This is a genomic window from Cardiobacterium sp., assembly GCF_057314735.1.
This window is the reverse complement of sequence record NZ_DBHKZK010000072.1, coordinates 1-55,212: the sequence shown is the minus strand read 5'-3', so window position 1 is coordinate 55,212 and position 55,212 is coordinate 1. Positions and strand designations below refer to the sequence as shown.

The window sequence follows — 55,212 nt, the reverse complement described above, 5'->3', positions numbered from 1 at the left end:
CTGTTTGATTTGCTGGTAGCTGGCGCGCACTTTGGCGAAGTATTTTTGGGCGTCCGGGGTGGCATTTTCGCCGAGAAAGTAGTCTTCCTCGGCGAGGAAGCGGTAAGTGCCGTCGTCTTCAAGGTGGAAGCAGAGCCAGTTTTCGCAACAGTAGTCGGTGTGTGTCGCCCAGGCCTCGTCACCGATGCAGCCGTTGTCGGGTTCGACGGGCTTGATGAAATGCAGGCGGACATCGCCCAGCGCCGGGTCAAGCGAGGCGAGGTCAAAGCTCGCGAGCGGCAGCAGGTATTTTTCCAGCCAGGGCTGGGCGGCGCTGAAGACGGTGCTGGCTTCCGGGAAGTAGTCAATGTGTGCCGGGCGTTTTCCCGGCTGCGGCACTTCTATCTCAGCCACTTCCGGGTGCAATTCTGGCGGCAGGCTGTCGAGGTAGGCGGCTATGGCGGCTGAAGCCTTATAGCGGCGGCAAAGGCTATCAACGATTTCTGTGATGCTTTCTTTGCTGCGCGGCGGCGTCTGCACCGGCCGGGGCAGGTAAACCGTCATCAGCAGCATTGAGTCCCGCCCCGGATTGGGCAGGCGTTCCTTGAGGAGGTATGGGGCGTTTTCCGTGTTGTAGCCGTCAGCATCGTTAAGCATGACGGCAAGGGCCTGCAGGGCATCATTCTGTTCGTATGCGGCCATCGGCCAGCCGCTGCGGCTCAGCCATTCGATGCCGTGCTGCTCGCCCCAGGCTTTGAGGCGCAGGGCGTCGCGCAAGGCTTCTGCCGGGTAGGTACCCGGCGGATCGTCCCACGCCCATTGCCAGCGGCCATCGTCTCCGTGACCGATGAATTGCACGCGGCAGACGGTTTCACCAAGGCGGGCGGTTGCCGTGTCAAGGTCGATGGATTCGAGATACCGCCCCACTTCCCGCAAGGTTTGCTGACGCTCAAGACAATGGCCGAGGTATGGCAAGGCGAGGTCGCACATTTCCTCGCGTAGGGCGCGGTAGGCGGCGTAGTCGGCGGGCGGGAGCGGGTTGTCGTAAAGGCTCACGTTTTTTTCCTTGGGTTTGGCGGGTGGGGGTTACAACAACGACTTTACATACAGGATAGCGGGGAAGGTGTATGTATCGGTTGTAGGGTGGGTCTTGACCCACCGTCCAAAAACGACATCGGCGGCGGCAATGCTTAACCCCACCCCGGGAACCCATGAAAAAGGCATCCGCTTTTTTCATGGGTTCCCCGCCCCTCCCCCACGGGGGGAGGGGGCAGAACGGCGCAGTTTTTCAGCATTTGTTCCCGCAGTCGTGTCAGCGCGGTGGGGCAAGCCCCACCCTACACAATGGTTTTACATACAGGGTAGCGGGGTTGGTGTATGTATCGGTTGCAGGGTGGGTCTTGACCCACCGTCCAAAAACGACATCGGCGGCGGCAATGCTTAACCCCACCCCGGGAACCCATGAAAAAGGCATCCGCTTTTTTCATGGGTTCCCCGCCCCTCCCCCACGGGGGGAGGGGGCAGAACGGCGCAGTTTTTCAGCATTTGTTCCCGCAGTCGTGTCAGCGCGGTGGGGCAAGCCCCACCCTACACAATGGTTTTACATACAGGGTAGCGGGGTTGGTGTATGTATCTCAGCGCAGGGTGACGAGTTCTTCGCTGCTGGTCGGGTGGATGGCGACGGTGTTGTCGAAGTCCGCCTTGCGCGCGCCCATTTTTACGGCGACGGCGAAGCCTTGCAGCATTTCATCGACGCCGTCGCCAATCATCTGGATGCCAACGATTTTTTCGTCCGCGCCGACGCAGACGAGTTTCATCAGGGTTTTCGCCGGGTGGGCGGCGAAGGCGCGCGCCATCGGCGAGAAGCCGGCGCGATAGGTTTTGACCTGCTCCGCGCCGTATTGCGCGCGCGCGGCGGCTTCATCGAGGCCGACAACGCCAATCGGCGGGTGGGTGAACATCACCGTCGGGATGTTTTCGTAATCCAGGTGCGCGTCCGGCTGGTGATTGAACAGGCGGGCGGCGAGGCGGCGGCCGGCGGCGATGGCGACCGGGGTCAGTTCTGCCGCGCCGGTGATGTCGCCGATAGCGTAGATGCCGGGAACGTTGGTGTTTTGCCAGGCATCGACCGGGATGTCGCCGTTGTCGCGTGTCGCCACCCCGGCGGCGGCGAGGTTGAGTTGGCCGGTGTTGGCGCGGCGCCCCATCGCCCAAAGGAGGAAGTCGGCGGCGAGGGTTGTGCCGTTGTCGAGCGTGACGGTGCCGTCGTCGCCGACGCGCGCCACTTGTGCGCCCCGGTGGATGGTGATGCCCTGCGCGGTCATCGCGTCGGCCAGGGTTTCGGCGATGTCGGCATCTTGCGCGCGCAAGAGGCGCTCGCCACGGATGACGATGTCGGTCGGCGTACCCAGCGCTTGCAGCACGCCCGCGATTTCGCAGGCGATGTAACCGCCGCCGACGATGACGGCGCGCTGTGGCTGGTGCTCCAGCGCGAAGAAGTCGTCCGAGGTTTTGCCGCGCGCCGCGCCTTCGATGTGCGTGGGAACGGTCGGCTGGCCGCCGGTGGCGATGACGATGTGTTTGCCGCGGTACAGGGCATCGCCGACGCGCACGGTGTCGGCGCTTTCGAAGCGGGCAAAGCCACGGATGAGGGTGACACCGCTTTTGTCGAGATTGGTTTCGTAGATGCCGTTTAAGCGGGCGATGTAGGCGTCACGCGCTGCTTTGAAGGCCTGCCAGCGGAAGGGCATTTTTTCCGGCACGTCAGCGAAGAAGCGTGGCGCATCGCGCAGGGCTTCGGCGGTGTTGGCGGCGTACCAGAACAGTTTTTTCGGCACGCAGCCGACGTTTACACACGTCCCGCCGAGGCGGCCGCTTTCGATGACGGCAACGTTGGCGCCGTATTCGGCGGCGCGGCGGGCGGTGGCGATGCCGCCGGAACCGCCGCCAATGCAGATAAGGTCAAAGGTTTGCATGGTGTTCTCCGATAATGAATGCGCGGCAATTATAGCGGCCGCCCTGCCCTGCCCCGTCGCAAAAAACCACTGAATAAAGTGTATGGTGACGGCTGCGCGCGCCGTGGTAGTATTTGCCCGTCGCTTCCGACATTTAATCCCTTCAACTTGAATAAAGGAAACCCCCATGAAAAAAGTTCTGATCGCATCGCTCATCGCCGCCGCTTATCCGGCAGCCGCCCTCGCCGGTTCTTGTGATGACTATTACAAGAAGATGGAAGAAGACATGAAGAAAGAAGGCAGCTACAGCGATCAGGCGATGAAAATCGTGAAAGATCAGGTTGCCGCGGTTCCCGCCGACCAGCAGGACAACTTCTGCAAGACCGCGATCGAAAGCATGAATGAAAGCGCCAACAGCAATGGTGGCGACGAGAAGGAAGATGCGGAAGAAGCCAAAGGCTGATTGCGCATTGGTTAAAACCGGGTTATTAAACCCGGTTTTTTTATGCGCGCGTGATGGCGGTTTATCCGTCTTTTTCGGCAAGGATTTCTTTGGCGACGAATATCGCGTTCAGCACTTTCGGGAAACCGAGATACGGCACGCAGAGGATAAAGGTTTCGATGATTTCCGCGCGGGTGAGGCCGACGTTTTGCGCGGCGTGGATGTGGACGTGCAATTGTTTTTCGCAGCCGCCCTGCGCGGCGAGTGCGGCCAGCGTTATCAGCTCGCGCTGGCGCAGGTCGAGCGCCGGGCGGTTGTAAATCTCGCCGAAGGCGAAGCCGATGATGTATTGCCCCAGCTCGGGGGCGATGTCGGCCAGCGCGCTCATCACCGCCTCGCCCTGTTCGCCGTCGATGGTGTTCAGGGTGGCGTGGCCGCGTTGCAGCAGTTCCGGGTCAAGCATGGTTTGCTCCTTGTTGTGAATGGGGCGGTGAGGATATGCTTTGGAGTCCACTCCAAAGCAAGGGTTTTTTCCGTGTATCACATTCAGGAATTTGCGACGCTGACCGGTCTCAGCGCCGATACGCTGCGTTTTTATGAGAAGGAAGGGCTGCTCGCGCCTGCCCGCGACGGCAACGGCTACCGCATTTACAGTGAGCGCGATGCCGCCTGGCTGGCGTTCATCCTGCGCCTGAAAGAAACCAATATGCCGCTCGCGCAAATCAAGGAATTTGCCCGGCTGCGCGCGGGCGGCGAGGCGACACTGGCGGCGCGTTATGAATTGCTGCTCGCGCACCAGCAGGCGCTCACGGCGGAATTGGCACGGCTGACCGACCATCAGGCGCATCTGGCGGCGAAGTTGCAGCATTATCAGGCGCTGTTGGCGCAGGAGCATCCATGAAAGAAAAACCTTCATTGTGGCGCCGCCTGTTGCGCGGTCTCGGCACGCTGGCGCTGGCGCTGGTCATCATCACCGCCGTCGATATTTATCGCTGGCCGGACAGCCGCGGCTTGCAGGCGCTGCCGCTTGTCACCACCGACGGCACGCCGCTTGACCTGCAACACACCGAACGCCCGGTATTCCTCTATTTTTGGGCGACGTGGTGCGGTATCTGCCGCCACACCACGCCGCAAATCGCCGCCTTGCAGGCGCGCGGTTATCCGGTGGTCAGCGTTGCCCTGCATTCGGGCAGCGAGGCGGCGGTCGCCGCGTATTTGGCACAACACGGCTGGTCATTGCCGGTGGTCAATGATGCGGACGGCCGCCTTGCCGCCGCCTTCGGCATCGTCGCCACGCCAACCGTCGCCATTGTCGAAAACGGCCAGATTCGCCTCGCCACCAGCGGCTGGAGCAGCAGTTGGGGTTTGCGCCTGCGTTATGCGATGCTGCCGCTGGTCAGGGCGGTGCGTGGCGACTGAGCAGCACCGCCGTCATCGCCGCCTGCACCAGCGTCATCAGCAGCAGTTGGCGACAGAGGCGTGCTGCGCCCCGGCAGCGTTGCGGCAAGGTGGGTGGAGGTTGGCGCGGACGGCGCAGTCGCAGGGTGTGCAGGGCGCGGTCGAAACCGTCGCTATCCGGCACCGCCAGCCAGCGGCGGAAGATGGCAGCGTCGAAGGCGATGCGCCAATGGAGCCAGGCGAGGCTCAGGGTGATGAGCGTCCAGGCGATGACCGCGCAGAGGCCGTGCGCGCGCCAGCCGCCGAGGGCGGCCAGCAGCAGGTGGAAGGGCAGCAGGCGTGTGCAGGCGCGCAGCAGGCTGGTGCTGGTGTGCAGCAGGATGCGGTCGTCCGTCATGATTGTGACGCGGATGGGCGCGTGCCGCCCGCGTTTTTCGGGCCGATGCTGAGCAGTCCGGCGGCGATGATGATGGCGATGCCCGCCATTTCCTGCACGCCGAGGGTTTCGCCGAAGCGGTAATGGCCGATGAGCACGGAATAAACGACGGTGAGATAGGACAGCGCGGCAATGGTGAATTTCCGCCCGACGGCGTAAGCGCGGGTGATGGCAATCTGCGCGGTGAGGCCGCTCGCGCCAATGCCGAGCAGGTACGGCAGCGCGCGCAGCTCGATGCCGTGCCAGCCTTGATAAGTGGCAATCAGCGCGCTCATCAGGGTGCTCACCAGCGAAAAATAAAACACGATGCGCCAGGCGGGTTCGCCGGTGGCGCTCATTTCGCGCAGTTGCAGGTGGGCAAGCCCGGTCGCGGCGGCGCCGACGAGACCGCAGGACAGTCCCCACGCCTGGCCGCTGTTAAAACCGGGGCGCAGCAGGATGGCAACGCCAGAAAGACCAATTACCAGCACGGCGAGGGTGCGGCGGGTGATGCGTTCGCGCAGCAGCAGGAAAGAAAAAAGCGCAATAAAAATGGCGGAGCTGTAGCCGAGAGTAACCGCTGTTGCCAGCGGCAAGATAGTCAGCGTGTAGAACTGGATCAGGCTGGCGCTCGCACCGGAGACACTACGCACCATATGCGCGCGCAGCAGGCGGGTGGAGAAGCGCTGGCGGCGCAGCAGGGCATAGGCACCGAGGGCGAACACGGCGGGCAGATTGCGCCAGGTGGCGAGTTCATTCGACTGGTACGGGAAGGACTGCGCGCAGATTTTGGTGAGCACGCCCATCAGGGCGAAATTGAAAGTGGCAAACAGCGCCCAGAGGACGCCGCGCCAGGCGGGGGTAAGCATGATGTTGAGCGGGTTGCGGGGACGGCGGAATTATACGCCCGCGTGAATGAGCTTTAATGACGGGGGCGGCGGGAATCGCTATCATGCCGCGGTCGCAATCCAACGGAGATAAAACCATGAAAAACTGCAAAATTGGCCTGCTCGCAGGCGTATCGGCGATGTTGATCGCAGGCTGCGAAACCGCCGGTGGCGGCGGCTTCGGCGGCATGGCCAACCAGTCCACCGCGATGGGAACCGCCATCGGCGCGCTCGCCGGCGGCGTGGTCGGCCACCAAATCGACGACGACAAAGGCCGCTACATCGGCGCGGTCGCCGGCGCCCTCGCCGGGGCGGCGATTGGCAACTACATGGACCGCCAGCAGGAACAACTGCAGCAGCAGGTCGCCAACAGCGGCGTGCAGGTACAACGCGTCAACGAAAGCACCATCCAGCTCAACATCCAGAGCGAAGTACTGTTTGACGTGGACAAATCCGTCATCAAGCCGAACTTCTACCAGCCGCTGGGCAGCATCGCGCAAACCCTGCAACAGTATCCGGAAACCGTCGTTCACGTGTACGGCTTCACCGACGGCAGCGGCAGCGAGCAGCACAATATGCAACTCTCACAACGCCGCGCCCAGTCCGTCGCGCAATACCTCGCGCAACAGGGCATCAACTCGCAGCGTTTCGTCGTCCAGGGTTACGGCGAACAATACGCCACCGCGCAGAACAACCCGCAAGACCGCCGCGTCGCCATCTACATCAAGGCGATCGACCAGGCCAACCCGCAAGCCGCTTACACCCCGGTATTCTGACAGTTCAGCACCGCTTGCTAAAAAACCCGCCAAATGGCGGGTTTTTTGTGGGCGAATAACAGGGGTTTTTTCAGCGATCATAGGGTGCGCCTTGGCGCACCGTCCACTGACAGCAATGCCGATGATGATGGCATCCGGCGGCGATGCCCGAACTGCCGCCTCCCGTTTCACATATATAGCCATCCACCGAAAGCCTCATACTGTGTTGCGCCGCTTCGCCGTACAAATGCGTACTGTCTTCAGCGGCGCGCCTTGTCTGAAACTTTCGGTGGATGGCTATACATACACCAACCTCGCTACCCTGTATGTAAACACCGCCCAAAGCGCAGGGTGGATACCACCGCGAACGAAGAACTACCCCGCCGGATGCTCAACCAAATACTGATACACCGCCTTCTTGTTCGCGCCGGTGTGTTTGGCGACCAGCGTCGCGGTGTCTTTCGCCGACAGCCCGGCGGTGCGCAAATCGTCCGCCAGCGGTTGCCAACCGGCGGCTTGCTTTACCGCCGCCGCTTCCAGCAGCAAGACGAACTCGCCGCGCTGGCGGTTGTCATCTTCCGCCAGCCATGCGGGCGCACTGGCGACCGTCAGCGGGGCAACCTGCTCGAACTGCTTGGTCAGCTCGCGCGCGACCACCAGGCGGCGTTCGCCGTCGAATATTTCCGCCATCGCCGCCAGCGATTCCGCGATGCGATGCGGCGTTTCAAAAAAAATCGTCGTTTGTGTCGCCGTGGCAAATTCCGTGAAAAAACGCTGCCGTTCGCCCGCCTTTGCCGGAATGAAACCCGCGAACTGGAAGCGGTCGGCAGGCAGGCCACTCGCCGACAGCGCCGCAATCACGCTGCTCGCACCGGGGATGGGGCAGACGCGGATGCCCGCCTCATGCGCGAGCCGCGTCAAAAGCGCACCGGGGTCGGAGACGAGCGGCGTGCCGGCATCGCTCACCAGTGCCACATTCGCGCCCTCCTGCAAACGCTGCAATAGCGCCTGCGCCGCACCGCGCTCATTGTGCTGATGCAGCGCCAGCAGCGGGCGGTCAATGCCATAGGCGTCCAACAGGCGGCGGCTATGGCGCGTATCCTCGCAGGCTATAATGTCTGCCGATTCCAGCACCGAGCGCGCGCGCTGGCTCACGTCTTCCAGATTGCCAATCGGCGTCGCCACCACAAACAGCACACCACTCATCAAAAATCCTCATGTTCTTCAAAAAACTCGCGCCGCACCTCCTGCGCGGCCAGGCGGGCGAACGCCGCGCCGCCGCTTACCTCAAGGCGCAGGGGCTTGCCATTGTAGCGAACAACATCCGCAGCCGTTACGGCGAAATCGACCTCATCGCCCGCGATGGCGCGGTGCTGGTCTTCGTCGAAGTGCGCTCGCGGCGCGCGGGCAGCCAGGTCAGCGCCGCCGCCAGCATCACGCCCGCGAAACAGGCGAAAATCCGCAAGACGGCGCTCGCGTATTTGCAGCAACACCACCCGCAGCCGCCCGATTGCCGCTTCGATGCCGTCTGCATTGACGGCGCGCAAATCACGTGGCTCAAAGGCATTTTCTGAAAGACTTGCAGGCGCGGTGACGATTTGCTACGGTACGAATCGCCCATTAACCCAAGCAGAAAGGAGTGGATGATGAACTACAACATCACCGGCAAACATCTCGACATTAGCGATGCAGTTCGGAGTTATGTAGAAGAAAAACTCGGCAAGCTGGAAATGCAGCAAATTACCAGCACGCAAATCACCCTGCGCGCCGAAAACCATCTGAAAATTGCCGAAGCGACGCTGCACCTCGCCTCCGGCAAAACCATCCACGGCGACGCCTCGCATGAAGATATGTACGCCGCCATAGATTTGTTGGCAGACGTGCTGGACAAGCAGATTCGCAAGCACAAGGAAAAAATCAGCGAGCATCGCTAATATCAAAAAACCCCGCTGCGGCGGGGTTTTTAATACCGCAAAAAAATGATGCAAACCTACCCCGGTAAAGCCGCACTCATCGCCGAAATCGAGTTACACGCCAAGCACTTTTGCGATGAATTTCAAACGGTCGCCGAAGCTGACAAGGATTTGTTGTTAGAAAGTGTAGAGAGAACACCCGCACAAATGCTTGCCTATCAAATCGGCTAGATGCAGCTGATTCAGCAATGGGAAGCGGCCAACCGGCAAGGCGTTGATGTCTCGACCCCGCATCCCGATTACCGCTGGAATCAGCTTGGCGCGCTGTACCAATATTTTTATGAACGTTATGCACAGCAATCGCTGGCAGCATTACGACAACAATTTGCGGAAAATGTCGCGGCAATCATTGCCCTGATTGAATCGCTCGATGAAGACGCGCTGTTTACGCCCGGAAAACGGCAATGGGCATCGTCCACACCCGCGAATTGGCCGGTATGGAAATGGCTGCATATCAATACCGTCGCACCATGCAAAACCTTTCGCAGTAAAATCCGCAAATGGAAGAAAATCAGACAAGGAGTATCACCATGAACAATTTGCTATTTCTCGGTGGCTACGCAATTGCCTTTATTGTCCTCATGCTTCCCGTGGAAATATGCAACCAGCTTAAACCGCTGCGCAAACGCTATTATTTCCTCGCGCTGTTACTGATGACGGTGGCTTATTACCTGGTCATCGCCAGCTTTACCGGGCAATGGGCAAAGCCGCTTCTTTGGACGTTGCAAGAATTTCTGCTCCTTTCCGGTTTGTTGTTTATGGAAGAAATCAGCAATACCCTGAAATCTTTTTGGCGCCGCATTCGCGGCAAATAAACGCGATTCCGCCAGCAAAAACCCCGCCGTGGCGGGGTTTTTATGGTGCATTTCAAATCTCGCTGCGGAAATTCTTGCCTTGCATCGGGGCGAGTCCCTGATAGTGGCGGAAGTTGTAAATCAGCGGATGCCAGGCGGCAGGATTGACCTTGTCCGGCGCGAACAGCAGCGCTTCTTCCGCATGAATGGCGCGGATTTTCAGCTCGATAATGGCGTATCCCGCGCGTTCGTTAATGGCTTCTACCGTGGTTTCCGCCTGGAGCGGGCATTCGGCAATGCGCGCCGGGCGCACGGTTTCTGCCGCCTGGCGGGTGAGGCCGGCTGCGGCGAATTTGTCGGCGCAGTAGCGGTAAGCGTCCTGCTTCGCCTCCGGTACAGGATTTTTGCCGGTCAGGGTGGCAAGCCCCTCGACTTGCGCCCAGAGGCTGTCATCGGGCAGGTTAATCACTGCCTCTGCCACCGCTTGCAGGTTTTCAAAGGCCTTGCTGTTGGTGGACAGGCCGATGACAAGGTTGTCGCCGAGGCACCAACTGGAAGAAATCGGCGTGATGTTGGTCGCACCGGCCGCGTCGCAGGTGGTGAGCAGGATGACAGGGAAACCGTAATAGAAGGATTTGGGGTGAATGGTCTGGTGCATGGTTACTCCCGGTTTGTGGTGAAAATGCCTGCAACGGCGGACGTTGCAGGTGTCGGCAATGTAGCACGCGGCAATGCCTGCGCTTATTCCATTTCGTTCTTGACCCATACCGCGCGGGCGTGCATGGCACCAGCCCCCGCTATAAAATGCCCGCCCGCTCACACCGCCTGCTTCATCCATGACCGCCATCCCTCCCGCCCTCAATCCGCAACAAACCGAAGCTGTCCGTTACCTCGGCGGGCCGCTGCTCGTCGTCGCTGGCGCGGGCAGCGGCAAGACTGGCGTGATTACGCAAAAAATCGCCTGGCTGGTGCGCACGGCGGGCTATCCGGCGAACGGCATCTTCGCGCTAACCTTCACCAACAAGGCGGCACGCGAGATGGGCGAACGGGTGCGGGCGCTGCTCGGCAAGGCGGCGCGCGGCCTGCACATTTCCACCTTTCACCGCCTCGGTCTTGAGATTTTGCAGAAGGAGCATCTCGCCGCCGGGCTGCGCCGCAATTTCACCGTTTTTGACGCGCGCGACGGTGCGACGCTGGTAAAGGAGTTGAGCAAGCAGGAGGATGAAGCGATGGTGCGCCAGTTGCAGGCGCAGATTTCCGCCTACAAGAACGCCAACATCAGCGTCGCAGCGGCGAAATCGCTGGCGCAGGACGAGGCGCAGGTGCTGGCGGCGCACATCTATCACCATTACGACCAGCGGCTGCACGCCTACAACGCCGTCGATTTTGACGACCTCATTGCCCTGCCGCTGGCGCTTTTGAAGGAGAACGACACGGTGCGCGAGCGCTGGCAACACCGCGTGCGTTACCTCTTGGTCGATGAATACCAGGACACCAACGACTGCCAGTACGCGCTGTTGCAACTGCTCGCAGGCGCGGGCGCGGCGTTTACCGCCGTCGGCGACGATGACCAGTCGATTTACGCCTGGCGTGGCGCGCGCCCGGAAAACATCGCCCATCTGCACGAAGACTATCCGGCGCTGAAAACGGTCAAGCTGGAGCAGAACTACCGCTGCCACCAGCAAATCCTCGCCGCCGCCAACGCGCTCATTGCCCACAACCCGCACGTGGTCGAAAAAACCCTGTGGTCGGAACTCACCGTCGGCGAAGGCGTGCACGTCATCAGTGCGCGCAGCGACGAGGCGGAGGCGGAGCAAATCGTGCAGGACATCTACCTGCGCAAAATCCGCGACAACAAGAAAAACAGCGACTTCGCCATCCTCTACCGCAGCAACTTCCAGGCGCGGCAGTTTGAGCAGCAACTGCGCGAATTGAGCCTGCCCTACAAAATCAGCGGCGGCACCAGCTTCTTTGAGCATAGCGAAATCCGCGACCTGCTCGGCTATCTGCGCCTCATCAACAACCCCGACGACGACGCCGCCTTTCTCCGCGTCGTCAACACGCCGAAGCGGGAAATCGGCGCGGCGACACTCGCCAAACTGGGCGAATACGCGGCGCGGCGGCACGTTGCGCTATCGGTTGCCGCTGGCGAAATCGGCTTTGCCAACGAAATTGGCGGCAAGCCCTACCAAAGCCTGCAAACCTTCATCCAGTGGCTGCAAGCGATGCAGCGCGACGGCGAAAGCGAACCGCCGCTGGAAATATTGAACCGCGTCATCAACGACATCGAATATGACGATTACCTCTTTGAGCTGCACAAGGCGCCGGCGAAAATCGAACTGCGGCAAAAACGCATTGAGCAACTGCGCGCCTGGATTGCCAAGCTGCAAGAAGAACGCTTTGAGACGCTGGACGGGCTGATGCAGCACCTGACGCTGCTCGACATCCTCGACCGCCAGGAGCAGGAGCAGGACGCCATCCAGCTGATGACCCTGCACAGCGCCAAAGGACTGGAATTTCCGGTCGTTTACATCGCCGGCTGCGAAGAAGAGTTGCTGCCGCACCGCAACAGCATGGACAGCGACGACGGCGAGCGCGAAGAACGCCGCCTGCTCTACGTCGGCATGACCCGCGCCAAAGAAACGCTGCTGTTGTCCTACGCCAAAGCGCGGCGGCGCGGCGCCGAACTACAAACTACCGAAGCGAGCCGCTTCCTCGACGAACTGCCCGCCGACGGCGTGCAATGGCACGATGGCCGCACCCCGCCCGACCCGGTGCAAGAGCAGAAAAAAAACGAAGATTTCTTTGCCGGATTACAAACAATGCTGCGACAATAAGCCGCACAACATCAGCAGAAAAAGCATGGAGACCCGCGTGAAATTGCCGCTGACCAAAAAGAAAAACACCGACCCCGAAACCGCACACGACCTTGAAGCCTACGCACTCGCCCAACAAGAAGCGCAACAGGGCGACATCGCGGCGCAGTTCCGTCTTGGCTGGATGTATGCCAACGGCCGCGGCACCGCGCAGAACGACCGCCGCGCCGTTGAGTGGTACACAAAAGCCGCCGAACAGGGCTACGCCGCCGCGCAATGCAACCTCGGCTGGATGTACGGCCAGGGACGCGGCGTCGAAATCGACGACGAACAGGCCGCCTACTGGTTCGAGCGCGCCGCCACCCAGGGCGACAAACAGGCACAGTTCAACCTCGGCAACCTCTACATCGCCGGACAGGGCGTGCCGCAGGACGAACGCCGCGCCGCCTTCTGGTTCGTGCAGGCCGCACAACAAGGCGACGTCGAAGCCCAATTCAACCTCGGCAACCTCTACTTCCACGGCAACGGCGTCACCCAGGACGACCGCCGCGCCGTGCGCTGGTTCGAAAAAGCCGCCCAACAAGGCTACGCCAAAGCCCAATGCAACCTGGCGATGATGTACGAACGCGGCCGGGGCGTGGCGCAAGACGCCGAACTCGCCGCCGAATGGTACGGCTGCGCCGCCGAACAGGGCGACAGCAAGGCGCAATACCGCCTCGGCCTCCTCTACGACAAGGGGCTTGGCGTGGCCAAAGACGACAACATGGCGCGCTACTGGCTCGCCGTCGCCGCCGAACAGGGCAACGAGAGCGCCGCCGAATACCTCGTTTACCTCGCCGAAAAAGTCCTGACTGACTGGTATCACCAGACCGCAGGCAGCACACCGCCCGAAGACGGTGCCTACTACGACATGACCTTCGACGGCGACCTCAACTACTACCCGCTCGGCATCCAGCACCGCGAAGGCTGGGACATCCTTGACCAGTACCAGCAAAGCCTCGCCTGGATCGAGCGCAATCCCGCGCCGAAACCGGCACCCGCCGAGAGCGCCACCCGCCCGGCAGACCTGTGGATAGACCCCATCGCCGCCGAAAACGACAACGACGCCTGGTACTACCCCAACCTCACCTGCCGCGAAAACCACGGTCTGCAACAAGACGACGCGGGCTACCGCCGCGCCGTAAACCACTTTACCTACGCCGCACAACAGGCCGCCGCCAGCTTCGAGCAGGCCGCCAAACAGGGCAACGCCGACGCGCAATACCAGCTCGGCCTGATGTATGAGACTGGCCAGGGCGTTGCGCAGGACTACCGCCGCGCCGCGCAGTGGTACGAAAAAGCGGCGCTGCAAGGCCACGCGCAGGCACAATACCAACTCGGCAACCTCTACCGCGAAGGCCTCGGCGTCGAAGAAAGCCTGATAGAAGCCGAACAATGGTGGCAACGCGCCGCCGCGCAAGGCATCGCCCCCGCCCGCCGCCAACTGGAAAAATGGCAGCGCGGCAATTACCAGGCGCAGAGCGAAGTGTTCTGAAGCCCTGCCGATGTAAAAAACGCCGCGTGATGCGGCGTTTTTATTGGGCGGTTGGCGACGGCAAAACAAAATTCTGTACGGCAGTTTGTTGGCATAGACAGAGATTCGTGCGGGTCGGGCATGAATGGACGACCGGCGTTTGCTGCTTGGAGCATTATAGCCATCCACCGAAAACCTCATACTGTGTTGCGTCGCCTCGCCGTACAAAAGCGTACTGCCTTCGGCGACGCGCCTTGTCTGAAACTTTCGGTGGATGACTATACCAAACAAAAAAGCCCGCGATTGCGGGCTTTTTTGTGCTACTGCGGCTTACCAGTTGCCACCGCCGCCGAATCCGCGGCCACCACCGAAGCGATCGCGGCGCGGACGCTCTTCGCGCGGGCGGGCTTCGTTAATTTTCAGCGGACGACCACCGAGGTCTTTGCCGTTCAGCGCGTCAATGGCACGCAGTCCGGCGTTGTTGTCGTCCATTTCGACGAAGCCAAAGCCTTTGCTGCGGCCACTGTCGCGATCCTTGATGATGGTGACGTTGCTAACGGCGCCATGTGTGCTGAACAGGTCGCGCAGTTCTTGTTCCGAGGCTTGGTAGGACAGGTTGCCAACGTAGATGTTGATCATGTTTTTTCCTTTGTATTCATGCGTTTTACTCTCAAACTCCCGAAACCCAACGCATGATTACGACAGTATCTTGCCCGCTGGCAAAATTCGTTTGGCGCATCCTTGTCGCCAGAAAGGCGCGTACATTCGGCTTTTGCCGGAGAATTGTCAAGCGGATTTATGTACGTGGTTTTATAGATTGTTTTTACTGTGTTTTTTGTGGAATATCGGCTGGGCCTGTTTGCAATTGAGGCGTAAAGAACAAAATTCAGGCTGGCTTACGATTTTTTGCAAAATAATCCTTTATAAACTTAATGTTACGCTCAATTCCAGACCCTATGATGACGCCCTAGTTTGCGCTTCAAGTTGCCAAAATGCCCCTCCGGCACATTCGTTGTTTTCACCATATTCAGCTCCCTGAACCGCTCAAACGCAAACAGCCGCTCAAGTGGCGGTTTATTTCGCCCTGCAGGGGGGATTTTGAACAAGTTCTGAGAAAGCGCACAGCGACCGCATTCAGAACGACATAAACAGCCCCAGGCGTAGCCAACGGTGCGGTGCTGTTAACGCTGACTGCCCGCAAAAGCGGTTTCCTCCTTTGCGCGAATGCGCCGCTTTGGGCTTGGTGATGATTGCCATACACTTGGGGCAATCCGCGCCGCCCGCTACACTACCGCCTTTCATTCACCCGGAAACCCCATGAACCCCACCCTCGACCTGCTGCAAGAGCTCATCCGCCGCCCTTCTATCACCCCGGACGACGCCGGCTGCCAGGCGCTCATCGCTGCGCGCCTGCAAGCGGCGGGCTTCACCATCCGCCCCCTCCGCCTCGGCGACACCGACAACCTCTGGGCGACACACGGCAGCGGCGCGCCGCTCGTCGCCTTCGCCGGACACACCGACGTCGTCCCGCCCGGCGACGAAGCGGCATGGACATCGCCGCCGTTCGAGCCTGTCATCCGCGACGGCAAACTCTATGGCCGCGGTGCCGCCGACATGAAAGCGGGCGTCGCCGCGATGACCGTCGCGCTGGAGCGCCTTGCCGCCGCGCCGCACCCCGGCACCCTCGCGCTGCTACTCACCAGCGATGAAGAAGGCGACGGCACTCACGGCACCAAAGCCGTCCTCGCCCAACTCGCGCAAGAAGGCGTCCACATTGATTACAGCATCGTCGGCGAACCTTCCACTGCCGCCCGCCTCGGCGACCGCGCCCGTAATGGCCGCCGTGGCTCGCTTCATCTGCACCTCACCCTGCACGGCAAACAGGGACACGTCGCCTACCCGGCCAACGTGCGCAACCCGATTCACGCGCTCGGTGCCGTTATCGCCCGCCTCGCCGCCACCCGCTGGGACGATGGCAACGCCCATTTCCCGCCAACCAGCTTTCAGGTGAGCAACCTCGCTGCCGGGACGGGCGCGGAAAACGTCGTCCCCGCCAGCGCAAGCTGCAAGGCGAACTGGCGCTACAACACCGAACACGATGCGGCCAGCCTGCAACAGCAGGCGATAGCGCTCGTTGAAGATACCCTGCAAGGCAGTGGCATCCGCGCTGAATACCGCTGGAAACTGTCGGGCGAACCCTTCCTCACGGAAAATCCCGCGCTAATTGCCGCGCTGCGCACAGCCGTTGCCCGCCACACCGGCGAGACGCTGCAACTGGACACCGGCGGCGGTACTTCCGACGCGCGCTTCCTCGCCAAACACGGCGCGGCGACCGTCGAATTTGGCCCCGACAGCGCCACCCTGCACCAGATTGACGAACACGTCGCCGTTGCCGACCTCGCCCCGCTCGCCGCCATCTACGAAGACACCGTGCGCGCGCTGTGGGTACCCCATTGACATCCGCCTGAAACTACCCGCAAACGATGTTCATCCCCTACGCATTCCCGCTCATTCTCGCGCTGCTGGCGCCCTTCCTTATCCAGCTGGTTTACGGCAGGCGTCTGCCACAAACGGCGTGTTGGCTGATTTCCATCGCCCTCTGCTACCTGCTGTTTTTCGCCGCCATGCGGCTGCGGGTTCTCCAGTTGATACTGGATGCACAAGACTACAACCACGACAGCGCATACCGCTTTGCCCCGCTCACCGCGCTGTTTGTCGCGGTCACCTACCACCTGCTGCTCGCCGCACTCTTTATCTTTATACAAAAATGGCGACGTCGTTAAACGCTGCTACCTCCATGACATCATCGGCATGAACAGCCTGCAAACATCACAGCCATCCACAAGCCAACCCCGTAAGGTTGGCTTTTTTCACGCCAGTAACTGCCGCAGAGAGCGAAAAACCACAAAAATGCGAGATAAAATCACGGGAAATTCACAGAAAAAAGAGTTAAAATACACAAAACTTAACAAGGAGAACCCTCATGAGTAACACCCGCAAAGAACATGACCTCTTGGGCGACCGCGACGTCCCCGCTGATGCCTACTACGGCGTGCAAACCCTGCGCGCTTTTGAGAATTTCAACATCACCGGCGTGCGCCTGCACCAGTTTGACACCTTCATCAACGCCTTCGTGCAAGTGAAAAAAGCCGCCGCGCTCGCCAACCACGAAGTCGGCGCGCTCGATGGCAAAATCAAAGACGCCATTGTCGCCGCCTGCGACGAAATCCTCGCCGGCGCCCTGCACGACCAGTTCGTCGTCGATATGATTCAGGGCGGTGCGGGTACCTCCACCAACATGAACGTCAACGAAGTCATCGCCAACCGCGCGCTGGAGCTGCTCGGCCACCAAAAAGGCGAGTACCAGTACTGCCACCCGAACAACCACGTCAACCACGGCCAGTCCACCAACGACGCCTACCCGACCGCGCTGCACGTCGCGCTGGATGCCTACATCGAGCGCCTGATCAAATCGCTGCAAGTGCTGCACGACAGCTTCGCGCGCAAAAGCCGCGAATTTGGCGACAAACTGAAAATGGGGCGCACCCACCTGCAAGACGCCGTGCCGATGACCGCCGGGCAGGAATTTAACGCCTTCGCCACCATGATTGCGATTGAAATCGAGCGTCTGGACGAACCGCGCCGCCGCCTCTACGAAATCAACATGGGCGCAACCGCCATCGGCACCGGCCTGAACGCTCCGGCAGGCTACGCCGCCGCCTGCGCGCGCCACCTCGCCGCCCTTACCGGCAAGCCCTACCACACCGCGGAAGACCTCATCCAGGCGACACAAGACACCAGCGGCTACGTCCACCTCTCCGGCAACCTGCGCCTCATCGCCACCCGTCTCTCGAAAATCGCCAACGACCTGCGCCTCCTGAGCTCCGGGCCGCGCGCGGGGCTGGCGAACTACCACCTGCCGGACCGCCAGCCGGGCAGCTCCATCATGCCGGGCAAAGTCAATCCGGTCATCCCCGAAGTGGTGAACCAAACCTGCTTCCACGTCCTCGGCATCGACCACAGCATTGCGCTCGCCGCCGAAGCGGGGCAGTTGCAGCTCAACGTTTTTGAGCCGGTGATTACCTTCAACCTTTTCACCGCGATGGTGATGCTCTCCCGCGCCTGCCGCACCTTCGCCGAAAAATGCGTGGACGGCATCGAGCTCAACGAAAAACACTGCCGCGAACAAGTGCTGTCCAACATCGGCTTGGTGACTGCGCTTAACCCCTACATCGGCTACGAAAAATCCAGCTACGTCGCCAAAACCGCGCTGCACACCGGCGGTTCGGTGTACGACATCGTGCTGAAAGAAGGCTTCCTCAGCAAAGAAGAGCTTGACCGCATTATCGCCCCGGAAAACATGGTCTATCCGAAAAAATAATTTTCCGGCATGACAAAAGCCCCGCCATGCGGGGCTTTTTATTGAAAGTACTGCACCGGTTTTCTCTGATATAGCCATCCACCACAAACCTCAAAACCTGTTCAAAATTTTGTCCTATACGCCTTGAAATTTGAATAGACTTCCTTCCAAACCATAACTTGCACGGCAACCCGACAAAATTCCAAACCTGCCGAGCTGTTGTCTGCTGCCCCCACCCTAACCCTCCCCCACAGGGGGAGGGAACTCATTGGCTGCAAAAATAGCAACAGTTTCATAACTATCCATATGTGATATGGCAGCTGTTATTTGAATCTGCCGCAGAACGGCTCCCTCCCCCGTGGGGGAGGGCCGGGGTGGGGGCAGAGATACAAATTCCAAAAAACGTATGCCTTTGCATGGTTTGGAAAGAGGTCTAATAAAGGAAACCCGCCAATGGCGGGTTCTATTTTGAGTTGGATGTCGTTTTCAGCCTTTGCAGGAAGACAAAAAACGGAGGAGTTTGCGGATAATCGGTATCTGCGCAGGTTGTTCGGCCTGTTTGGGTGCTTCATCCGTAATCCAGTCCATTCTCTGCAAGTCACTGCCAGAGAATCTGTGACAAAAACGGCTACCATTTTCTTCTTTTACCGAGCAAAGGATTTTTATATCCTTGAGATCGACCATTATCCTGCCGTAGAGATAGCTTTCATGGTAACTTTCACGTCCATCCATGATAACGGGATATTTTTTTCTTAGCAGCGAAAGCTCCTTGTTATTGATATTTTTAACAAAGGATTCATCAAGTTTGAAGTAATAAGGATGAGGTTGAGTAAAGCCAACAGCAGTAAAAAAGAGTTCAAAATCAACCAATCGGGAGTTTTTGTTGTTGCTATAATCTATATAAGTATTAAATGCGGCTGTAACAAAAAATATATTTGCCACCCACAAGCCAAAGAGTATAACAGGCATTAATATTTTGCCTTCATGGTTTTTGAGTTTATATACTTTCACAAAAATCAAATGAAAGAAAAAAGAGAATATCATCCAAGAAAATGCAGGGAATATTGAAAGCCATAAAGGGTGTAACAAGGGAATATAAGAAGCGCAGGAGAATACAAAAACAGACGACAAATACCATATATAAAAGAAGTATTTATTTTGCATGATTTTATTTATTATGCTTTGGCTTTCTGTTGTATTCATTCTCAAAAATGAAAGGTAATACGGAATTAGAAAATTAAACGCGCTTATCCAAATGGCTGCAACCAACAAGAAAATAATACCACTGCTTTCTGAAAGTATTGTATAGAAGCTGTCATTTAAATCTATCTGTTTCAAATATACAAATAAAAGAGACAAGCCTAAAAAGGAGAAGAATGGCAAATAACCTAGCAATAGTGTTGCAAAGTTTCGGATTCTGTCAAACGGTGTTTTTTTGTCTAACTGGCTATCGATATAATTAATTTCGTTTATTTTAATTCTTATCGCCTGCAGGCGCTCTTGCAGCTCTTTTATCTCATTAGCCGCGTTTTCACCTTCCAGCCTTCGGTATTCCCGCAGCAACTTATAATATTCTGACGCCTTTTCCCTGTATTTTATAATTTTGTATCTTACGGATTCCCGGTTTTCTGTTTCCTGATTGAGCTGGAGCGTCAATACGTCCTGTTCAAATTGGGCAAATTCTTGCTTGAATTGTTGGAAAGTTTGCATGGCACTGCTCCTGTGCTGATGTATTAGTCAACGTTCTCCCGTTCAGGCGCCTCCCGTCCTCCAGAAGGGAATCATCCCTGTTACCGGGAAGGCGCGGAAACGGGCTTTTTCATTTTACGTCGTTGCAAGTGCGCATTGACCAGGTTTTTTCCGGCAATCAGCAGGCCGTAGCAGAGGAACGCGCCGGGTGGCAGCGCGGCGAGAATGAAATGGCTGTCGCTGTGGTAGAGGCGGATGGTGAGGTCGATGCCGTGGCCGAAGATACGGTCGGCACCGGCGAGCAGGGTGCCGTTCGCCAGTATTTCCCGCAGCGCGCCGAGGGCGACGAGGACGCAGGCGAATCCCGCGCCCATCGCCGCGCCGTCAATGGCGGCGGGCAGCACCGGGTTTTTCGCGGCGTAGCTTTCGGCGCGGGCGATGATGACGCAGTTGGTGACGATCAGCGCGAGGTAGATGCCAAGCGACTGGTAGAGCGGGTAGGCGAGCGCCTGGATGAGGATTTCGACGACGGTGACGGCGCCCGCAATCAGCAGCACGAAGACGGGAATGCGAATTTCCGGGCGCAGCCAGCGGCGGGTGGCAGCGACGAGGACGTTCGACAGCGTCAGGACGAAGATGGTCGCCATGCCGAGGCCGAGGGCGTTGATGGTGTCGGTCGAGGTGGCGAGCAGCGGGCAGAGGCCGAGGATTTGCACCAGGGCGGGGTTGTTGTGCCAAAGGCCGTTGGCGAGGGTTTTGCGGGTTTCGGGAGTCATGGCTTTTTGCGATTGGGTTGGTGATGCGGGGTTGTACGGCGGTTTGTCATTCAATCCCGCCTGCAGGGCAGGAAAGGGCGGGGAAGTGTGAAATTTGCTGCGGTTTGTTGGGTTACGCGCTGCGTGCTAGAGGCTGTTTACAATTCGGCAGATAAGCCCCTCTCTCGCTGCGCGAGCTGTTCCAGTCCCTCTGGGAGAGGGGGGGTAAGGGCAGCAATCAATTGAAAAATTGGAATTTCAGTTCATCAATAATATCGCTCACCCCCACCCCACCCCTCCCCCGCTGCGGGCTTCGCCCTGCAGGGGAGGGAGATCTGAATTGTAAACAGCCCATAACCCAACCTACGGTTTTTGTGGCTGTTTTTGTGTAGCGCGCAGCACTTCGGCCACCTGGTTGGTGACGGCGCGCGGGGTGATGGTCGCGCCGGTGAAGCTGTCGATGTCGCCGCCGTCTTTTTTCACCGCGAGGCGGGTGTTGGCGAGGCTTTTGCCCGCAAATTGCAGTATCCACGGGTCGATGCGCGCCTCGATTTTGTCGCCGAGGCCGGGCGTTTCTTTGTGGGCGAGGACGCGCACGCCGAGCAGGGTCTCGTGGTCGGGGGCGATGCCGATGAGCAGCGCGATTTCGCCGTTGTAGCCTTTGTGGGTGCTGATTTGGTAGTAGGTGCTGCCGTCGGCGGCGGTGTAGCGCTCGGCGGGTTCGTCGCCGATTGGTACGCTTTCGCCGTGCTCCAGCAATGCCGGGTCAATGTCGGGGTTGATTTCGCGGTATTGTGCGATTTTCGCGCCGTGTTGTTGCGCTTCGATGCAGTTTTTGGCGGCAAACCAGGCGATGCTGACGCCGATAAAGGTGACGGCGGCAAAGGCGGCAAGGCGCAGGGCGGCAGTGAACGGGGTTTTCATGGGTGACGGGGTCAGGTTTTCGGGGGTGGGTGTAAGCGGCAGAATCGTAGGGTGGGGCTTGCCCCACCGTTGAAAACTGAAGTGTTTTGTTGTGGTGGGTCAAGACCCACCATACGGACTCCCCACGGGGTTTCCGGTTGGTTCAGGTGTAGTCAAAGGTCATCAGCACGAGGCGGCTGTGCGGTTCGTAGAGGAGGTAGATGGTATCGGCACCGCCTTCGCCCCAGTCGTAGCCGGCATCTGCCGCGATGCAGATGAAGCGCCTGCCCTGGTAGCGGATGTCCGCTTCTTTGCCCCAGTTGTCGTAGTCTTCGGTAGTAAACGCCGCTGGCGGCTCTGTGGTGGACCAGTTTCCGTAATAACAGGGGGACAGAAAACTGGGCGGGCCGCCGAAACGCGGCAGATTGTTGTCATCGAGCCATTCGACGACAACGCCATTCTCGCGGTAAAACTGTTTGATTTGCTGGTAGCTGGCGCGCACTTCAGCGAAGTATTTTTGGGCGTCCGGGGCGGCGTTCTCGCCGATAAAGTAGTCTTCTTCGGCGAGGAAGCGGTAGGTGCCGTCGTCTTCAAGGTGGAAGCAGAGCCAGTTTTCGCAGCAGTAGTCGGTGTGTGTCGCCCAAGCCTTATCGCCGATGTAGCTGTTGTAGGGCTCGACGGGCTTGAGGAAATGCAGGCGGACGTCGCCCAGTGCCGGGTCGAGCGAGGCAAGGTCAAAGCTGACAAGCGGCAGCAGGTGTTTCTCCAGCCAGGGTTGGGCGGCGCTGAAGACGGTGCTTGCTTCCGGGAAGTAATCAATGTGCGCCGGTTTTCGCCACGGCTGCGGCACTTCTATATCGGTAGCTTCCGGGCGCAACTCTGGCGGCAGGCTGTCGAGGTAGGTTGCAATGGCGGTTGATGTCCTAGGGCGGCGGCAAAGGATATCAACAATTTTATCAACGATTTCTGTGACGCTTTCTTTGCTGCGCGGCGGCGTCTGCGCAGGCTGGGGCAGGTAAACCGTCACCAGCAACCTGCCCTGTCCCATATTGGGCAGGCGTTCCTTGAGGAGGTATGGGGCGTTTTCCGTGTCGTAGCCGTCGGCATGGTTAAGCATGACAGCAAGGGCGCGCAGGGCATCACGCTGTCCGTATGCGAATCCGTATGCGGTTATCGGCCAGCCACTGCGGGTCAGCCATTCGATGCCGTGCTGCTCACCGTAGGCTTTGAGCTGCAGGGCATCGCACAAGGCTTCTGCCGGGTAAGTGCCGGGCGGGTCATCCCACGCCCATTGCCAGCGGCCATTGTCTTCGCGGCCGATGAATTGCACGCGGCAGACGGTTTCGCCGAGGCGGACGGTCGCCGTGTCAAAGTCAATGGATTCGAGATGCCACCCCACTTCCTGCAAGGCTTGCTGGCGCTCAAGGCTTTGACCGAGGTACGGCAGGGCGAGGGCGAGCATTTCCTCACGCAGGGCAAGGTAGGCAGCGTAGTCGGCAGGGGGAAGCGGGTTGTCGTAAAGGCTCATGGTTTTTTCCTGGTGGTTTAGCGGTAACGCGGTTGGGTGAGTGGGTCTATCAGCGGCACCAGGCCGTTGGCGATGAGGATGGCGAAGGCGACGCCGTCGGGGAAGTTGCCGAGGTTGCGGATGGCGACGGTAAGCGCGCCGACGAGGATGCCGTAGAGCCAGCGGCCGCGCGGCGTGGTCGCAGCGGTGACGGGGTCGGTGGCGATAAAGCAGGCGCCGAAGATAAGCGCGCCGCTCATCAGCTGGCTGTAGGGGTTGAGCGCGAGCGGCATCGCCAGCCAAAAAATGATGGCGGCGGCGATGGCACCCGTCAGGGTGGAGGCGAGCAGGCGCCAGTCAGCGGCGCGGGTAATGGTCAGCCAGATGCCGCCCGCGAGCCAGGCGAGGTTGAGCAGTTGTTGTTGCCACGGCGGGTAGAGTGCGGCAAGCGGCTCACCGGCGATGCGCAGGATGCGGCTGTGGTCGAGCAGGGTGGCGGCGCTGGTGGCATCCACGGCGAAAAGCGACACGGGCGCGGCGGGCATCCCGCTCATTTGCGCGGGGAAGCTGATGAGCAGCACGGCAAAGCCGACCATCGCCGGGTTGAACGGGTTTTGGCCGAGGCCGCCGTAGAGGTGTTTGCCCAAGAGGACGGCGAAGACGGTGCCAATAAGCGGCAGCCACCACGGCGCCAGCACCGGCAGCGACAACGCCAGCAGCACGGCCGTTACCAGCACGCTGCCGTCGCGCAACGGGGCGTAGGGTTTGCGCCGCAGCCAGAGGACGGCGGCTTCGAGGGCGTAGGCGGCGGTGATGGCGAGTGCCAGTTGGCCAAGCCAGCGGCTGCCCTGCCAGCAGACGAGGACGAGGATACCGGGCAGGGTCGCGGCGGCGACTTGCAGCATGACGCGCCGCAACGGCGGCGCGGTGTGCAGATAGGGCGAGGTGGACGGGGTCATTTGCGGTCGTCCGGCTGCGGGCGGATGGGCACGGCGGTGTCGCGCATATGCTGCTTGAGTTTGGCGTGGGCGATGCGGCGTTCGGCGCTTTTGGCGCGGGCGGCGGCGAGTTTGGCGTCGCGGGATTGTTTTTCTTGTTCGGTATCGTTTGGGTTCATGGGTGTTTCTGGTTGTTTGTTGTTTTCCGGGTGCGGGGTGGCCGTTGGCGGTTCTGCAACGGATAGGCTCCCTCCCCCTGTGGGGGAGGGGTGGGGTGGGGTTAATGGATGCTGCGCCGATGTTTTTTCGTTTAACGGCTGTTGGGCGAGACGTGCCGCTTTGCGTGCGGCCGCACGGGCTTTCGCCGCTTCGATGGCGGCAGTTTTGCCGGGGTCGGACGGCAACTGGTGCGGGGCGGGATCGGTTGTAACCGGGTCGTAGGTCGGGCATTCATGCCCGACGTTGTTGTTGTCGGCCATAAATGGCTGACCTGCGTCTGTTGCGGTATTCGCATCGGCGGTATGCGGGCGAACCCCACCCCTGTCCCCTCCCCCACGGGGGGAGGGGGGCAGATCGGCGGGGAAAGCGGCCGCCGTTGGCGGTTCTGCAACGGGTGCGCTCCCTCCCCCTGTGGGGGACTGGGACAGCTCGCGCGTAGTGCGAGAAAGCTGGGGTGGGGTTAATGGATGCTGCGCCGATATTTCTTGGTTTAACGGCTGTTGGGCGAGACGTGCCGCTTTGCGTGCGGCGGCACGGGCTTTGGCCGCTTCGATGGCGGCGGTTTTGCCGGGGTCGGGCGGGAGCTGGTGCGGGGCGGGGTCGGTTGTAACCGGGTCGTAGGTCGGGCATTCATGCCCGACGTTGTTGTTGTCGGCCATAAATGGCCGACCTGCGTCTGTTGCGGTATTCGCATCGGCGGTATGCGGACGAACCCCACCCCCATCCCCTCCCCCACAGGGGGAGGGGTGGGGAGGGGTTAATGGATTCTGCGCCGATGTTTCCTGGTTTAACGGCTGTTGGGCGAGACGCGCCGCTTTGCGCGCTGCCGCGCGAGCTTTGGCGGCTTCGATGGCGGCGGTTTTGCCGGGGTCGGGCGGGAGTTGGTGCGGGGCGGGGTCGATTTTAGCCGGGTCGTAGGTCGGGCATTCATGCCCGACGTTGTTGTTGTCGGCCATAAATGGCCGACCTGCGTCTGTTGCGGTATTCGCATCGGCGGTATGCGGACGAACCCCACCCCTGTCCCCTCCCCCACAGGGGGAGGGGGGCAGAGCGGCGGGGGAAGCGGCAGCCGTTGGTGATTCTGCAACGGATAGGCTCCCTCCCCCTGTGGGGGAGGGGTGGGGTGGAGTTAATGGATGCTGCACCGATGTTTCCTGGTTTAACGGCTGTTGGGCGAGACGTGCCGCTTTGCGTGCGGCCGCACGGGCTTTCGCCGCTTCGATGGCGGCAGTTTTGCCGGGGTCGGACGGCAACTGGTGCGGGACGGGGTCAACGTCGGCGGACGTTTCGGCGTTGGTGGAGGAATAGAGCGCGCTACCCCCTCCCCTGCCCTCCCCCGCTGCGGACGCTGGCGCGTCCTGCGAGGGAGGGAGTACTTCGGTTCGGGAAGTGGGGGCGGAGGAGGTTCCGGTTTTTTCGTTTTGCGCGGCAAGGCGTTCGGCACGGCGGGCGGCGGCACGGGCTTTCGCCGCTTCGATGGCGGTGGTTTTGCCGGGGTCGGGCGGGAGTTGGTGCGGGGCGGCTGTTTCGCTGTTTTGCGCGGCGAGGCGTTCGGTACGGCGTGCGGCGGCGCGGGCTTTCGCCGCTTCGATGGCGGCGGTTTTGTCGTTAGTGGACGTTTCAACGTTGGTGCCGAAATGAAGATCGCTACCCCCACCCCAGCCCTCCCCCGCTGCGGACGCTAGCGCGTCCTGCGAGGGAGGGAGTACTTCGGTGCGGGAAGTGGGAGCGGTGGATGTTTCGGTTTTTTCGTTTTGGGCAGCAAGGCGTTCGGCACGGCGCGCAGCGGCACGGGCTTTCGCCGCTTCGATAGCGGCGGTTTTGTCGTCGGAAGCTGCGCTGCTTTGTCGGCTGCCCTCCACGGGGGGAGGGGGCATCATTGTGGGGGAAGCGGCAGCGGCGGGTTTGGCCGGGGTGTAGCGTTCCGGTTTGTCGGCGGCGGGGTTTTGTTGCAGTTTGGCGCGGCGGGCGTCCATCTGGGCTTGTCGTTCTGCCGCTTCGCGCTCAAGGCGGGCGGTGCGTGCTTCGTGGCGGGTGCGCGCGTGTTCGGCGGCGCGGGCTTTTTCGTCGGCGGCGCGGATGGCGCCTTTGCTGTGGCGGTAGTATTGGACGAGCGGGATGGCCGACGGGCAGACGGCGGCGCAGATGCCGCATTCGATGCAGTCGAAGAGGCGGTATTGTTTGAGGCGTTTGTGTTCGTCGCTTTGGCTGTACCAGAGGAGTTGTTGCGGCAGGAGTTCCATCGGGCAGGCGTCGGCGCAGCGTGAGCAGCGGATGCACGGGCTTTCTTCGGCAGGCGCTATCGCGGGCAGGAGGAGCAGGCTGTTGCCGGTTTTTTGGAGCGGGGTGTCGGCGCTCGCGATTTCGTAGCCCATCATTGGCCCGCCGATGATGTAGCGGTTGTCGCCGGTTTCGCCGCCTGCCTGGGCGATGAGGTCGCGTGCTGGTGCGCCGGTGCGGATGCGCAGTACTTGTGGCTGTTTGACGCCTTCGCCGCTGATGGTGGTGTAGCGTTCGGTCAGCGGTTCGCCACGGATGACGGCGTCGTACACGGCTTTCATGGTGCCGCTGTTGTGGCAGATGAGGCCGTAGTCGCTGGCGTGCTGGTCGGCGGGGACGCGCACGCCGAGCAGTAATTCAAAGAGTTGGCGCGCGTTGCCGGAAGGGTAGCGGGTGGGGACGCTGCTGATTTTGATGCGTGGGTCAGCGATGTCGGCGGCGGCGCGCTCCAAGGCGGCGATGGCTTGGGGTTTGTCGTCTTCGATGCCGAAGTGGATGTGTTCGGCACCGAGGATTTTGGCGGCGATTTGTGCGCCGTGGATGATGTCGGTGGCGTTTTCGCGGATTTGTAGGTCGTCGCAGGTGATGTAGGGTTCGCATTCGGCGGCGTTGATGACGAGGGTGTTTGCCGGATGGCCGAGTTTGCGCGCGGTGGGAAATCCTGCGCCGCCAAGGCCGACGATGCCGCAGGCGGCGATGCGTTCGCGCAGGGTATCGGCGTCGGTGGTTTCGGGGTCGAGTGTGGGCAGGGGTGGGACGGCTTCGTCTTTGCCGTCGCTGTCGAGGATGAGGTGCGGCACGGGCTGGTTTGCCGGGTGCATTTCCGGGCGCGGTTCGATGGCGCGGATGGTGCCGGAGGTGGGGGCGTGTACGGGCGCGTCTTGGCTATTGACGGGTTCGGCGAGGAGTTGGCCGCGCAGTACGCGCGCGCCGGGCGCGACTTTGGCGAGATAGGCGCTGCCGTCGCGCTGGCGCAGGCTGATGGCGTATTCGGCGCTGAGTGCGGCGGCGCGGCTGGGCGCGGCGGTACTCATGCTTTTGTGGCGCGGCGGGGTGATGTGCAGGCCGCCGTGGAAGTGGTTTTTTTGCGGCAGCAGGCGGGCGAGGAGTTGTTTGATCATGGGTGGTTGGGGTCTTGCGGTTTGTCCCAGTTCCATTTGGGTTCGCGCGGTTTCATGATGATGCAGTTCACCGGACAGGGGTCAACGCAGAGGCGGCAGCCGGTGCATTCGTCGCTGATGATGGTGTGCATTTTTTGGTTGCTGCCAAGGATGGCATCGACCGGGCAGGCTTTGATGCATTTGGTGCAGCCGATGCACCAGTCTTCGATGATAAACGCCACTTGCGGCGGGGTTTCGGCGCCGTTGTCGGCGTTGAGTGGTTTGGGCTCGACGCCGAGCAGTTCGGCCAGTTTTTCGACGCCTTCTTGGCCGCCCGGCGGGCATTGGTTGATGTCCGCCTCGCCTTTGGCGATGGCCTGGGCGTAGGGTTTGCAGCCGGGGTAGCCGCATTGGCCGCATTGGGTTTGTGGCAGGATGGCGTCGATTTTTTCGACGAGCGGGTCGCCTTCGATTTTGTATTTTTGCGCGAAGTAGCCGAGCAGCAGGCCGCAGAGGGCGACGATGCCGAGCAGCATCAGCAGGGCGCCGGTGAGCGCCAGCGCGGTCATGCCCATCCGCCGAATCCCATGAAGGCGATGGCGAGGATGCCCGCGGTCATCAGCGCGGCAGGTGTGCCTTTGAAGGGCGCGGGGACGTCGGCGGCGTCAAGGCGTTCGCGCAGGGCGGCGAAGATGATGAGGACGAGGGTGAAGCCGACGGCGGCGCCGAGGCCGTAAAGCGCGGACTGGAGCAGGTTGTGCTGCTGGTTGGCGTTCAGAAGTGCGACGCCGAGGACGGCGCAGTTGGTGGTAATCAGCGGCAGGTACACGCCGAGGAGGCGGTGCAGTACCGGGCTAGTCTTGGCGATGAACATTTCGGTGAGGCCGACGAGGACGGCGATGGCGACGATGAAGCCGATGGTGCGCAGGTAGCGCAGGCCGAAGGGTTCGAGGAGGTAGGTGTCGAGCAGGTAGGCGCTGACGGCGGAGAGGGTGAGGACGAAGGCGGTGGCAAGTCCCATGCCGAGGGCGGTGTCGATTTTGCGCGATACGCCCATGAACGGGCAGAGGCCGAGGAATTGTGAGAGGACGAAGTTGTTGACCAGGACGGTCGAGAGGATGATGTAGAAGTAGCTGTGTTGCACGGTTTTGGGCGCATGGTTGCGGGTTTGGCGGATGGCGGTATTGTAAGGGATTGGCGACGCTTTTGCGGTTGATTCGGGGCAAGGGCGGATGCAGGTTTTTTGATGGTGGCGGGGGTGAAGGTTTTTGTGAAATCAGCTGTTTGGCTACAAGTTGTGAAGGTATCCGGCGGCTGGCATACACTGCGGCGGAAAATGCTACGAAGGAGAAAAGTCATGCCACTACATACCATTCTGTTTGATTTTGACGGCACCCTCGCCGACAGCGCTTCATGCGCCATCATCGCCACTCAACAGGCGTTCCGCGACCATCAGCTGCCCGTGCCGCCCGATGCCGCCATCGTGCAGCAAATGGGCATCCCGATTGAGCGCTGTTTCCGCACGCTTGGCGCTACCGCGCTGGATGACGCGGCCTTCGCCACCTTGCTCGCCACCTTTCGCCAGCACTACGCTGCCGCCGCCAACACGCACATCCGCCTGTATCCCGGCATCGCCGGACTGCTCGCCGCGCTCCGGGCGCAGGAGCGGCAAACCGGCATCATCAGCAGCAAAAAAGGCGCCATTCTCCGCGCCAACTGCGATGCGCTCGGCATCAGCGCGCAGATTGACGTCTTCATCGGCTCGGACGACGTCGCCCACTACAAACCGCATCCCGACGGTATCACCCGCGCCCTCGCCCGGCTTGATCGCCCCGCCGCCAGCGCCATTTACATCGGCGATGCCACCACCGACATCGAGGCAGGACGCGCCGCAGGCGTCCAAACCTGCGCCGTCACTTGGGGCGCACATGACGCGACCACCCTCGCCGCCGCCCGCCCGGATGCGCTGGTGCATGATGTCGCCGCCCTGCAACACCTGCTGTTGTCGTCAACGGCACGGTAGCAGGGTTGGGGGAATAAAAAACCGCCTGCCTGCGGCACACGCCCGGGAGACTTTGTTCCGTCACCGCCCGAACTATTCTGCGGGCGGTTACGCGCGTTCCTCGCTAATCGCCCCTACGGCTCCTACGTTCGTGAGACATCCTTCCAAACTTCGTTAATCGCGGAAATGTTTATCCCGCCCCCTCTCTCTTGCTTCGCAAGCAATGCTTGTCCCACGGGGAGCGGGGCTTTTTCGGGTCAAGCATTGACACCGTATTTCGCACAAAATCACCGCTTGGAAAGCGCGCTATGACGGCGCATCGGCTTTGACGGTGGGGCAAGCCTCACCCTAGGTGCTGTTTGCAATTCGGCGGATAAGCACCTCTCTCTGGGAGAGGAGTTGGGGGTGAGGGCAACAAGCAATTGAAAAATTGGAATTTCGGCTCATCAATAATATCGCTCACCCCCTCCCCAACCCTCCCCCGCTGCGGGCTTCGCCCTGCAGGGGAGGGGGTTTTTCAAATTGCAAACACCCCCTGCGACGGATGGCGTTTATTTCTTCCGTGCCAGGCTGACGGTGAAGATGCCGTATTCGTCGATCCATTGGTGGATTTTTTCAAAGCCCGCTTTTGCCACGAGCTGGTCCATTTCCTGCTGGCTGCGGCGGCGCATCACCCAGTCCGGGCTGCCCGCCTTGTGGCTGGTCAGCGCGCGGGCGATCATTTCCAGTTGCGGATGCCAGGGTTGGCCGGTGTAGATGAGGTAGCCGCCCGCGTCTATCGCGTCGCCGAAGCCGTCGAGCGAGTGCTGGATGAGGTCGTTGTCGGCGAAGAGTTCGTGCAGGCCGGAGACGATGCCCAGTGTAGGCCGCGGGTCGAGGTGCTGGTAGTTGGCGCGGTCGAAGGCGTTGACTTCGTCGAAGGTGGCGATGGCTTCGAGGCCGCGCGCGGCGATGAGTTCGCGTCCGGCGGCGACGTTAATCGGGCTGTAGTCGCGCAGGCGGATGCTGTCAGCGCGGACGTGTTCGTTCAGGGCGTCCAAGATGTAGCGGCCATGCCCGGAGGCGATGTCGAGGACGTGTACCGGTTTGTCCGCCTTGTGCAACAGGGTGGTGGCGAGCGCGATGGCTTTGCCGATGTTTTTTTTGCGCTGGCGGATGCCACGCCAGCCGATGGCGTTCAGGTAGTGACGGTCGTAGAGTTTGCCGATGAAATTGCTGCCACGCGGCTCGTTTTGATAGACGTAGTCGAGGGTGCTGCCGCTGTCGTAGCCGGTTTCCTGGCCGATGCGCAGGCCTTCGCTCCAGCGTGCGCCGAGGCGCATTCCGGCGCGGTAGAGCGCCCACCACAGGCCGCGCAGGCTGAGGCGCGGCAAGGGTGTCGCCAGTTCGTCCGCCTCAACGCGGCTGGCGCTTGCCAGATGCGCGCCGGTCATGTCCACCGCCTGATATGGCGCGGCGAAGCGTGCGCGGATGAAGGGGCGGATGAGGGCGAAGGCGCGCTCGCGTTCGGCCTCGCCGAGGGTGTCGTGGTAGAAGCCGGGCAGGATGTGGCGCGCTTTGTAGTGGCTGCCGAGGTGGTTGTAGAAGTCGTGTTGTGGCTGGTGATGGACGACTTTGTCGTCGCCGGAGATGAGCAGCAACAGCGGGGTGGTGATGGCCTGCGCGTCGGCGACGATGCGTTCGGCGGTGTCGTAGAGGCCAAGCAGGATGCGTACCGAGATGGGGCGGACGATGAGCGGGTCGCGTTTGAAGTCTTCTTGGCGCGCGGTGTCGTGGGTGAGGTAGTGCGCCTTGACGTAGCTGTTCACAAAGAAGTTGCCGCGCAGTTTGTGCAGCAGTTTCAGGCCGGAGCGGGCGAAGGGAACGTAGAGTTTGACGCTGAAGGCGGGCGAGGCGAGCACGGCGCAGCGGATGGGCGGGGCGTAGTCGTGCAGCCAGGTGGCGACCAGCACCGCGCCGACGCTTTGCGCGATGACGGCGGTGTTTTCCGGGGCGATGTGGTAGTGGTGCGCGATGTGGTGCATGAAGTCCTGGATGTCGGCGACGCTGGTGGCAATGCCGGGCGAGTCGCCGCGTGCGCCGGGGCTGTTGCCGTGGCCGCGCGCGTCCCAGGCGAAGAAGGCGAAGTCGTCAAGGCCGAGTTCGTCGGCGAGATACATCAGCCGGCCAGAGTGTTCGTGGCCGCGATGGAAGAGGACGATGGCTTTGTCCGTGCTGCCGTCTTTCGCCGGGCGGTAGCGGTAGAAGAGTTCGGTGCCGTCGCTGGTGGTGAAGGTTTTTTGCTGTTCGGTCATGGGATTCTCCGGTTGAGACCGTTGCGGATGCGCCGGACGCAGGTCGCGGCGAGGAGGATGTTCAGCAGCCACAGGGTGGTGTTGAGCCAGTCGGGCAGGTCGCCCGCCAGCGCGTAGTAAAAGGCGATGCAGCCGATGGCAAAGGCGCGGTCGCTTTTGCCGAGCGGGCCGTCGTAACGGCGGCCGTTGCCGTGTACCGCGCCGAGGACGCCGCAAAATTCGGTCAGCGCGGCGAGGTAGATGAAAACGCCGACGGAAAGCGCGTCAAACGGCGCGACAAAGGCAAAGGGCAGATACAGCGCGGCATCGGCGACGACGTCGGTGATTTCGTTGAGGTAGCCGCCGAGCGCGGTTCTCTGCCCGAACTCGCGCGCGAGCATTCCGTCCATCGCGTTCAGCGCCATGCGCAGGAAAAACCACAGCGGCAAGAGCAGGAACAGCGCCGCGTGGGTGGGAAAGCACGCGAGGGTGATACCCAGCGCGATGGAAATGGCGCAGGCGAAGACTGTTACCTGATTGGCGGTCGTGCCGCTTGCATGGAGGCGACGCACCAGCGGCCGCAGCAGGTTTTGGAATTTGGGTTTAAGGGCGTAGATGCTCATGGTGGTTTATATGCGGATTGAAAAGATGTCTGCGAGTATTTCAAGGAAAGCCCAATAAAAGAATCCGGCGGGCAGGATAATAATAATCACGACCAGCGCGAGGATTAACAGTTTTACTATTCCTGAAAGATTGCCGAGCAGGCCAAAGAGTCCACAGACTGAAAGCAATATTGTGGCACCCGCAAACAATAATAATATGGTATCGTTTGGTCTATTCTGCGCAAATCCAATAAACAAGATAAATATTAACAGTACTGCAATAAACCCGTTGGCAAGCACGCCTTCGCGCTGCAAGGCAAGATAAAATGCGTATGCAGTCATAACAAACAACAGACAAATAATGGTAAAAGCCAGTGTCTGGGTTACAAATTGCGGCAACGGCAACTGCGAAATGCCGTACAAAAGAAATGCTGCCAAAACAGGCGAAAACAAACAGGCAAGATGTAACAGAATTTCTCCTGCCTGTACATTTTTATACGCATTGTCCTCATCAAAATCGTCCGTACTACTCATAATACTTCCTGCGTTATTCCCAAAACCTGCAACTGACAACTGATATAAATCTCCTGCGCCACGCCAAACATTTCCTGCCGCGCGTCAATAATTTCCTTTTCATCGTCATCGAGGCGGGATTTGTCGAGATTGGCGAGGCGGGCGTAATGGCTGCGGAAGGATTGCCGCGCCTCGTCCAGTGGCAGTCCCTTTTGCCGGTTTTTGGGCAGGCTGAAGGCGGCATTGACCGCCGCATACGCCGGGGTGTGGATAATGGCAAAGTGCCGCCGGATGACTTCCATTTCGTTGATGGCACTTTGCAGGCTGGATTCCATCGCGCGGCTGTTGGCATAGCGGTCGAAATCGTTTTGCAGGATGGCGAGTTCGGTGGCAATCATCAAAGGGGCATCGCCCGTTTTTGTGATTCCCCTGATGTGATGCAGCAGTTTTTTTCTGGTTTCTGAAAGGGCGCGTCCCGCAGACGTTTGGCGCATACCTTTGATGAATATTTCTTCTTCAAAGAGTATTTGTATCGTGGTTAATGGCTTGCTCATCAGGGTGCATCCAGCCAGCCCGGCCCCAAATCCGCATCGGCATTGCTGGTATCAAAGCCGCGCGCGCGAATGAAATCGGCGCCATACCAGCGTTTCAGGGATTTTAATGAGCCGGTAGGCAATTTGGCGCACGCCAGCCAATCCCAGGCCGTTTCAATATCACCTGCCTCGCGTGCGCTTTGTGATTCCGCCGCACAAACGGTATCCATGCCACTTTCACGAAAGAGTGCTTCACGCTCAGCGGGGTCGAGATAGCTTTTTGTCGGGTAAATTTTGGTTGTCATGGCAGCTCCTTAGGTAAATAAAAAGAGGGAATGCAGATTAGAGCCGATTCAGCCAGTCCGGCCCCAAATCCGCATCGGCATTGCTGGTATCAAAGCCGCGCGTGCGAATGAAATCGGCGCCATACCAGCGTTTCAGCGATTTTAATGAGCCGGTTGAGAGTTTGGCGCAGGTGAGCCATGCCCAGGCCATTTCCTCATCACCTGCATGATCCGCTTCATGTGATTCGGCAAGACAGACAGTATCCATCCCGCCTTCGCGCAAGAGCGCTTCGCGTTCAGCAGGGTCGAGATAGCTTTTTGTCGGATAAATTTTGGCAGTCATGGCAACTCCTGGGTCAATGAAAAAAGGAAATGCAGCGGATGGCCGCATCAGTGTTGCAATATCGCCCTCGCACAAGCGCGCTGCGCGTTTGCCGTTGGCCATGCGGCGATTCTATGAGCGGCGCGGCGATGCCGTCAATCGCCAGCGCTATAATGCCGTCTCCTTTCATAACCAGAGCAATCCCATGTCCAGACTTGCTGGAAAAACTGCCCTCGTCACCGGTGCCGCCCGTGGTATCGGCGAAGCCATCGCCCGCGCTTTCGCATCCGAAGGCGCGTTTGTCTATTTGAGCGACATCAACCACACCGACGGCGAGCGCGTCGCCGCCGACATCGGCGCCAACGCCCGCTATTTGCCGCTCGATGTGCGTGAGGAGCGCGACTGGGAAGCGGCGCTGCAAACCCTCGCCGCCGACCACCGCACGCTCGATATTCTCGTCAATAACGCCGGCATCACCGGCATTGAAACCAGCCCCGCCCACGACCCCGAACACGTCTCGCTCGCCGACTGGCACGCGGTGCTCAACACCAACCTCGATGGCACTTTCCTCGGCTGCCGCTACGCCATCGGCGCGATGCGCCCACAAGGAAAAGGCTCCATCATCAACATTTCCTCGCGCTCCGGCCTGGTTGGCATCCCGACCGCCGCCGCCTATGCGGCGAGCAAGGCGGCGATTCGCAACCACACCAAGAGCGTCGCCCTCTACTGCGCGCAGCAGGGGCTGGCGATTCGTTGCAATTCCATCCACCCGGCGGCGATTGACACGCCGATGTGGTGGCCGATGCTCGGCGGCACGGAAGCGCAACGGCCGGAACGCCTCGCCGAAATGGCACGCGCCATTCCCGTGCGCCGTTTGGGTCGTGTCGAAGAAGTTGCCGCGCTCGCCGTGCTGCTCGCCTCCGATGAAGCGACCTACATCACCGGCAGCGAGTACAACATCGACGGCGGCCTGCTCGCCGGTAGCGCCGCCAGCCCGAAATCGAACTGACCATGCACGAAATCCATCTGACCGCCGCCGACAAGGCGGCACGCTACGCCCAGCTCCTGCCGCAACTGCGCGCGGTGCTGGCAGACGAAAGCGATGCCGTCGCCAATCTCGCCAACACCGCCGCCGTACTGAAGGAAGCCTTCGGCTGGCTCTGGGTCGGTTTCTACCGCGTTGCCGGTGAGGAACTGGTGCTGAGCGCCTTTCAGGGGCCGCTGGCCTGCACCCGCATCGCGCGTGGCCGTGGCGTCTGCGGCCAGGCGTGGGCGCAAAACCGCACCATCGTCGTGCCGGACGTGAACGCCCACCCCGGCCACATCGCCTGCTCCTCACGTTCGCAATCGGAAATCGTCGTGCCACTGCATGATGCGGACGGCAAGGTGTGGGCGGTACTGGACGCGGACGCGGAAACGCTCGCCGCCTTTGACGACAGCGACGCGCAGGGGCTGGCAGCGGTGGCGGCGCTGTTGACGGAATGCGGGGTAACACTATGAAAGGCAAGGCAATACTCGCCGCGCCAGGCGCTGTTTACCATTGAAAAACCCCTCTCCCGCAGGACGAAACCTGGCGTAGGGTGTGTGGCGGCGTAGCCGACACGCACGCGGGGATTTGACATCGGCAACGCGTGCGTGCCTGCGGCACACACCCTACGAATTAATGGTGTAGCTCACAAAATCGTCGCCACGCAACCGCATTGGCTTGGGCGTGTTTACGGCTGCCTGGGCGCTGGACGCGGGCGAGTGCCTGACGGCGGCGACCGCAGTAACACGTCACGTCGCGCCTGCTGGATGTTCGCCCTGATTAACGGCGTACCGCAGCCGATGAAGGTGAACCGTCTGAAGTGATAAAAAAAGATGCCTGCGGGCATCCTTTTTTTGTCCGTCGGTGCGGGTAGCATCGGGGCAGTTTTGACGCGGATGTTTCAGTAATACCGCGCCAGATGCGCCAAATAATCATCGGCGCTGCGTGCAACCTCGGCGCGTTTGCTGTCGTCATAGCCGGGTGCGGTGCTGTCAATGCCGTGGAAGGCAAAAACGGGCTGCCAGAGGGCGTGGCAGTAATTCACCGTCAATGCAAACGCGCGCAGCGCCTCGGCAACCGTCGCGCCAATCTCGCCGCCGGCGCGGTAGGCATCGGCGGGCGAACCGAGCGAGACGGCAATGCCCGCCTTTTTGCCGCGCAGGCCGGTGGCCTTGCTGCCATACGCCCAGCCGTAGGTGAGCACGTCATCCAGCCATTGTTTCAACAGCGGCGGGCAGTTGAACCAGTACACCGGGAATTGCAGCACCAGACTGCGGTGCGCCTCCACCAGCGCCTGCTCGCGCCCGACGTCAATCGTGCCGTGGGCGTATTCGCGGTAGAGTTCGTGCACGGTGAAGCAGTCGGGATGCTGCGCCAGCGCGTCTGCCCAGCAGCGGTTGATGGTGGAGTGGGCAAGGTCGGGATGGGCAAGGATTATCAGGGTTTTGTTCATCAGGCGTCTCCAGGGATAAAGGCGTGTTCGCGGAAAACGAGCCAGTCGCCCGTCACGTTTTGCCGCAACATCAGATTGAAAGCGATGCGTTTTTCACCCGCGCCGAGGTCGAGGCGACGGGTGGCGATGACGTAGCCGATGCCGTCCTGCACCTCGCTCAGCTGGAATGCCACGGCGGTATTGCGCGGTGGCGCGCCACTGTCGCGCAGCTGGCGGAAAAAAGCGAGATTTTGCGCATAATCGAAGCGGGCAAGCGCGCCATTTTCCTGACAGATGAGGATTTGCAGGTCGGGTGTGTATAGCCGTTCACCGAAAGTTTCAGACAAGGCGCGCCGCTGAAGACAGTACGCGGTTGTACGGCGAAGCGGCGCAACACCGTATGAAGCTTTCGGTGGACGGCTATAGCACGTGGCCAGCGCGTCAAGGCGGTAATGGCAACCGGCGTCAATCAGGCGGCACACGGCGTTTTGCAGGTCGGGATTCATCGGTTTCCTTTTGCGTGAAAGGGACGCGCAGCATACAATCCCCTTTGTTTTCTGAACAGTACGCACGTTGCGGTGCGTTACTTTCCTGGAGGTGAGTCATGTTGAATACGCCATGCACGGCGGGCGCGGTCGCGCTTGCCGAGACGGGCTTTGGTTACACGCTGTCGCTCATTGGCGGCAAATACAAGATGGTGATTCTGTTTTGGCTCGGCACGCAGCCATCCATACGCTTTAACGAATTGCAGCGGCGCATCGGCGGCATTTCCTACAAATCGCTGACGGCGGCGCTGTGCGAACTGGAGCGCGACGGTCTCGTCTCGCGCACTGTCTTCCCGCAAGTGCCGCCGCGGGTGGAATACGCGCTGACCGCGCGCGGGCAGTCGTTGCTGCCGGTACTGAACGCGATGTGCGCCTGGGGCGAGGCGCACCGCGCCACGGTGGCCACACGATGAAAAACGGGTTTGACGGCATCAATGCTGCCCTGCAGGAAGGCCGCTGTTACTACTGCGGCGGCGCGGTGGAGCCGCGTATCGAAGATTCCTGCTGCGGGACGTATTGCCCGAAATGTGCGATGTTTCTGGTCGTCACCACTTACATCCCGCCTGTCCGGGAAGACCGCACCCGCTACCGCATCCACCTGCACCACGCCGACGCGCACAACCCGCAACACATCCGCACCCTCGCCCGCCTTATCGGGCGCAACTATCCGCAAACCCGCGCCTTCATCGCGGAGCCCTGCCCGCTCATCGCCGAAAACCTCGCGTCGGAAATCCTCGCCATCCGGCAACGGCTGGACGCCGTCGCCATCGCTTACCGCATCACCCCGCCCTTCCCTTACAACAACACGGACGACGCACCATCATGACCCTCACCTTTCCCCGCCGCCGTGTCCCCGCCCTGCTCGCCCTGGCCACCACCGCCATCCTCGCCCTGCTGCTCTGGCGCATTGCCAGCCACAAACCCTTCCACGGCGGCCACCTTGCCTTCTGCGCGCTGCTGTTGGCATACAGCGGCTACACCGCGCTGCGCGAAAGCCGCTACCTCATCCGCCCCGAAACCCTGCGCCTTGACACACGCGGCCTCACCCTCCGCCACCACCGCGCCCCCGGCTGGCGCGCCCTGCGCCTGCCCTGGACAGACCTCATCGACCAGGAAACGCGCGGCGACCGCCTTACCCTCATCTGGCGCGACGGCGACCGCCTGCGCGCATTCACCCTGCGCCTGCCCGCACAACCGCGTAGCGCCGAAATCGCCGCCACCATCGCCCGCTATCCGCTGCGTCCCGCTCCCTGGCCGCCCGTCGCTATCCCCGCCGGATTACAACAACATTGGGACACCGGCGAACCCGGCATCCGCACCGCGCTGTACCAATATGGCATCGAAACCCTCTACAGCCCGCTCATCCTCACCATCCTGCTCATCGCCGTCCCGCTGCTTGACGGCGACTACGGCGCCATCAGCGCCACCCTTGCCGCGCTCCTTCTCGCCCGTGCCGCCTGGCGCCGTTACCGCACGCCACAACACTACCGCATCGCCCTGCACAAACCCTATATCCGCCTTGATGCCGACGGCGTGCATTACTGGCACGCCCCGCCCGATGACGAAACGCACGTCCCGTGGGCGGCCATCCACGCCGTCAACAGCGAACACGTCAAGTCATACGACAAATACAGCAGCTATCTGCACCTCACCTGGCGACCGCACCCCTACGCGCGCTACCTGCGCCATGACCGCCTGCGCATCGCCCTGCCCGAACCGCAAAACCGCGACAACCAGGCCTGTGCGCGCTGCGACGAAATAGCCGCCAGCATCGCAGCGCACCTCACCGCCCCCGGCGAGCCACTACCAGCGTTGCCCATCCTCGAACGCCATTACGGGTTATGACCGTCCCCCGCTTCCCCGCTGCCGACGAAAAAGGACGCCCGCAGGCATCCTTCCTTGCCGGTTTCGCGCCGTGTTATTCACTCGCGGCGCCGTCTTTGACATAGACGAAATGCGTGCCGTCGTAGCGGTAATCCAGCGTTTTGCCGGTGACTTCGCCGTCGGGGAATTTTTGGGTGTTTTCAATGAGCGGCACGCGCAGGGTTTTGCTGGCAGCATCGTAGCCAAAATGCGGATATTGCGAGGTTGTGCCGGGCAGACTGTCGCGGTCGTAGGCGAAGGCGATGCCGGAGAGGTCTTTGCCGTGTGAGCGGACAAGCGCGGCGGCTTCCGGTTTGTCGCCCTGAACGCGCAGCAACTGGAGGCTGACCGCCAGCGCATTGCTTGACCCTTGCGCGCTTTCTTCCAGCAGGTACACCGTGCCGCGCTCGCCCAGGTCGGCGGTGTAGAGGCCTGTAACGTTATCGCTGTTGCCGGAGACGTCTTCGCGCTTTTCCCATTCGGGATGGGCGTCAATAACACCGGTTTTGCCGGTGGCATCGCGGTATTGCCACAGGCCGAGGTTGAAACGCATCGTGCCGCCGCTGGCGTCGTCCCAGGAATAGGCGCGGAATTTGCGGTCGCTGGCGGTTGCCATCTGCAACCCTTGTTCGCGCGCCTGCGGAAAATCGCAATCCCAGCTTTTGTCGGCATCCGTGGTGAGCAGGCGGCGGATTTCGGTATGGGCGGCGTTGGCCTTGTTTTCATCGTATGCCGCCGGGCTGTCCACCATCGGTTCCAGAATGGCGAACTGCTGGCGCAACGCGGCGTCAACCGTGGCGCAATCGTAGGCCTGGGCGAGGCCGCTACAGGCGGCAAGGGCGATGAGAATGTTGCGGGACATGGGATTCTCCGTGATAAATGAGCGGGCAGTATATCGCCACGGCACCGCATCATTTCATACCGTTCTGTTTGCTGGCCGCAGGCAACAAAAACCCCCGCCGGAGCGGGGGTGGATTAGGCGGCGATGTTCAGATTTTACTGGGCAACAGGTGCGGCACCAGCAGCAGGTTGTTGTACCTGACGTTCAACGAGTCCATCAACAGTGACTTCTACGCGACGGTTTTGTGCGCGGCCTTCGGCAGTCTTGTTGGTGGCAACCGGGTTTTTCTCGCCCTGACCGTAAGCTTCGATCAGTTGTGACGGAACGCCGTTTTCAGCGAGGTAGTTGGCAACGGTAGATGCACGACGTTCAGAGAGTTTCTGGTTGTAGGCATCTGAACCCTTGGAGTCGGTGTGACCGACCACGGTGATTTTCTGGATGTTGGCACCGCGTTGGTTCAACTGGCCAGCCAAATCCTGCAGGGCTTCTTTGCCTGCCGGTTTGAGGTTGGACTTGTCGAAGTCAAAGTAGGTGTCAGCACCGAGGGTGATCACTTCGCGTTGGGTTTCCATGACCGGCGGCGGCGGTTCCGGTGCTTTCACACCGCAATCACGCAGTCCCTTGTTGGCGTTTACGGTAACGCATTCGCCCCAACGGTTCTTGACGAGATCACCACCGCGGGAGGTCAGGTCTTCTGTAGCGGAAAGATCTGCAAATGCCGGCGCTGCAACGGCAGTAACGGCGGCAAGTGCGATCAGGTTTTTAAGTTTCATATACTTCTCCCAATAACAAAACTTGCAAGTTTAGTTAAGAACTGGTGGACGGCTGCCCGTCCAAGATTGACGGTACCCCTGCCCACGAACAGGCAAGAGGTACCCATCCGCGCGCAATCATAAGGGTTTTGTTGCAAAAATGCAAAGAAAAATCCGGCGATGTGGCGCCTGCGGACGCGGTTCTGTTGCAAAAATGATACGGAAAACGCCAGTCATCCCCGCCCGCCCCGGCAAAGACGCAAAACACCGCCGTAGAACAGGCGTTTGCCCATTCGTGATACCATAGCGCCCGTTTGCCGCATCAGGCGGTTTTTCCACGTTATAAGGTTGAAACAATGAGTGATTTTGCCAAAGAAGTGCTGTCGGTCAATCTGGTCGATGAAATGCGCAGCTCCTACCTTGACTATGCGATGAGCGTCATCGTTGGCCGGGCGCTGCCGGATGCGCGCGACGGCCTGAAGCCAGTACACCGCCGCGTCCTCTTTTCCATGCACAAACAGGGCAATGCCTGGAACAAAAAATATGTGAAATCCGCGACCATCGTCGGCGACGTCATGGGGAAATACCACCCGCACGGCGACATCGCCATTTACGACACCCTCGTCCGCATGGCGCAACTCTTCTCGCTGCGTTACCCGCTCGTTGATGGCCAGGGCAACTTCGGCTCGCTGGATGGCGACCCGCCCGCTGCCTACCGCTACACCGAAGCGCGCATGGCGAAAATCGCGCACAGCCTGCTGACTGACATCGAAAAAGAAACCGTGGATTTCGCGCCGAACTACGACGGCAGCCAGCAGGAGCCGACCGTGTTGCCGACGCGCCTGCCCAACCTGCTCGTCAATGGCAGCTCCGGCATCGCCGTCGGCATGGCGACCAACGTACCGCCGCACAACCTCGGCGAAACGCTGGACGCCTGCCTGCACCTGCTTGACCACCCCGACGCCGACACTGCCGCGCTGATGCGCCACCTGCCCGGCCCCGATTTCCCCACCGGCGCGCTGATAAACGGCGCGAAAGGCATTCGCGAAGCCTACGAAACCGGACGTGGCCGCATCTACATCCGCGCCAAAACCCATATCGAAACCGACGACAGCAGCGGCAAACAAACCATCGTCGTTGATGAACTGCCCTATCAGGTAAACAAAGCCAACCTGCTCGGCAAAATCGCCGAACTGGTCAAAGAGAAAAAAATCGACGGCATCACCGCCCTGCGCGACGAATCAGACAAAGACGGCATCCGCATGGTCATCGAACTGCGCCGTGGCGAAGTCGCCGAAGTCATCCTCAACAACCTCTTCCAGCTCACCCAATTACAAGTCGTCTTCGGCATCAACATGATGGCGCTGGTTGGCGGCCAGCCGCGCCTGCTCTCGCTCAAAGAAGCGCTGCAAGTCTTTATCGCGCACCGCCGCGAAGTCGTCACCCGCCGCACCATTTACGAGCTGCGCAAAGCACGCGAACGGGCGCACATCTTGGAAGGCCTCGCCATCGCCCTTGCCAACATCGACGAAATCATCGAACTCATCCGCCGTTCCGCAGGTCCCAGCGAGGCCAAAGAAGCACTGCTTGCCAAAGCCTGGCTTGCCGGACAAGTAGCCGACATGCTCGCCCGCGCCGGCGCAGAAAACTCACGCCCGGACGGCCTTGGCAAACAATACGGCATGCACGGCGACAACTACCGCCTCACCCCCGAACAGGCACAAGCCATCCTCGACCTGCGCCTGCACCGCCTGACCGGTCTCGAACAAGACAAAATTATCAGCGAATACCAAGAAATCATTCACGAAATCGAAGGATTGCTGGAAATCCTACAAGTGCCGGAACGCCTGCTCGCCGTCATCAAAGAAGAACTACAAGACATCAAAAACCAGTTCAACGACGTGCGCCGCACGCAAATCCTCGACACCCACCTGAACCTCTCGCTCGAAGACCTCATCGCCGAAGAAGACCGCGTCATCACCCTCTCGCACGAAGGCTACATCAAGGCACAGCCGCTCGCCGACTACGAAGCACAGCGCCGCGGTGGCAAAGGCAAATCGGCGACCGCGGTCAAAGACGAAGACTTCGTCGAACAGCTCATCGTCGCCAACACCCACGACACCATGCTCTGCTTCACCAACCGCGGCAAAGTTTACTGGCTCAAAGTCTATGAACTGCCGCAGGCGGGACGCAACGCCAAAGGCAAACCAATGGTGAACCTGCTGCCGTTTGAGCCGGGCGAACGCCTAAACGCCGTGCTCACCACGCGCGACTACCCCGACGACCAATACCTCATCTTCGCCACCAAAAGCGGCACCGTGAAAAAAACCCCGCTTTCCGAATACTCGCGCCCGCGCAGCATCGGCATCATCGCCATCAACCTGCGCGAAGACGACGAACTGGTGGACGTCGCCCGCACCGACGGCAGCCGCGACATCATGCTCTTCTCTGACGCCGGCAAAGCCGTGCGCTTCAACGAAAGCAGCGTGCGCAGCATGGGGCGCGACTCCACCGGCGTGCGCGGCATGAACCTCGACGACGGCCAGCGCGTCATCGCCCTCTGCGTCGTTGAAGAACAAGGCGACATCCTCACCATCACCGAAAACGGCTACGGCAAACGCACCCCGGTTGCCGACTACCCACAAAAAGGACGCGGCACCAAAGGCGTCATCTCCATCGCCTGTAGCGAACGCAACGGCCAGGCAGTTTGCGCCGTACAAGTCCAAGAAGACGAACAAATCATGCTCGTCACCGACAACGGCACCCTGGTACGCACCCGCGTCGCCGAAATCTCGACCAGCGGCCGCAACACCCAGGGCGTACGCCTCATCCGCACCACAGAGAGCGAAAAACTGATTGCCGTTGCCAAAATCGTCGCCGAGAGCGACGACAGCGACGGCGATGACAACGCGGCAGAAGAAAACAGCGGCGACGAGGTATAAACAACCGCCGATATGCTCCCTCCCCCCGTGGGGGAGGGCTGGGGTGGGGTTAAATATTGTCGCCGCCGATGTTGTTTTTGGACGGTGGGTCAAGACCCACCCTACAACCGATACATACACCTTTCCCGCTACCCTGTATGTAAAAACATTGCTGTAGGGTGGGTCTTGACCCACCATAACGGAATTTCCGGGTTTAACGGTGGGCAAGCCCCACCCTACACCAGGGAACATTGGGGCGGAGACCCACCCGCACCAAACCGCCTTGAACAAAAAGCGTTGGACGGCCATTCATGGCCGGCATTAACAACGACAAACAACAGCCATAACCCAAACATCGACCCGCAAACAAACCATGCTCACCATCGACCAATTTCGCCCCTACGTATTACGCCTCATGGCAGACGGCAAAAAACGCAAGAACCGGGAAATATTCGCCGCCGTTGCCGCATTGGCAAAACTAAGCGAAAGCGTGCGGGAAGAAAGATTGCCATCAGGACAACTGCGGGCGGATAACCGCATAGGCTGGGCGTGTTCATCCTTTATTAAAGCCGGAATCCTGATGCGACCGGAGCGCAGCCATTACCGCATCACCGATTTGGGGCGCGAGCTAGCAGAAAAATGGAAAAATGCGGAAAGCATCAGCGAAAAAGACCTCAATGAATTACCCCAATGGAATGCCTACCAGCAAACCCTGCAAGAACGCAAACAAAATAACGCACAGGCGGAAACAGACGAAGCGGAAAACAACGACAAAGAACCGCCGGACAGCATCGCCATGCGTGCCGTACAAGAAATTGAAGACCATACCGCCATAGAATTACTGTCCCGCCTGCGCGAAGAATCCCCGGCATTCTTTGAGCGCGCCGTTATTCAAGTATTACTGGCAATGGGTTACGGCGGTAAAGAAAACCTTGCAGCACACGTTGGCAAAACAGGCGATGGCGGCATTGACGGCGTGATTAAACAAGATCCGCTTGGCATTCAGAACATCTATATCCAGGCGAAGCGTTATGCCGAAAAAAACAGTATTGGCGAAAAAGAAATCCGGGAATTTGTTGGTGCCTTGCAAGGGCAAGGCGTAGAACGCGGCGTATTCATCACCGCCTCGCGCTTTACCCAAAGCGCCAAAAGTTTCGCACAAAAACTGCTGGGCAAAGTCATCCTGATAGACGGACAGGAACTTGCCACCCTGATGATTCGCTACAAAGTAGGCATCCAGGTACGGCAAACGCTGGAAATCATCTCCATAGACGAAGACTTCTTTGAAGACGCGGAATTGAACTGATACAAATACGAGGTGCGCCCGAAGCCCCTCGCTTACATACATCTTCCCCGCTATCCTGTATGTAAAACAACCCGACTCAACACAAGGAGCCATACATGAAAAAAACCCTGTTATTCACCCTGATGCTCGCTGCCGCGCTTGCTCACGGCGAGACCTTTGACGCGCCACACGTTGGTGCGGACGACAAGCAGGTTGTTCTCGGCGGCGCGGGTGTCGCGCTGACGCCGGAAGTGGCGCGGCTGCACGAACAGGCGGGGCAGTTGCTGCTCGCCGGCAAGGCGAACGAGGCGTTGCCGCTGCTCAATCAGGCGATTGCGCAGTACGAAAAATATTTTGCCGCCGACCCGCGCCAGCGTTACGCCGCCTCCGGCAACGTCGAGACGATGCTTTATCTGGTGATGGCGGCGAACGAAGGCAAGGCGGCGTACATCATTGACCCGCGCTGGGCGGAGCTGTATTTCCTGCGCGCCTATGCCCACAACGAACTGGGCGACTTGGCGGCGGGCAAGGCCGACCTGGACGCGCTGCTGGCGTTGCGCCCGGATAACGCGCAGGCGCTGAACGAGCGCGGCTATTACTACCAGCGCGAGAAGAACTGGCAGGCTGCGGCGGCGGATTTTGAGAAGGCGGCGGAGTCCAGCCAGCTCATTGAAGAACCGGCGGTGCGGCAGAAAATGTCGGCGGCGGCGCAACGCGGGCTGGCATTCACTCTGACCGAGCGCGGCCGCTGGCAGGAAGCCGAGGCGATTTACCAGAAATTGCTGAAGGAAGACCCGCAGGACGAACGCTCGCGCCACGAGCTGGAATACATCCGCCAACAGCGGGCGAAACATCCGCAGATTTGAGCGCCATCAATAAAAACAAATCCCAACTTTCTGGCATCCACCCGCAAAGCGGGCTACCATGCGCGCTCCATTCACCCACAAGAGGAAACCCACCATGACTACACTCTACACCGCACACGCTCACGTCACCGGCGGCCGCGATGGCGCTGCCAAAAGCGACGACGGCAAGCTCGACGTCAAGCTCGCCCCGCCGAAAGAACTGGGCGGTAATGGCAACGGCACCAACCCGGAACAGCTTTTCGCCGCCGGTTACGCCGCCTGCTTCATGGGCGCGATGCGTCTCGTCGCCGGCAACGAAAAACTGGCGCTGCCGCAAGGCTTTGCCATTGACGCCGACGTCAGCCTCGGCAAAGACGCGCAGGACAACTTCCGCCTCGGCGTCGTCTTCAACATCGCCCTGCCCGGTCTGGACAAGGCCGCTGCCGAAGCGCTCGTCGCTAAGGCACACGAAGTCTGCCCGTATTCCCGCGCCACCCGCGGCAATATCGACGTCGCGCTTAACGTCAACGTATAAGCCATCCGGCAACAGCAAAGGCGGGGGACAACCCCGCCTTTTTCATACCTGCGCAGCAGCTGCCGCCCATAGCCGCCACATCACGGTAAAATCCGCAACGAATCCCCAACCCAACTTGGAGCTACCCATGCAAATCCTGCGCCATCTCCTCATGCCCGCGCTTGTCGCCTGCTGCCTCGCCAGCGCCCACGCAGCCACACCCATTCCGCTCAAATTTGCCCAGGGCAGTTACTGCGACACCTGGAGGGGCAATATCACAGGTACAGAAAAAACCTTCAGCGTTGTGCTGGAAGCCCGGCAGAAATTCACCATTGAACTGCTTGATGGCCCCGACCTGAAAAGCGTCAGGGGATCCGGCGGCAAACCGACGCCCGTCAGCATCAGCGAAACGGGCAATCAATACGAATTTCTCAGCAAAAAGAAGGGGAAATACCTTATTACGGTCGGCATCGAAGCAGGGCCGCACTTTTCTACTGATGCCGAAACGGTGGAAGTCTGCGCGTATTGAGCGACTGCAACAGCAAAGGCGGGGGACAACCCCGCTTTTTTACGCCTGCGCAAAACACACGCGCAACACCTTCAGCACCGCTGCCACCTTCGCCGCCTGTACCCGGTGCGGTGTCACCGCATGAATCGCCGCCGTGGCAAATGACCACTCCGGCAACACCTGCCGCAACCGCCCGCTGCGCAGCGCGCCCGCCGCCTCGCCGTCGAGCATCAGCGCCAGTCCCAGCCCCGCCTCGCACAAATCGCGCACCGCCGCGAGCTGGTTGCAATAAAGAGTGTCCTCAATATCGAGCAAAAAGCGCTCCTCGCCCCGCCGCATCTCGCGCCGCAGCGGCAAATGGTGTAACCAGCGCTGCTTGCCCAAATCGGCAGGCGAGACAATAGGCGGCGCGCGCTCCAGCCAGGCGGGCGCGGCGCAGATAATCCAGCGCCAGTCGGCGAGATGGCGCGCGACCAAATCGGGCGCGTCCAGCGCGTGTTCACCGCCGCGCAGGGCGATGTCAATCGCGCCGCTGCGCAAATCGGCGAGCGCTTCGCCAAAATGCAGTTGCAGCCGCAGCGCCGGATGTTCCTCACCAATCCGTTGCAGCGCGCACTGAAACGCGGGCGCCGTCGCCATGCTGGTCGGCGCGGCGAGGCGTACCTCGCCCGCGATGTCCGTTTTCAGATTGTCCAGCGCGAGGCGGGTATCGCGCAGCGTCGCGCTCAGACGGCGACAATACTGCGCCAGCGTCGCCCCCGCTTCGGTCGGACTGACGCGGCGGGTACTGCGGTGCAGCAGCTTGACCCCGTGCAGATGCTCCAGCCGCGCGATGTGCTGGCTCACCGCCGACGGCGTCATCGCGAGCGCCTGCGCCGCGGCGTTCATGCTGCCGTGCTCAAGCACGGCGGCGAACACGAGCAACGGCTTCAAATCATCCATCATCCCGTTTTCCTTGTTAATTATGGCTATCCCCCTAGACGCTGTTTACCATTGGCGATAACACCATAATTTTGTTCGTAGCGCGTAGGGTCTGTGGAGGCGAGCCGACACGCACGCAGGCATTTTGGCAGCGGCACACGCGTGCGTGCCTGCGGCGAGCTATCCGTAGGGTGGGGCTTGCCCCACCGCCGCACAATCGTCGCCATGCCCCGGACGGTGCGCCGAGGCGCACCCTATGGCAGGCTTTGCGCGTAGGGTCTGTGGCGGCGAGCCAACACGCACGCGGGCATTTTGGCAGTGGCACACGTGTGCGGCCTGCGGCGAGCTATCCGTAGGGTGGGGCTTGCCCCACCGCCGCACAATCGTCGCCATGCCCCGGACGGTGCGCCGAGGCGCACCCTATGGCAGGCTGTTTGCAATTGAAAAATCTCCCTCTCCTGCAGGGTGAAGCCCGCAGCGGGGGAGATTTGGGGAAGGGCGCCGTTCTGCGGGCGCCCGCAGACCGGCATTCGCAACAAGCGTAGTCTTTATCGCCGTTTCGGGTTCGCCTTGTGGATGGTGCGGCCTTCGACGGCAAGCGCCGCTTCGTGGATGGCTTCGGCCAGTGTCGGGTGGGCGTGCATACTGCGCGCGATGTCTTCGCTCGCCGCGTAGTATTCCATCGCAATCACCAGTTCGTGGATGAGTTCGGAGGCGCTGGGGCCGATGATATGCGCGCCGAGGATTTCGTCGCTGTCGGCATCGACCAGGATTTTGACGAAGCCTTCCGCCGCGCCGAGCGCTTTGGCGCGCCCGTTGGCGGCGAAGGGAAAGTCGCCTTTTTGGTAGTTGACGCCCGCCGCTTTCAGTTGTTCTTCGTTCTGGCCGAGCCAGGCGATTTCGGGGTGGGTGTAGATGACGGCGGGGATGAGGTCGTAGCGGACGTGGCCGGCCTGGCCGTCGATGATTTCCGCGACCATCACCCCTTCTTCGCTCGCTTTGTGGGCGAGCATGGCGCCGCGCACGCAGTCGCCAATGGCATAGACGCCCGGCTCGGCGGTAGCGCAGTAGTCGTCCACTTCGATGTAGCCGCGCGCGTCCAGCTTCACTTGGCAGGCGGGGTCAATGACGCCAGCGGTGTTCGGTTTGCGGCCGACGGCGACGAGGAGTTTATCGACGGTGAGGGTCTGTTCGCCGTTTTTGTCTTGGTATTGCACTTCGACCGAACCATTTTTGACGCTCGCGCCGCTCACTTTGGCGCCGAGGCGGATGTCCAGTCCTTGTTTTTTGAAGGCTTTAGCAGCTTCGCGTGCCAGTTGCCGATCTGCCATCGGCAGGAGGTCGTCCACCGCTTCGAGGATGGTGACTTCGCTGCCGGCAGCGTGCCAGACGCTGCCGAGTTCGAGGCCGATAACGCCCGCGCCGATGATGCCGAGGCGTTTTGGCGCGGCGCTGAAGGAGAGGGCTTCGCTAGAGCTGACGATGTGCTCGCCGTCCATTTTGGCGACGGGGATGTCCACCGGTACGGAGCCGAAGGCGAGGATGACGGCGCGGTTTGCCTGGTATTGGCTGACCTTGCCGTCGGCGGCGGTGACTTCCACGGTTTTGTTTGGCAACAGGCGGCCACGTCCGGCAAGCCAGTCAATGCCGTTGGCTTTGAAGAGTTGTTCAATGCCGCCGGTGAGTTGTTTGACGATGTCGTTTTTGCGGGCAATCATTGTGGCGATGTCGAGTTTGACGTCGCCAGTCGTGATGCCGTGCGCGGCGAAGTCGTGCCGCGCTTTTTCGTAGAGCGCGGTGCTTTCGAGCAGCGCTTTGGAGGGGATGCAGCCGACGTTGAGGCAGGTGCCGCCGAGGGTGGGGGCGGCTTCGACGCAGGCGGTTTTGTAGCCGAGTTGGGCAGCGCGGATGGCGGCAACGTAGCCGCCGGGGCCGCCGCCGATGATGATGATGTCGTAGTTTTTCATGGGCTTTCCGTGTGGTGTAGGGGCGGTTAGCGAGGAACGAACGTAACCGCCCACCTTTAATGTAAATGGCCGATGGCCCTCACCCCAACCCCTCTCTCGTCCTGCGGACGAGCAATACTTGTCCCAGAGGGAGAGGGGCTTTTTAACGGTGGTGGTAGTGCAACTGCTTTACAGGTTCAGGATGAGCCGCGCCGGGTCTTCGATGAGTTGTTTGATTTCAACGAGGAAGCCGACGGCTTCGCGGCCGTCAATGATGCGGTGGTCATAGGAGAGCGCGATGTACATCATCGGCGCGATGACGACCTGGCCGTTTTCGGCGATGGGGCGCTCAACGATGTTGTGCATTCCCAAGATGCCGCTTTGCGGCGGGTTGATAATCGGCGTGGACATCATTGAGCCGAAGGTGCCGCCGTTGGTGATGGTGAAGGTGCCGCCGGTCATGTCTTCGATGGCGAGGCTGCCGTCTTTGGCTTTGGCGGCGTAGTCGAGGATGCCGTCTTCGATGTCGGCAAAGCCCATCAGTTCGGCGTTGCGCAGGATGGGGACGACGAGGCCGCGCGGCGAGGAGACGGCGATGCCGATGTCGCAGTAGTTGTGGTAGATGATGTCGTCGCCGTCAATGGAAGCGTTCACCGCCGGGTATTTTTTCAGCGCTTCAACGGCGGCTTTGACGAAGAAGGACATGAAACCGAGTTTGACGCCGTTTTTGGCGACGAAGGCGTCCTGGTATTTTTTGCGCAATGCCATCACCGCGCGCATATTCACTTCGTTGAAGGTGGTGAGCATGGCGGCGTTGTGCTGTGCTTCCAGCAGGCGTTCGGCGATGCGTTTGCGCAGGCGGGTCATCGGCACGCGCTCTTCGTGGCGGCGGCTGCCGCCAGCGAGGTGCTGTTTGACGTCATTTTTGGTCACTCTACCGCCGCGACCGCTGCCGCTTACTTCGCCTGCGGCTACGCCTGCTTCGGCGGCAAGTTTGCGTGCGGCCGGGCTGAGCGCCTTGTCGTCGGTAGCGGCGGGGGCGGCTGCGGCCGGGGCGGCGGTTTTTTCCGCAGCGGGAGCGGCGGCGACCGGGGCGTCTGCAACCGCGCCTTCTTCGATGTAGGCGATGATGTCGCCGCCGGTGACGGTCGCGCCGTCTTGCGCGGTGATTTCTTTCAGCACGCCGCTGACCGGGGCGGGCATTTCGAGCACGACTTTGTCGGTTTCGAGATCGACGAGGTTTTCGCCTTCGCGCACGCTGTCGCCGGGTTTTTTGTTCCAGTTGACGAGGGTCGCGTCGGCGACGGATTCGGGCAGGGCGGGGACGGTTACTGCTGTTGTCATGTGGGTTTCCTCATTGTTTGTCCGTGATGCCGAGTGCGTCGCGCACCAGCGCGGCCTGTTCGGCGTTGTGCATTTTCAGGTAGCCAGCGGCGGTTGAAGCCGAGGCGGCGCGGCCGGCGTAATGCGGGCGTTTGCCGCCGGGCAGCGCCGGGGCGAGTGATTCGTAGATTTGCCGCCACGCGCCCTGGTTGCGCGGTTCTTCCTGACACCAGATGATGTCGGCGTTTTTGTAGGGCGCGAGCGCGGCGGCGACGGCTTTTTCCGGGAAGGGATAGAGCTGCTCAACGCGGATAATGGCGACGTCGCGCAGGTTTTCGTCGCGGCGTTTTTGCAGCAGGTCGTAGTAAACCTTGCCGCTGCAAAGGACGACGCGGCGGATTTGGTCGGCAGGCAGCAGTTCGTCCGTCTCGCCAATCACCGTCTGGAAGTGGCCGCTGGCGAGCTCCTGCAAATCGCTGACGGCGAGTTTGTGCCGCAGCAGCGATTTGGGCGAGATGTTGATGAGCGGCTTGCGGAAGTTGCCCAGCACCTGGCTGCGCAGCAGGTGGAAAATTTGCGCCGGGGTGGTCGGCACGCAGACGCGCACGTTGTTTTCCGCGCACAGTTGCAGATAGCGCTCGATGCGCGCCGAGGAGTGCTCCGGTCCCTGCCCTTCGTAGCCGTGCGGCAGCAGCATGGTGAGGCCGCTGTAGCGACCCCATTTGGTTTCGCCGGAGGTGACGAACTGGTCAATCAGCACCTGTGCGCCGTTGGCGAAGTCGCCGAACTGCGCTTCCCAGATGGTCAGCCCCTGCGGTTCGGAGGTGGAATAGCCGTACTCGAAGCCGAGCACCGCCGCTTCGGAGAGGATGGAGTCGATGATGCGCGCCGACGGCTGGCCGTCGTAGAGATGGGCGAGCGCGGTGTAGCTGTCGCCGGTGTTTTGGTCGTGAATGACCGCGTGGCGGTGCGAGAAGGTGCCGCGCCCGCAGTCCTCGCCGGAAATGCGCACCGGATGACCTTGTTCAATCAGCGTCGCATAAGCGAGATTCTCCGCCGTACCCCAATCGAGCGGCTGCTTGCCCGCCGCCATTTCCACCCGCGTGGCGAGCATTTTGGCGACGATGGGGTGTGGCGCGAAACCGGCGGGCGGGGTGAAGATTTTCGCGCCGAGGCGGGTCAAATCGGGCGCCGGATAAGCGGTTTCGACCGGGGCGTCCATGTCCGGCTTGCTGAATACCTTCCACTCGTTCTCCAGCCGGGCATCCGGGCGTGGCGGCTGCGGTCGCGCGACCGAATCGCCCGCTTCCAGACGCTGACGGTAATCCTCCTGCAATTGCTCATAATCGCCCGCGGCAATCACGCCCTCGGCGACGAGGCGTTCGGCATAGACCTGCGCCGGAACGGGATGCTGGCGAATTTTCTTGTACATCATCGGCTGCGTTGCCGCCGGTTCATCCGCCTCGTTATGGCCGAGGCGGCGGTAGCAGACAATATCAATGAAAATATCTTTCTGAAACTCGCGCAAATAATCGGCGGCGAGTTCGGCGGCAAATACCAATGCTTCCGGGTCATCGCCATTGACGTGCAATACCGGCGACTGAATCAATTTCGCCGCATCCGAACAATACATTGCCGAGCGGGTATCCAGCGGATTGGAAGTAGTAAAGCCGATTTGATTATTGACAATAACGTGCAGCGAACCGCCGACACGATAACCGCGTACCTGCGACAATTGCAGCGTTTCCATAATAATGCCCTGACCGGCAAAAGCGGCATCGCCATGAATCATAATCGGCACGGCATAATTGCTGATGGAAAAAACACTCTCCGCATGACGTGCCTCTTGCACCCGCTCCAGCCGCGCGCGCATCGACCCTTGCACCACCGGATTGACAAACTCCAAATGCGACGGATTATAAGCGAGCGACAAACCCACCACGCCGCCTTCCGTACCAACGCTGGACGAAAAGCCCATGTGATACTTCACATCGCCGCTGCGGCCTTCCATCGGCGAATACTTCCCTTCAAACTCATTGAACAAATCCTCAGGGCGCTTGCCAAGAATATTGATTAACACATTGAGGCGCCCCCGGTGCGCCATCGCAATACCAACCTCTTTCGAGCCGTTCTTGCCGAGACGCTGAATGGCATTGTCCAGCAGCGGAATCAAACCGTCGCCACCTTCCAAAGAAAAACGCTTCTGCCCGACGAATCGTTTGTGCAAATACTTTTCCAGACCATCGGCAGCTACGAGCAATTGCAACAATTCCTTCTTGCGCGCCGCCGACATTCCATAACCATTTGCCGCCTGCTCCAGTCTCCTTTGCAACCAGCGACGCTCGTCCGTGTTATGAATATGGGAAAACTCCGCGCCAATATGATGCTTATACGCCTTGTCCAAATAAGCAATAATGTCGCGCAACTTCATGTCGCCGGTGAAAAGCGTTCCGGTATTAAAAGAACGATCCAAATCGGCATCGGTCAGCCCATGCCAGCGATAATCCACATCCGGCACCTCACGCCGTGCGCGCAAATGAATCGGACACAAATCGGCGACCTGATGCCCACGTGCGCGATAGCCGGAAATCAGCGCCAGCACCGCGACCTGCTTGCGGATTGCCTCGCTGTCTGCACCGCCATCGGCCAGCGGCGGCAACTGCGCCAGCGCCTCAAAACGCTCCTGCACCGGCAGGCGCGGTCGCTCGTCCGCCCCGCCCGCGCGTACCTCGTCAAAATAACGGCGCCATTGCGGGGAGACGCTGTCCGGTGCATCCAGATACTGCTCATAAAGCGCCTCAACATAGGCGGCGTTGCCCCCGCTCAACTGCGAAGAAGCCTTTAGATTCTGATAGTTAGCCATACATTACCCCCAAATAAAAAATAACAGGCAGGCGTTATAATACGCAGCGCAGAGTATAAAGACAACGGCAAACTCACGGCAAAAACGCTGAAATCACCAAAAAAACACAGGAAAAAACACAATGACCTGGAACATCCGCACCGCCCGCGCCACCGACCTGCCTGCCATCGTCGCCATTTATAACAGCACCATTGAAAGCCGCGCATCCACCGCCGACCTCGCTCCGGTGAGCGTGGCATCGCGGCAGGCGTGGTTTGCCGCGCACCACGGCAACCGCCCGCTCTACGTCGTCGAAGACACGGACGGCACCATCGCCGCCTGGGGCAGTTTCAGCGACTACTACCCGCGCGCGGCTTACCGCATCAGCGCGGAAATCAGCATCTATGTCGCGCCGGAGCGACGCGGCAGCGGTCTCGGCAGAAAGCTCTTGCAGGAAATGCTGCAACGCGCTCCCGCGCTCGACATCAAAAACGTCCTTGCCGTCATCTTCGCCCACAACGCGGCAAGCATTGCGCTGTTTCAGTCGCAGGGATTCGTCGAATGGGGACGACTGCCGCAAGTATGCGATTTGCAGACGCGCCTTGCCGATATTGTGATTTTGGGGAAGGCGGTGAATTAACGCAGCTACCGAAGCGGCAAAGCGAAGGATGCCAGGCAGATGGCGAGGAGATTACCATCTACACAAACAGACATTTATAGCCATCTACCGAAAGTTTCAGACAAGGCGCGTCGCCGAAGACAGTACGCTTTTGTACGGCGAGGCGACGCAACACCGTATGAGGCTTTCGGTGGATGGCTATGCATCTTTGACGAACGCGACCACCGCCTCACCCTTGCCGATATCCTGCAAGGCGACAAAAACGCGCTTTACCCACTGCTGGACGCGGCATACAAGGCAGAAACCGGCACCGATCCGGCAGACAAAAATCTCGATAAAGACGACCGCGAGCGAATCAAAAACCTGCACGAACAAACCGGTAACTTCTTCTTCGCGGCGGACGGGCTGGTCTTCTCCTACCCGCCCTATGCCGTCGCCCCCTTCGTCGCCGGGCAAGTCGAACTAACCCTGCCCTACGCCCAACTGCGCGGCATTATCAAGGACGCCTATCTGCCGCAGTAAGCTCCGGTACGAGGGTTTTAAGGATGTCAAACGCCGCGGGATGCGGCGTTTTTTGTGGGCGTCATTCAGCGGCGGATGGCGGCACGGTTGCTGCGAGGATTGGGCAGGGCGCAGGCGCTGTTTACAATTGGCCATAACATGATGATTTCATTCGCAGGTTTGGTTAAGGCCTGTTTACCATTCAGCCGTAAACACGCCCAAGCCAATGCGGTTGCGTGGCGACGATTTTGTGAGCTACATCATTAGTTTGTAGGGTGTGTGCCGCAGGCACGCACGCGTTTGCCGATGTCAAAATCCCGC

At 60.5% G+C, this 55,212-nt stretch carries 55 protein-coding genes and 1 pseudogene (1 of these 56 only partly in view); 26 read left to right on the top strand and 30 right to left on the bottom strand.

The features are described 5' to 3' along the window. On the bottom strand, positions 1–1,035 hold the 5' portion of the coding sequence (locus ACO54Z_RS11045) for a DUF6882 domain-containing protein (RefSeq protein ID WP_485997056.1). Its footprint begins 168 nt before the window's first position; the window shows 1,035 of its 1,203 coding nt (coding positions 1–1,035); it begins with the start codon at positions 1,033–1,035; the stop codon falls past the left edge of the window. A gap of 578 nt (positions 1,036–1,613) precedes the next feature. Further along, on the bottom strand, positions 1,614–2,954 hold the full coding sequence (gor, locus tag ACO54Z_RS11040; protein ID WP_485997055.1) for a glutathione-disulfide reductase: 1,341 nt from the start codon (positions 2,952–2,954) through the stop codon (positions 1,614–1,616). A gap of 166 nt (positions 2,955–3,120) precedes the next feature. Here gor and ACO54Z_RS11035 point away from each other — a divergent pair, with 166 nt between their 5' ends. Then, entirely contained in the window at positions 3,121–3,396 is a 276-nt protein-coding gene (locus tag ACO54Z_RS11035) for a cell surface protein (RefSeq protein WP_485997054.1), read from the top strand. 61 nt (positions 3,397–3,457) lie between these two features. Here ACO54Z_RS11035 and ACO54Z_RS11030 read toward each other — a convergent pair whose 3' ends face one another. Then, the gene (locus ACO54Z_RS11030; protein ID WP_485997053.1) at positions 3,458–3,838 is read right to left on the bottom strand and encodes a carboxymuconolactone decarboxylase family protein; all 381 of its coding nucleotides are present in this window, start codon (positions 3,836–3,838) and stop codon (positions 3,458–3,460) included. Between the two features lie 72 nt (positions 3,839–3,910). On the opposite strand from ACO54Z_RS11030, the gene ACO54Z_RS11025 reads away from it, so the two are divergent. Then, positions 3,911–4,276, top strand: coding sequence for a MerR family transcriptional regulator (locus ACO54Z_RS11025; RefSeq protein ID WP_485997052.1), 366 nt, complete (start codon positions 3,911–3,913; stop codon positions 4,274–4,276). Further along, a complete protein-coding gene (locus ACO54Z_RS11020) occupies positions 4,273–4,794 on the top strand; it encodes a protein disulfide oxidoreductase (protein WP_485997051.1) in 522 nt (173 codons plus the stop codon). The genes ACO54Z_RS11025 and ACO54Z_RS11020 overlap by 4 nt, the downstream gene beginning before the upstream one ends. On the opposite strand, the gene ACO54Z_RS11015 is transcribed toward ACO54Z_RS11020, so the two are convergent. After that, positions 4,772–5,170 (bottom strand): hypothetical protein, encoded by a 399-nt coding sequence (locus ACO54Z_RS11015; protein ID WP_485997050.1) that lies wholly within the window; start codon positions 5,168–5,170, stop codon positions 4,772–4,774. The genes ACO54Z_RS11020 and ACO54Z_RS11015 overlap by 23 nt on opposite strands. Beyond that, entirely contained in the window at positions 5,167–6,057 is an 891-nt protein-coding gene (locus ACO54Z_RS11010) for a DMT family transporter (RefSeq protein ID WP_485997049.1), read from the bottom strand. Before ACO54Z_RS11010 ends, ACO54Z_RS11015 begins: the two co-directional genes overlap by 4 nt. Positions 6,058–6,173: 116 nt before the next feature. On the opposite strand from ACO54Z_RS11010, the gene ACO54Z_RS11005 reads away from it, so the two are divergent. Continuing rightward, a complete protein-coding gene (locus ACO54Z_RS11005) occupies positions 6,174–6,851 on the top strand; it encodes a YiaD family glycine zipper/OmpA-like lipoprotein (protein WP_485997048.1) in 678 nt (225 codons plus the stop codon). A gap of 354 nt (positions 6,852–7,205) precedes the next feature. Here the strand turns inward: ACO54Z_RS11005 and rsmI are convergent, their stop codons facing one another. Then, positions 7,206–8,036 carry a 16S rRNA (cytidine(1402)-2'-O)-methyltransferase gene (gene rsmI, locus ACO54Z_RS11000; protein ID WP_485997047.1) on the bottom strand — a complete coding sequence of 277 codons (831 nt, stop codon included), beginning with the start codon at positions 8,034–8,036 and terminating at the stop codon, positions 7,206–7,208. Positions 8,037–8,047: 11 nt separating this feature from the next. Between rsmI and ACO54Z_RS10995 the strand changes: the two genes are divergently transcribed. The 4 genes and pseudogenes from ACO54Z_RS10995 (at position 8,048) to ACO54Z_RS10980 (ending at position 9,618) form a co-directional block, all read left to right on the top strand. Beyond that, a complete protein-coding gene (locus tag ACO54Z_RS10995) occupies positions 8,048–8,404 on the top strand; it encodes a YraN family protein (protein ID WP_298081116.1) in 357 nt (118 codons plus the stop codon). Between the two features lie 72 nt (positions 8,405–8,476). Next, the gene (gene hpf, locus ACO54Z_RS10990) at positions 8,477–8,764 is read left to right on the top strand and encodes a ribosome hibernation-promoting factor, HPF/YfiA family (protein ID WP_048715618.1); all 288 of its coding nucleotides are present in this window, start codon (positions 8,477–8,479) and stop codon (positions 8,762–8,764) included. Between the two features lie 45 nt (positions 8,765–8,809). Continuing rightward, positions 8,810–9,337 (top strand): annotated as a pseudogene (locus tag ACO54Z_RS10985) (ClbS/DfsB family four-helix bundle protein). After that, positions 9,334–9,618 (top strand): hypothetical protein, encoded by a 285-nt coding sequence (locus tag ACO54Z_RS10980; RefSeq protein WP_485997046.1) that lies wholly within the window; start codon positions 9,334–9,336, stop codon positions 9,616–9,618. Before ACO54Z_RS10985 ends, ACO54Z_RS10980 begins: the two are co-directional and overlap by 4 nt. Before the next feature lie 52 nt (positions 9,619–9,670). Here the strand turns inward: ACO54Z_RS10980 and ACO54Z_RS10975 are convergent, their stop codons facing one another. Then, entirely contained in the window at positions 9,671–10,255 is a 585-nt protein-coding gene (locus tag ACO54Z_RS10975; RefSeq protein ID WP_485997045.1) for a flavin reductase family protein, read from the bottom strand. Between the two features lie 178 nt (positions 10,256–10,433). Here ACO54Z_RS10975 and ACO54Z_RS10970 point away from each other — a divergent pair, with 178 nt between their 5' ends. Both ACO54Z_RS10970 and ACO54Z_RS10965 read left to right on the top strand, forming a co-directional pair. Beyond that, a complete protein-coding gene (locus ACO54Z_RS10970; RefSeq protein ID WP_485997044.1) occupies positions 10,434–12,434 on the top strand; it encodes a UvrD-helicase domain-containing protein in 2,001 nt (666 codons plus the stop codon). Between the two features lie 25 nt (positions 12,435–12,459). Further along, positions 12,460–13,947 carry an SEL1-like repeat protein gene (locus ACO54Z_RS10965; RefSeq protein WP_485997043.1) on the top strand — a complete coding sequence of 496 codons (1,488 nt, stop codon included), beginning with the start codon at positions 12,460–12,462 and terminating at the stop codon, positions 13,945–13,947. Between the two features lie 309 nt (positions 13,948–14,256). On the opposite strand, the gene ACO54Z_RS10960 is transcribed toward ACO54Z_RS10965, so the two are convergent. Next, entirely contained in the window at positions 14,257–14,565 is a 309-nt protein-coding gene (locus ACO54Z_RS10960) for an RNA recognition motif domain-containing protein (protein ID WP_298079607.1), read from the bottom strand. Positions 14,566–15,243: 678 nt separating this feature from the next. Between ACO54Z_RS10960 and dapE the strand changes: the two genes are divergently transcribed. The 3 genes from dapE to aspA all read left to right on the top strand — a co-directional run bounded on the left by dapE (position 15,244) and on the right by aspA (position 18,307). Then, positions 15,244–16,383, top strand: a complete 1,140-nt coding sequence (gene dapE, locus ACO54Z_RS10955) for a succinyl-diaminopimelate desuccinylase (RefSeq protein WP_485997042.1) — start codon at positions 15,244–15,246, stop codon at positions 16,381–16,383. A 26-nt stretch (positions 16,384–16,409) separates the two neighbouring features. Then, positions 16,410–16,709 carry a hypothetical protein gene (locus ACO54Z_RS10950; RefSeq protein WP_298079605.1) on the top strand — a complete coding sequence of 100 codons (300 nt, stop codon included), beginning with the start codon at positions 16,410–16,412 and terminating at the stop codon, positions 16,707–16,709. A 200-nt stretch (positions 16,710–16,909) separates the two neighbouring features. Next, complete coding sequence (gene aspA, locus ACO54Z_RS10945; protein WP_485997041.1) at positions 16,910–18,307, top strand: aspartate ammonia-lyase; 1,398 nt, start codon at positions 16,910–16,912, stop codon at positions 18,305–18,307. 465 nt (positions 18,308–18,772) lie between these two features. Here aspA and ACO54Z_RS10940 read toward each other — a convergent pair whose 3' ends face one another. The 8 genes from ACO54Z_RS10940 to rsxA all read right to left on the bottom strand — a co-directional run bounded on the left by ACO54Z_RS10940 (position 18,773) and on the right by rsxA (position 28,821). Further along, positions 18,773–19,996, bottom strand: coding sequence for a hypothetical protein (locus ACO54Z_RS10940; RefSeq protein ID WP_485997040.1), 1,224 nt, complete (start codon positions 19,994–19,996; stop codon positions 18,773–18,775). An 80-nt stretch (positions 19,997–20,076) separates the two neighbouring features. Beyond that, a complete protein-coding gene (locus ACO54Z_RS10935) occupies positions 20,077–20,751 on the bottom strand; it encodes an electron transport complex subunit E (RefSeq protein ID WP_485997039.1) in 675 nt (224 codons plus the stop codon). Positions 20,752–21,093: 342 nt separating this feature from the next. After that, positions 21,094–21,654, bottom strand: coding sequence for an RnfABCDGE type electron transport complex subunit G (locus tag ACO54Z_RS10930; RefSeq protein WP_485997038.1), 561 nt, complete (start codon positions 21,652–21,654; stop codon positions 21,094–21,096). 142 nt (positions 21,655–21,796) lie between these two features. Then, on the bottom strand, positions 21,797–23,161 hold the full coding sequence (locus ACO54Z_RS10925) for a DUF6882 domain-containing protein (protein ID WP_485997037.1): 1,365 nt from the start codon (positions 23,159–23,161) through the stop codon (positions 21,797–21,799). 17 nt (positions 23,162–23,178) lie between these two features. Beyond that, positions 23,179–24,099: an RnfABCDGE type electron transport complex subunit D gene (locus tag ACO54Z_RS10920; protein WP_485997036.1), complete on the bottom strand. Its 921-nt coding sequence runs from the start codon at positions 24,097–24,099 to the stop codon at positions 23,179–23,181. Next, a complete protein-coding gene (rsxC, locus tag ACO54Z_RS10915) occupies positions 24,096–27,698 on the bottom strand; it encodes an electron transport complex subunit RsxC (protein WP_485997035.1) in 3,603 nt (1,200 codons plus the stop codon). The genes ACO54Z_RS10920 and rsxC overlap by 4 nt, the downstream gene beginning before the upstream one ends. After that, entirely contained in the window at positions 27,695–28,252 is a 558-nt protein-coding gene (gene rsxB / locus ACO54Z_RS10910) for an electron transport complex subunit RsxB (protein ID WP_485997034.1), read from the bottom strand. Before rsxB ends, rsxC begins: the two co-directional genes overlap by 4 nt. Continuing rightward, complete coding sequence (gene rsxA, locus ACO54Z_RS10905; RefSeq protein WP_485997033.1) at positions 28,243–28,821, bottom strand: electron transport complex subunit RsxA; 579 nt, start codon at positions 28,819–28,821, stop codon at positions 28,243–28,245. The genes rsxB and rsxA overlap by 10 nt, the downstream gene beginning before the upstream one ends. Positions 28,822–29,034: 213 nt before the next feature. Here rsxA and ACO54Z_RS10900 point away from each other — a divergent pair, with 213 nt between their 5' ends. After that, positions 29,035–29,700 (top strand): HAD family hydrolase, encoded by a 666-nt coding sequence (locus ACO54Z_RS10900; RefSeq protein WP_485997032.1) that lies wholly within the window; start codon positions 29,035–29,037, stop codon positions 29,698–29,700. 530 nt (positions 29,701–30,230) lie between these two features. On the opposite strand, the gene ACO54Z_RS10895 is transcribed toward ACO54Z_RS10900, so the two are convergent. The 6 genes from ACO54Z_RS10895 to ACO54Z_RS10870 form a co-directional block, all read right to left on the bottom strand. Next, positions 30,231–31,973, bottom strand: a complete 1,743-nt coding sequence (locus ACO54Z_RS10895; RefSeq protein ID WP_485997031.1) for a bifunctional alpha/beta hydrolase/class I SAM-dependent methyltransferase — start codon at positions 31,971–31,973, stop codon at positions 30,231–30,233. After that, positions 31,970–32,575 (bottom strand): CDP-alcohol phosphatidyltransferase family protein, encoded by a 606-nt coding sequence (locus tag ACO54Z_RS10890; RefSeq protein WP_485997030.1) that lies wholly within the window; start codon positions 32,573–32,575, stop codon positions 31,970–31,972. The genes ACO54Z_RS10895 and ACO54Z_RS10890 overlap by 4 nt, the downstream gene beginning before the upstream one ends. A gap of 6 nt (positions 32,576–32,581) precedes the next feature. After that, positions 32,582–33,088 carry a hypothetical protein gene (locus ACO54Z_RS10885; RefSeq protein ID WP_485997029.1) on the bottom strand — a complete coding sequence of 169 codons (507 nt, stop codon included), beginning with the start codon at positions 33,086–33,088 and terminating at the stop codon, positions 32,582–32,584. Beyond that, the gene (locus ACO54Z_RS10880; protein WP_485997028.1) at positions 33,085–33,465 is read right to left on the bottom strand and encodes a hypothetical protein; all 381 of its coding nucleotides are present in this window, start codon (positions 33,463–33,465) and stop codon (positions 33,085–33,087) included. Before ACO54Z_RS10880 ends, ACO54Z_RS10885 begins: the two co-directional genes overlap by 4 nt. A gap of 155 nt (positions 33,466–33,620) precedes the next feature. Beyond that, entirely contained in the window at positions 33,621–33,905 is a 285-nt protein-coding gene (locus tag ACO54Z_RS10875) for a hypothetical protein (protein WP_485997027.1), read from the bottom strand. 37 nt (positions 33,906–33,942) lie between these two features. Then, positions 33,943–34,329, bottom strand: a complete 387-nt coding sequence (locus tag ACO54Z_RS10870; protein ID WP_485997026.1) for a hypothetical protein — start codon at positions 34,327–34,329, stop codon at positions 33,943–33,945. Positions 34,330–34,411: 82 nt separating this feature from the next. Here ACO54Z_RS10870 and ACO54Z_RS10865 point away from each other — a divergent pair, with 82 nt between their 5' ends. Next, positions 34,412–35,215 (top strand): SDR family oxidoreductase, encoded by an 804-nt coding sequence (locus tag ACO54Z_RS10865; protein ID WP_485997025.1) that lies wholly within the window; start codon positions 34,412–34,414, stop codon positions 35,213–35,215. A gap of 2 nt (positions 35,216–35,217) precedes the next feature. Continuing rightward, positions 35,218–35,706 carry a GAF domain-containing protein gene (locus ACO54Z_RS10860; protein WP_485997024.1) on the top strand — a complete coding sequence of 163 codons (489 nt, stop codon included), beginning with the start codon at positions 35,218–35,220 and terminating at the stop codon, positions 35,704–35,706. A 428-nt stretch (positions 35,707–36,134) separates the two neighbouring features. Here ACO54Z_RS10860 and ACO54Z_RS10855 read toward each other — a convergent pair whose 3' ends face one another. Together ACO54Z_RS10855 and ACO54Z_RS10850 are read right to left on the bottom strand one after the other, a co-directional pair. Next, positions 36,135–36,686, bottom strand: coding sequence for an NAD(P)H-dependent oxidoreductase (locus ACO54Z_RS10855; protein WP_485997023.1), 552 nt, complete (start codon positions 36,684–36,686; stop codon positions 36,135–36,137). Continuing rightward, the gene (locus ACO54Z_RS10850; RefSeq protein WP_485997022.1) at positions 36,686–37,012 is read right to left on the bottom strand and encodes a nuclear transport factor 2 family protein; all 327 of its coding nucleotides are present in this window, start codon (positions 37,010–37,012) and stop codon (positions 36,686–36,688) included. The genes ACO54Z_RS10855 and ACO54Z_RS10850 overlap by 1 nt, the downstream gene beginning before the upstream one ends. 257 nt (positions 37,013–37,269) lie before the next feature. On the opposite strand from ACO54Z_RS10850, the gene ACO54Z_RS10845 reads away from it, so the two are divergent. Genes ACO54Z_RS10845 through ACO54Z_RS10835 form a run of 3 tightly spaced genes read left to right on the top strand, consistent with a single transcriptional unit; the run spans position 37,270 to position 39,055 of the window. Continuing rightward, positions 37,270–37,623 (top strand): winged helix-turn-helix transcriptional regulator, encoded by a 354-nt coding sequence (locus ACO54Z_RS10845; RefSeq protein WP_485997021.1) that lies wholly within the window; start codon positions 37,270–37,272, stop codon positions 37,621–37,623. Beyond that, positions 37,620–38,036, top strand: coding sequence for a hypothetical protein (locus ACO54Z_RS10840; RefSeq protein WP_485997020.1), 417 nt, complete (start codon positions 37,620–37,622; stop codon positions 38,034–38,036). Before ACO54Z_RS10845 ends, ACO54Z_RS10840 begins: the two co-directional genes overlap by 4 nt. Continuing rightward, the gene (locus ACO54Z_RS10835; protein WP_485997019.1) at positions 38,033–39,055 is read left to right on the top strand and encodes a hypothetical protein; all 1,023 of its coding nucleotides are present in this window, start codon (positions 38,033–38,035) and stop codon (positions 39,053–39,055) included. Before ACO54Z_RS10840 ends, ACO54Z_RS10835 begins: the two co-directional genes overlap by 4 nt. 73 nt (positions 39,056–39,128) lie before the next feature. On the opposite strand, the gene ACO54Z_RS10830 is transcribed toward ACO54Z_RS10835, so the two are convergent. Both ACO54Z_RS10830 and ACO54Z_RS10825 read right to left on the bottom strand, forming a co-directional pair. After that, positions 39,129–39,935 carry a hypothetical protein gene (locus tag ACO54Z_RS10830; RefSeq protein WP_485997018.1) on the bottom strand — a complete coding sequence of 269 codons (807 nt, stop codon included), beginning with the start codon at positions 39,933–39,935 and terminating at the stop codon, positions 39,129–39,131. 134 nt (positions 39,936–40,069) lie between these two features. Then, the gene (locus tag ACO54Z_RS10825; RefSeq protein WP_298080996.1) at positions 40,070–40,687 is read right to left on the bottom strand and encodes an OmpA family protein; all 618 of its coding nucleotides are present in this window, start codon (positions 40,685–40,687) and stop codon (positions 40,070–40,072) included. 335 nt (positions 40,688–41,022) lie between these two features. Between ACO54Z_RS10825 and gyrA the strand changes: the two genes are divergently transcribed. The 5 genes from gyrA to ACO54Z_RS10800 all read left to right on the top strand — a co-directional run bounded on the left by gyrA (position 41,023) and on the right by ACO54Z_RS10800 (position 46,760). Next, entirely contained in the window at positions 41,023–43,608 is a 2,586-nt protein-coding gene (gyrA, locus tag ACO54Z_RS10820) for a DNA gyrase subunit A (protein ID WP_485997017.1), read from the top strand. Between the two features lie 352 nt (positions 43,609–43,960). Further along, a complete protein-coding gene (locus ACO54Z_RS10815; protein WP_485997016.1) occupies positions 43,961–44,893 on the top strand; it encodes a restriction endonuclease in 933 nt (310 codons plus the stop codon). 95 nt (positions 44,894–44,988) lie between these two features. Further along, positions 44,989–45,738, top strand: a complete 750-nt coding sequence (locus ACO54Z_RS10810; RefSeq protein WP_485997015.1) for a tetratricopeptide repeat protein — start codon at positions 44,989–44,991, stop codon at positions 45,736–45,738. 94 nt (positions 45,739–45,832) lie between these two features. After that, complete coding sequence (locus ACO54Z_RS10805) at positions 45,833–46,252, top strand: organic hydroperoxide resistance protein (RefSeq protein WP_298080748.1); 420 nt, start codon at positions 45,833–45,835, stop codon at positions 46,250–46,252. Positions 46,253–46,379: 127 nt separating this feature from the next. After that, complete coding sequence (locus tag ACO54Z_RS10800; protein WP_485997014.1) at positions 46,380–46,760, top strand: hypothetical protein; 381 nt, start codon at positions 46,380–46,382, stop codon at positions 46,758–46,760. A 39-nt stretch (positions 46,761–46,799) separates the two neighbouring features. On the opposite strand, the gene ACO54Z_RS10795 is transcribed toward ACO54Z_RS10800, so the two are convergent. From ACO54Z_RS10795 to ACO54Z_RS10780, 4 genes are all read right to left on the bottom strand, one after another. Next, entirely contained in the window at positions 46,800–47,681 is an 882-nt protein-coding gene (locus tag ACO54Z_RS10795; RefSeq protein ID WP_485997058.1) for a LysR family transcriptional regulator, read from the bottom strand. Between the two features lie 527 nt (positions 47,682–48,208). Then, the gene (lpdA, locus tag ACO54Z_RS10790; RefSeq protein ID WP_485997013.1) at positions 48,209–49,627 is read right to left on the bottom strand and encodes a dihydrolipoyl dehydrogenase; all 1,419 of its coding nucleotides are present in this window, start codon (positions 49,625–49,627) and stop codon (positions 48,209–48,211) included. A gap of 168 nt (positions 49,628–49,795) precedes the next feature. After that, on the bottom strand, positions 49,796–50,950 hold the full coding sequence (gene odhB, locus ACO54Z_RS10785; RefSeq protein WP_485997012.1) for a 2-oxoglutarate dehydrogenase complex dihydrolipoyllysine-residue succinyltransferase: 1,155 nt from the start codon (positions 50,948–50,950) through the stop codon (positions 49,796–49,798). A gap of 10 nt (positions 50,951–50,960) precedes the next feature. Continuing rightward, positions 50,961–53,792 carry a 2-oxoglutarate dehydrogenase E1 component gene (locus ACO54Z_RS10780; protein ID WP_485997011.1) on the bottom strand — a complete coding sequence of 944 codons (2,832 nt, stop codon included), beginning with the start codon at positions 53,790–53,792 and terminating at the stop codon, positions 50,961–50,963. A 121-nt stretch (positions 53,793–53,913) separates the two neighbouring features. Between ACO54Z_RS10780 and ACO54Z_RS10775 the strand changes: the two genes are divergently transcribed. Continuing rightward, entirely contained in the window at positions 53,914–54,411 is a 498-nt protein-coding gene (locus ACO54Z_RS10775; RefSeq protein ID WP_485997010.1) for a GNAT family N-acetyltransferase, read from the top strand. Between the two features lie 39 nt (positions 54,412–54,450). Then, complete coding sequence (locus ACO54Z_RS10770; RefSeq protein WP_485997009.1) at positions 54,451–54,912, top strand: RsiV family protein; 462 nt, start codon at positions 54,451–54,453, stop codon at positions 54,910–54,912. The last annotated feature ends 300 nt before the right edge of the window (positions 54,913–55,212 follow it).

What these genes read in the sequence shown, in the direction of transcription:
- rsxB (WP_485997034.1), bottom strand. Translation starts at nt 28,252, where the DNA reads ATGGGCATGACCGCGCTGGCGCTCACCGGCGCCCTGCTGATGCTGCTC.
- ACO54Z_RS10890 (WP_485997030.1), bottom strand. Translation starts at nt 32,575, where the DNA reads ATGAGCATCTACGCCCTTAAACCCAAATTCCAAAACCTGCTGCGGCCG.
- lpdA (WP_485997013.1), bottom strand. Translation starts at nt 49,627, where the DNA reads ATGAAAAACTACGACATCATCATCATCGGCGGCGGCCCCGGCGGCTAC.
- ACO54Z_RS10815 (WP_485997016.1), top strand. Translation starts at nt 43,961, where the DNA reads ATGCTCACCATCGACCAATTTCGCCCCTACGTATTACGCCTCATGGCA.
- ACO54Z_RS10880 (WP_485997028.1), bottom strand. Translation starts at nt 33,465, where the DNA reads ATGATTGCCACCGAACTCGCCATCCTGCAAAACGATTTCGACCGCTAT.
- ACO54Z_RS11035 (WP_485997054.1), top strand. Translation starts at nt 3,121, where the DNA reads ATGAAAAAAGTTCTGATCGCATCGCTCATCGCCGCCGCTTATCCGGCA.
- ACO54Z_RS10865 (WP_485997025.1), top strand. Translation starts at nt 34,412, where the DNA reads ATGTCCAGACTTGCTGGAAAAACTGCCCTCGTCACCGGTGCCGCCCGT.
- ACO54Z_RS11010 (WP_485997049.1), bottom strand. Translation starts at nt 6,057, where the DNA reads ATGCTTACCCCCGCCTGGCGCGGCGTCCTCTGGGCGCTGTTTGCCACT.
- ACO54Z_RS10825 (WP_298080996.1), bottom strand. Translation starts at nt 40,687, where the DNA reads ATGAAACTTAAAAACCTGATCGCACTTGCCGCCGTTACTGCCGTTGCA.
- ACO54Z_RS10950 (WP_298079605.1), top strand. Translation starts at nt 16,410, where the DNA reads ATGTTCATCCCCTACGCATTCCCGCTCATTCTCGCGCTGCTGGCGCCC.
- rsmI (WP_485997047.1), bottom strand. Translation starts at nt 8,036, where the DNA reads ATGAGTGGTGTGCTGTTTGTGGTGGCGACGCCGATTGGCAATCTGGAA.
- ACO54Z_RS10775 (WP_485997010.1), top strand. Translation starts at nt 53,914, where the DNA reads ATGACCTGGAACATCCGCACCGCCCGCGCCACCGACCTGCCTGCCATC.
- ACO54Z_RS10875 (WP_485997027.1), bottom strand. Translation starts at nt 33,905, where the DNA reads ATGACAACCAAAATTTACCCGACAAAAAGCTATCTCGACCCCGCTGAG.
- ACO54Z_RS10935 (WP_485997039.1), bottom strand. Translation starts at nt 20,751, where the DNA reads ATGACTCCCGAAACCCGCAAAACCCTCGCCAACGGCCTTTGGCACAAC.
- ACO54Z_RS10940 (WP_485997040.1), bottom strand. Translation starts at nt 19,996, where the DNA reads ATGCAAACTTTCCAACAATTCAAGCAAGAATTTGCCCAATTTGAACAG.
- ACO54Z_RS10835 (WP_485997019.1), top strand. Translation starts at nt 38,033, where the DNA reads ATGACCCTCACCTTTCCCCGCCGCCGTGTCCCCGCCCTGCTCGCCCTG.
- ACO54Z_RS10770 (WP_485997009.1), top strand. Translation starts at nt 54,451, where the DNA reads ATGGCGAGGAGATTACCATCTACACAAACAGACATTTATAGCCATCTA.
- ACO54Z_RS10810 (WP_485997015.1), top strand. Translation starts at nt 44,989, where the DNA reads ATGAAAAAAACCCTGTTATTCACCCTGATGCTCGCTGCCGCGCTTGCT.
- ACO54Z_RS10925 (WP_485997037.1), bottom strand. Translation starts at nt 23,161, where the DNA reads ATGAGCCTTTACGACAACCCGCTTCCCCCTGCCGACTACGCTGCCTAC.
- ACO54Z_RS10840 (WP_485997020.1), top strand. Translation starts at nt 37,620, where the DNA reads ATGAAAAACGGGTTTGACGGCATCAATGCTGCCCTGCAGGAAGGCCGC.
- ACO54Z_RS10805 (WP_298080748.1), top strand. Translation starts at nt 45,833, where the DNA reads ATGACTACACTCTACACCGCACACGCTCACGTCACCGGCGGCCGCGAT.
- hpf (WP_048715618.1), top strand. Translation starts at nt 8,477, where the DNA reads ATGAACTACAACATCACCGGCAAACATCTCGACATTAGCGATGCAGTT.
- ACO54Z_RS10980 (WP_485997046.1), top strand. Translation starts at nt 9,334, where the DNA reads ATGAACAATTTGCTATTTCTCGGTGGCTACGCAATTGCCTTTATTGTC.
- ACO54Z_RS10855 (WP_485997023.1), bottom strand. Translation starts at nt 36,686, where the DNA reads ATGAACAAAACCCTGATAATCCTTGCCCATCCCGACCTTGCCCACTCC.
- ACO54Z_RS10830 (WP_485997018.1), bottom strand. Translation starts at nt 39,935, where the DNA reads ATGTCCCGCAACATTCTCATCGCCCTTGCCGCCTGTAGCGGCCTCGCC.
- ACO54Z_RS10885 (WP_485997029.1), bottom strand. Translation starts at nt 33,088, where the DNA reads ATGAGTAGTACGGACGATTTTGATGAGGACAATGCGTATAAAAATGTA.
- ACO54Z_RS10970 (WP_485997044.1), top strand. Translation starts at nt 10,434, where the DNA reads ATGACCGCCATCCCTCCCGCCCTCAATCCGCAACAAACCGAAGCTGTC.
- gor (WP_485997055.1), bottom strand. Translation starts at nt 2,954, where the DNA reads ATGCAAACCTTTGACCTTATCTGCATTGGCGGCGGTTCCGGCGGCATC.
- ACO54Z_RS10780 (WP_485997011.1), bottom strand. Translation starts at nt 53,792, where the DNA reads ATGGCTAACTATCAGAATCTAAAGGCTTCTTCGCAGTTGAGCGGGGGC.
- odhB (WP_485997012.1), bottom strand. Translation starts at nt 50,950, where the DNA reads ATGACAACAGCAGTAACCGTCCCCGCCCTGCCCGAATCCGTCGCCGAC.
- ACO54Z_RS10870 (WP_485997026.1), bottom strand. Translation starts at nt 34,329, where the DNA reads ATGGCCAACGGCAAACGCGCAGCGCGCTTGTGCGAGGGCGATATTGCA.
- ACO54Z_RS10960 (WP_298079607.1), bottom strand. Translation starts at nt 14,565, where the DNA reads ATGATCAACATCTACGTTGGCAACCTGTCCTACCAAGCCTCGGAACAA.
- gyrA (WP_485997017.1), top strand. Translation starts at nt 41,023, where the DNA reads ATGAGTGATTTTGCCAAAGAAGTGCTGTCGGTCAATCTGGTCGATGAA.
- ACO54Z_RS10995 (WP_298081116.1), top strand. Translation starts at nt 8,048, where the DNA reads ATGTTCTTCAAAAAACTCGCGCCGCACCTCCTGCGCGGCCAGGCGGGC.
- ACO54Z_RS10795 (WP_485997058.1), bottom strand. Translation starts at nt 47,681, where the DNA reads ATGGATGATTTGAAGCCGTTGCTCGTGTTCGCCGCCGTGCTTGAGCAC.
- ACO54Z_RS10900 (WP_485997032.1), top strand. Translation starts at nt 29,035, where the DNA reads ATGCCACTACATACCATTCTGTTTGATTTTGACGGCACCCTCGCCGAC.
- ACO54Z_RS10930 (WP_485997038.1), bottom strand. Translation starts at nt 21,654, where the DNA reads ATGAAAACCCCGTTCACTGCCGCCCTGCGCCTTGCCGCCTTTGCCGCC.
- ACO54Z_RS11020 (WP_485997051.1), top strand. Translation starts at nt 4,273, where the DNA reads ATGAAAGAAAAACCTTCATTGTGGCGCCGCCTGTTGCGCGGTCTCGGC.
- ACO54Z_RS11030 (WP_485997053.1), bottom strand. Translation starts at nt 3,838, where the DNA reads ATGCTTGACCCGGAACTGCTGCAACGCGGCCACGCCACCCTGAACACC.
- ACO54Z_RS10895 (WP_485997031.1), bottom strand. Translation starts at nt 31,973, where the DNA reads ATGACCGAACAGCAAAAAACCTTCACCACCAGCGACGGCACCGAACTC.
- ACO54Z_RS10860 (WP_485997024.1), top strand. Translation starts at nt 35,218, where the DNA reads ATGCACGAAATCCATCTGACCGCCGCCGACAAGGCGGCACGCTACGCC.
- ACO54Z_RS10920 (WP_485997036.1), bottom strand. Translation starts at nt 24,099, where the DNA reads ATGACCCCGTCCACCTCGCCCTATCTGCACACCGCGCCGCCGTTGCGG.
- ACO54Z_RS10965 (WP_485997043.1), top strand. Translation starts at nt 12,460, where the DNA reads ATGGAGACCCGCGTGAAATTGCCGCTGACCAAAAAGAAAAACACCGAC.
- aspA (WP_485997041.1), top strand. Translation starts at nt 16,910, where the DNA reads ATGAGTAACACCCGCAAAGAACATGACCTCTTGGGCGACCGCGACGTC.
- ACO54Z_RS11015 (WP_485997050.1), bottom strand. Translation starts at nt 5,170, where the DNA reads ATGACGGACGACCGCATCCTGCTGCACACCAGCACCAGCCTGCTGCGC.
- ACO54Z_RS10800 (WP_485997014.1), top strand. Translation starts at nt 46,380, where the DNA reads ATGCAAATCCTGCGCCATCTCCTCATGCCCGCGCTTGTCGCCTGCTGC.
- ACO54Z_RS11005 (WP_485997048.1), top strand. Translation starts at nt 6,174, where the DNA reads ATGAAAAACTGCAAAATTGGCCTGCTCGCAGGCGTATCGGCGATGTTG.
- ACO54Z_RS10975 (WP_485997045.1), bottom strand. Translation starts at nt 10,255, where the DNA reads ATGCACCAGACCATTCACCCCAAATCCTTCTATTACGGTTTCCCTGTC.
- dapE (WP_485997042.1), top strand. Translation starts at nt 15,244, where the DNA reads ATGAACCCCACCCTCGACCTGCTGCAAGAGCTCATCCGCCGCCCTTCT.
- ACO54Z_RS10845 (WP_485997021.1), top strand. Translation starts at nt 37,270, where the DNA reads ATGTTGAATACGCCATGCACGGCGGGCGCGGTCGCGCTTGCCGAGACG.
- rsxC (WP_485997035.1), bottom strand. Translation starts at nt 27,698, where the DNA reads ATGATCAAACAACTCCTCGCCCGCCTGCTGCCGCAAAAAAACCACTTC.